Genomic DNA, 51,622 nt, shown 5'->3' with positions numbered 1-51,622 from the left:
CTAAAATCCGTATTGAGAATACATCTCATAAACCACGGAAGACACATTTTATTTGTTAAATACAATCAATTTTTTTCTAAATAAAGTATCGATAAAGTAACCTATATTTGAGTTAATTTTTTGTTGAGCAGAATCGAAAAATTGTGGGAGTTATATAAGTCTTGTTTTTATATCGCTAACAAAATGCAGGATAAAATCAGGACGGATGTTAGTGCAATCCTAACACAAAAGGGGAAGTATCATGACTTCATATCCCGGTACCAACACCACTTATACCGTTACTCAGTCTGACCTCCTGGGCTTATTGCAGAATGTCACCATTAAAGACAGTTCTGGCACTACCATCACCACACTGTCCAATGTTCCAACAGGTAATATCGTCACTGGGTCCGATTCTGTTGTCGTTCCGGCCAGCCTTCTGAGTGGAACCTATGTCAGTGTTCCCGGATCAACCGGCGATATTGATATTCTTCTCAATGCACTCAGTGCCGTGAATTTTTATATTGGCGGCGACACGACTGTCACTCTAGGCGTCAGCGCTGTATCAGGACTGACACTGAATGTCGTTGGTGGGGAACTGACCTTCTCAAGCGGCCTTATTGCCAGCGCGCTTCAGGGCTCCACCATCAACATCAGTGAGGGCGGTTCCTACGTTTCCGGGTCAAATCTCGCCAGCGTCCTGACCGGCTCCACAATCAATTTCGGTACTGGCGGCGGAACCCTGATCCTCAATGGCGGCGGTACGCTCATTAACCTGAGCGGCACATCGATCACCAACTATACCCGGCCAAGGACACGATCGAACTCCAGAATACGGTTACCGAAATTACCGGATATACAATAGCCGGGAGCGGTTCCTCACGCACGATCACGCTCTATGGCGGGAATGGCAATACCGAAATCGCCACCTATACTGTCACGCTGGCCAGCGGCACCACACTCGCAACCGGCACCTACAATGCCCTGAGCACAGACAATAACCCGCTCAGCATCACCTATTCCGACGGTAACACCTATATTGGCGTCTGCTTCCTTGCTGACTCCATGATCCGCACGCCGTCTGGCGAAACCCCGATCCAGGACATCCGCACGGGCGACGAGATCCTCGTATGGCAGGAGGGCACACCCGTTGTCCGCGAAGTCATCTGGACCGGCTGGCGACAGGCCACCACCAACCCGTTCATGCCGGATGACCAGGCGGGTTATCCCATCCGCATCCTCGCCAACGCCATTTCGGAAAATGTCCCTTACAAGGACATGCTGATCACAGCGGAACACTGCCTGTTCATGGACGGCCGCTTTGTCCCCGCCCGAATGCTCGTAAACGGCAGTTCCATCTTCTACGACCGGTCCCTGACCTCCTACGAATACTTCCACCTCGAGACCAGGGAGCATTCGGTCATCATGGCTGACGGCATGCTGACCGAAAGCTATCTCGATACAGGCAACCGTCACACCTTCCGGCAGGACGGAAAAATCCTCGCCATCGGTGGCCAGCACAAAAGCTGGGAAGATGCCGCAGCGCCGCTGGAAGTCAGCCGGGCCTTCGTCGAGCCCCTCTATCGCCAGATCGAAGCCCGCGCGCTTACTCACTGCCAGCTGGACACATCAAAGGCGAGCACGGGCCAGACTCAGCAAATCACAGAAGACCCCGATCTGCATCTCCTCGCATCAGACGGCCAGATCATCTATCCGATGCGACAGACGAAAGACCGGATCCTGTTCATGATTCCGCCAGGGATCAGCTCGGTCAGGCTCATGTCCCGCGCATCGCGTCCCTGTGACACGATCGGTCCTTTCGTCGATGACCGTCGCGCCTTTGGCGTTCTTGTGGGCGATATCGTGTTTTTCGACTCAGGAAACACCACCGATCTCGAAGCGCATCTGGAGCATCAGCCCCTCGACGGATGGGCAGGGCCGGAAAACGCACGCTGCCGCTGGACGACCGGAAACGGTCTCATCCCGCTCGGCGAGCGCGCGCCTCTGCATTTTGGCGTTCTTTCCATCACCATCCTGGCGACCAACACCTATTTTACAGACACCGTCCTCCCCGCGGAACAGACGGCCCGTCGGGCCTGAAGGTGTAGGAAAACCACTGTGCGATCTGCTCACGGTTCCATTTATGGCCGTGAGCAGATTTACGGTCTTTCATACGGACCCACAGCAGCGGAACAAAAAAGCCCCGGTCCAGGCCGGGGCTTTTTTTGTTCCGTATCTTTTAGTTCAGCGCCATTCGCTCATGCGCCATGGCCTGCTCTTCCCCGAAGGACGGCCATTCGGACCGTGTCAGCGCCTTCAGCGACGGAGAAGGCAGCCCCATGCGGTGCGCATAAAGCCAGGTGTAGGTCAGGGCGCGATGGACATAGTCCCGCGTTTCCCCATTGGGGAGCGTTTCCATAAAGAACAGCGGATCGTGCATATCCGCCTTCTGTGCGCCTTCCCAGCGAGCAATGGCACCCGGGCCGGCATTATAGGAGGCCAGAACCCGGACCAGATCACCGCCTTCGGGAGGCGTAACGGTTGCGACCCGGCTGGACTGGTTCGCCAGATACAGCACGTAGAGCTGCCCGATCTCCAGATTGGAGGACGGGTTGTGCAGACGGCTGACCATATCCGGCGCAACCGGGATCACCGCCACGCCATGCGCGTCATACGTCATGTGCGACGCGGTGACGAAGCTGGCCGTTACGGGACGGATCTGCATGAGACCATGCGCTCCGGCACCTGACGTCGCCGAGGGGTCGAAGTTGGATTCAACCCGCGTCAGGGCATAGACCAGCGCCGGGTTCATCCGGAAGCCATGGCTGGGCTTCAGGGATGGCAGGGGAAGCGGCGTCGGCTTCGTCATCTGCGCTTCCTGATGCATGATGAGGGAGGCGAGCTGTTCGGACAGGTCCTCATAACCCGCCGCCTGCGCCACGAGCTGAAGCGAGCGGGACCGCGCGCTGTCATCCGCAACATCGACCCACATGCGCCGGATCAGGTTCTCGGCCCGCATCCGCTCGCCGACCTGCAGCAGAGCGAAGAGCTGACGCCCCTGCGGAAGGGCCCCGACTGCCTCGACGTCGATTTCCGCAAGAACGGGCACCGGATCGTGCAGCGTGATTTCCACGCCGCCATCCGGCAGACGCGCATGACCGTGCCGTCCGAGCTCAAGCGTCTGGGACGCCAGAATACCGTAGAACGTCTCGTGGTGAATGGCGGCGCGATGGAGCCATTTCACATAGCCGACCATGTCATGACGCCGCCCTTCGGCACGTGCGGCCCAGAAGGCAGCAGCCGCGCGGAGTTCCACCGTCGTGACAGGCGCATTGGCGGCGGACTGGAACAGGTCGTAGGCCGCCTCGATATGGCCTTCACGCCAGGCTGCCAGACCCGCAACATAAGCAGGCAGTCCCACCTGACTGTTGCCGCGGCCAAATCCCGCGCTGCCATGCCGCAGAGCCAGCAGGGTTTCGCCCTGGGACAGCAGTCCAAGCGCCACCTCCCCATAAAGCTGGGCGGCATAGGGCGCCGTCATGCCCGGCGTGATATCCACAAGATGCAGGGCGCTTTCCGCCCCCCGCACGCCGGAGAGCACCCGCTCCTGAACCGTCCGGTCCAGAAGCGGATTACGCACAAAGGCATGAAGCAGGGGATCAACCGGAGCAGATATGCCCTTCACGTCTTCAGCCCGCGCATCAGCAGCGAGCGGACGGACGAAGGACTGGGGCTGCACCGTTCCCGGAAGCGCGATTTTCAGCAGCAGGGCCTGAATACTGGCGGCATCGGGCTGGGAGGCATAGTCATGTAGCCATTCCCGGAGCTGTTCGACGGCCGGATGGGCGCCCGGCGCCAGATAGCGCTCGGCCAGCACATCCGGCAGCAGGACATGATCCGTCACCAGACGCATCTGATCCTGAACGATCCGGGCGTTGCCTTCCCGCTGGGCCTGGAAGATCAGCCGGTAGCGGCTGGCCATTGCAGCGGTGAGCGGATGGGGAAGCGAAACAATGCCATCCCCGCCCAGAGACGGACGGGCTTCGGCAAAAGCGGTCTCATCTCCCACCCGCTCCGGCTGAGGGGGGAGTTCTCGTGTGCTTGCCGCACGCGCCGGGGACAGTGAGCCACCAGCCAGAATCAGCACGCTGACGAGCAGAGCCCGTGCGTTACTGCCAGAAATGAAAGGGGTTGTCCTTCGCATAGCAGCGGGTTGCTAGCCGCTTTGCATGCCGTTGGCAAGAACTTGTTAAGTTTGATGCAGCCTTGGACTGGGCAATGATATAACCCAACCTCAAAACAATCCAGTGGCAAACACCTGTCTTGGCGCGTTTTTTTACGTTTTCCCGAAGTTTTTTGACGATGCCATTTGTACCGGTTTGGTCCTCATCCCTCCGGAGCCAGTTTCTCCATCAGAATCAGCAGATCCTGCCACGCATTCCGCCGCGCAGCCGCACTGGCCCGCAGCTGAAGGGGGTGACGCATCGGCAGGAGCGGAACCGGAGTCGCAAGCCCGGGAACCGAAACCTCCGTCCACTTCCCGCGCAACCGTCCGACAGCCGCATCCGGCCCCAGCAGCATCTTCAGGGGCGTCACCCCCATCGTCACCAGAAAGCGGGGCCGACACAGGGCAATCGTCCGCAGCAGGAGCGGATGGCAGGCCTGCATCTCCGTATCGCTCGGAGTCCGCCCGCCCGGCGGTCGCCACGGCAGGGCCGGCGCCATGGAGATCTGCCCCCGCTCCAGCCCTGCTGACCGCAGCATCTTCTCCAGAAGCGCCCCCGCCTCTCCCGCAAAGAGTGTGCCGGACCGGTCCTCGTCTGCATCGGGCGCTTCGCCGATCAGCATGAAGGGTGCGTCCTCCACGAAGACCGGTTCCAGCCGGTGCGTGGCGGTCCGGGCCAGAAACAGGTCGTCCGGTGCCTCTGTCAGTCGCATCAGGGTCGGAAGATCAGGCGCCTTCTCCAGCGCCTGCAAGGAGAGGCTCCCCGTTGCCACTCCGGTAACCTTTGCGCCGGCTGGACGCGTGCCATCCCACATTTCCGGCAAAGGCCGCGCAGCCGTCCGCTGTCCCTCGCCCTCACGCTGCGGCATGGAAGCAGGCAGCCGGGGGGCCGCCTCGGAGAGACGGTCCACGGGCAGTTCGCACAGAGCCTCGTCGGCTCCCCATTCATACTGAAGCTGGAGCGCGGCCAGAAGTTCGGCCCGGCTCACAACCGGCTGGGGCGTCATGATCTATCCGTTCTGGTTGCCTCCGGGCCGGCAGCCCTGCTCTCACGGAAAAGGAGGAGCGGTTGGCGTCAGGCTTCAAGAGGGCTAGAGTTTCGTCCATTATGCAGATCACACGCGGCTGGCCCAGATCATTCGAGGATTTTTCCCGTCCGCTCCGTCTGGCGCTTCCCGCTCTTGTGCTGGGTGGCTGCCTCACGGGGGGCGCCGCGGCCGCCGTTCCTCCCGCTATGCTGCCGGCCGTCAATCCCGAAAAATCCCTGACCGGCTGGATGATGGCCGCGACCGTCATGATGGAACGCGGAGACGTTTCCGCCGCCAATCTGGCGCTTTCGCATGCCCTGCCCCTCGCCCCGCACAATCTCCAGTTGCAGCATGATGCCCTGCGTTACGCCGCGATGGCCGGGAAACAGGCCGAGGCTGTCAGACTCGCCAACGCACTGCCCGATCATGACGTCGGCAGCGATATCGGGACCCTCATTCTCGCGCAGGATGCCTTTGCCCGTCAGGACTGGGCCGAAATGCGCCGTATCCTGACCCGCAGCCCCCATCACGGTCCGCTCGTCGCCATTGCTGCCCCCACTCTCATGGCCTGGAGCCTTGCGGCCGAGGGACATGCCGACAAGGCCCTGAATCTGCTGGGAGAAGCGGCAGCCCAACCCGCGACCCGCAGACTGTATCTTCTGCATGCGGCCATGATCGCGGAATCTCTTCCCAACCCGCAGCTGGCAGGACAGCTTTATCACCGGACGGGAAATGCTTCCGGCGACCCGCTGACACTCCAAATCCTCTATGCACAGCTCTATGGGAGCTGGCTTGAACGCCACGGCCATCACAAGGAGGCCAGTGACGCCATCGCAGCCCTTGGCGTGACGTCTCCTCTGGCCTCTCTCGTCATCGGCCCGATCCAGCAGAGCCTTCCGCATCTGAAGAGCCCGAGCCCGGCCCTTGGCGGCGCGGTTCTCAACCTGCAGATCGCCCTCATGATCACGGATGTCATCCAGCAGGACGGCATTCCGCGGGACCCGGCCATCATTGCCCTGCAACAGGCGATTTTTCTTGATCCCGGCCTGACGATCGCCCGCATCTTTCTGGCCGACACCTTTCGGGAAGCCAACCAGATCTCCAGCGGACTGGCTGAACTGGATGGCATCCCGCCTTCCGACCCTCTCGCCGCCCTGGCTGCACAGGAGCGCATCAACTTGGCCCTGCGCTCGGGCGACCTCGAGCAGGAAGCCGATGCCCTGCATCGCGCCCTCGTCCTGCGTCCCGACAATCCCGAATTCCTGATCCAGTTGGCGGAAGTCGAAGACCAGCGCGGGAATCATACGCAGGCCATTGATCTCTATACCCGCGCCCTCAAGGCTTCTCCGCCCCGCAAGGAGATCCTGTGGCCCATCCTGCTCGGCCGCGCGATGGCTGCGGAAGAGAGCGGCAACTGGCCCATGGTGCAGGACGACATGAAGCATGCGCTGGAACTCGCGCCAGACCAGCCCGAAGTGCTCAATTTCGTGGGCTATGCCAATATCGAGCACGACGCCGATCAGGCTCAGGCCCTTGCCATGCTGAAAAAGGCCGTCGATCTCCAGCCGACTGATGCCTCCATTCAGGACAGCTATGCCTGGGCCCTGCTCAAATATCGCGCGGATATCAAAACCGCACTCCCCATCCTGGTGCAGGCTGCGGAACATGCGCCCAGCGATGCTGAAATCGGCTACCATCTCGGCGTTGCCTACTGGTATCTCGGACGGCATACCGACGCACAGGACCAGTGGAACCAGTCCCTGGACGACAACCCCCAGCCGCAGGATCGCGCCCTTCTGATGCAGGCGCTCCAGAACGGCGGCCCCCATCTCGCAGCTTTCGAACAGAAACAATGACCTTTCCAGACACGACTTCTTCCGCCGCTCCTCAGGCCACCGCGCACGCCAAGATCAACCTGTTCCTGCACATCACCGGCCGCCGCGATGACGGCTATCACCTGCTCGACAGTCTTGCCGTGTTCGCAGGCGCTGCAGACCGCGTTACCCTTACTGCTCCAAGCAACACCATGTCGCTGACGATCGACGGACCGTTCGGACAGGGCCTTGAAGCGGACGACCAGAATCTCGTGCTCCGTGCCGCCCGCGCCCTTCAGGCCCAGGCTGGCACCACGATTGGCGGGCTGACTGAATCCTTTCATCTGGAACTGCAAAAGAACCTGCCCGTCTCATCCGGGATCGGTGGCGGGTCGGCTGACTCCGCCGCAACGCTGCGTCTGCTGGCGCGGGAATGGAATGTCGATCAGGCAGCCCTCTTTCCGATCGCCGAGACACTGGGGGCGGATGTTCCCGTCTGCGTTGCCCAGCGCCCGACACGGATGCAGGGCATCGGGGAAATCCTCGCCCCCGCTCCTGTCCTGCCAGATGCAGGTCTCCTGCTGGTCAATCCGGGCGTCGGTGTCTCGACACCGGACGTTTTCCGGGCCTTCGCGGCAGGAGGCGGTATTGTTGAGCGTCCCGAGCCGTTTCTGCCTGACCGCTGGAACACGGCGCAGGACATGGTGGCCGACCTAAACGCCACCACGAACGATCTTCAGGCCCCGGCTCTGTCACAATGCCCTGTCATCGGCACGGTCCTGGCCTCGATCGAGAGCCTGCCAGGCTGCCTGCTCAGCCGCATGAGCGGTTCGGGTGCCACCTGTTTCGGCATTTTCTCCAGTCCCGAAAGCGCTGTTGCCGCAGCCCACGTCCTGAATGCACAGAGCGCACGTCTGGGTTGGTGGACATGGGCGGGCGGCTTTCACCACACTGGGGCTTCCACCTGATCACAACGCAACCGGGCAGAAAGGCGACGGACGTCATGACAGCACCACGCATGCAGGTCACACGTTCAGAGGACGGCAAGACCATCATCCTGTCTTTCCTGGAAGGCAGCGGCGTTTCAGGCAGCATTGCCCTGGACGAGAAGCAGCTCTCCCAGTTGATCACCAGTCTCGGGCTGGCACATGCGAGCCTCATTGAAAAACAGCCTCCGGCACCTATTGCCGGTGCGCGCTTTACGCCGGTCTACACAACGAACTGGGCCTTGCAGATCGATGCCCTGACCGAAGGCTCCATGCTGGCTTTCCAGCACCCGGCTTATGGTCCGGTAGGGATCGTCTTCGGCCCGCAGGACGTCGAGCAGATCATTCGCGGCCTGCAGAAACAGCGAACCATGATCCGCTCCAACCCCGATGACGCGAGCAAACCGAGCTGACAAAATCCTTCCGGGATTTCAGAAAAGTTCCATCTCCCCCGCCTCGGGGGAAACCTGAACGGCACCTGCCAGCAGACGCTGCCGAACCTCTGAGAGTGTCAGGCCATCCACTATGGAACGCTGAACCTGCACCTCCCTCACACCGCTTTCATGACTCAGCTGCTCACAACACTGCGCCAGTTGGCCCAGAACCTGCGTGATCCTGTCGAAATCCTGCAGATGCATGGCACTCTCGCCCACACACGCCTTAAGACAGGCGTCCTCCAGCCGGCGCAGGTCCTGAAGACTTGAAGACAGCTGCGCCCCCACGCCTTCCAGAATTTGCGGCAATGCCAGCGTCCCTGACACCTCAGACACTGCAGATCGGTCCAAAAACGGCTTCGATACGGGATTTGAGCGAACTTGCCGTAAAGGGCTTGGCCAGGAAATTGTTCACCCCTTCCGCAATGGCCTGCTGAACCAGCTCCTTGCTGGCCTGTCCGGTCAGCATGATGAAACCCGTTTTCGCAGTCCGTGCATTACTTCTGACCGCTTTCAGAAGCTCAAGCCCATCCATATCCGGCATGTTGAAATCCGAAATAATCAGATGAACCTGATTGCTTTTGAGATGTTCGAGCGCTTCCAGCCCATTCCGGACACCCGCAATCTGTACGAAGCCGATCTGGCTCAGCGTATTACGCAGGATAGAGCGGATGGATGTCTGATCGTCGACAAGAAGGACGGACATGGAGGAGGCTGAAATCATGGATATGTCTCCAGAGAGCGACGTTCACAAAGATTGAGAATGGCTGGGCCAATGGCGGAAAGTGGAAGCTGCGTCTCGACAGCGCCCAGTTCGTATGCGGCTCGGGGCATGCCATAGATGACGGAACTCGCCCGGTCCTGACCGATTGTGGAGGCGCCGGCATGACGCATGGCCAGCAGACCCTGCGCCCCGTCACATTCCATCCCCGTCAGAATGACCCCCACAGCATTTTTCCCGACTGTGGTGGCGAGGGAATAAAACAGCTCATCCACCGAAGGGCGATGTCCGTTAACGGGTGGGGCCGCAACCAGCTGGCAGACATATTCTCCAGACCGAGCGCCACAGCGGACGCGCAGATGGCGCTCTCCACCAGACGCGACATACACCGTGCCGGGTTTCAGCATATCGCCCTCTTCCGCAAGCCTGACTTCCGGCTTCACGATCCGGTCCAGACGACGTGCGAAGCTTTCTGAAAACTGCCGCGGCATGTGCTGCACGATAACCGTTGGCGGACAGGCCACGGGGAAATGCCCCAGAACATCCGTTAAGGCTTCCACGCCCCCTGTCGATGCCCCAATCCCGACGACAGTGCCTATCTTCGGAACAGTCCTGTTTGCAGAATCTGTAGCAACCGGCACAGGAGCCTGCTGCTTCATGGCCGCAGCCCGGACAATCGCATCTCCCAGCCCTGCAAACGGATCCTCGCCGTTAGCCGTGGTCGTTTTCGAATACCATTCCGCAGCTCCCATCCGGAGCGACTGCTCAACCAGTCCCCGGTGACTGGAAAGATGACCCGACACCATCACGACGGGCATCGGCCGCAACCTCATAATCTTTTCAAGAAACTGCAGACCATTCATGGACGGCATCTCGAAATCGAGCGTCAGCACATCCGGATTCAGCCGCACGATAAGATCACGCGCTTCAAAGGGCGTTCCGGCAGTCCCCACGATCTTTACTCTGGGATCCCGCCGAAGTGCGGCCGCGATCAGGGCGCGGGTCGTCAGGGAATCATCGACGACCACGACAGTCAGGGGTCTTGCGCCACTCAAGAGCGCCTCCTGCCAGACGAAACCTTGCGATAGGCATTATGCCCGAAGCTTTCCATTCCAAACCGCTCAGGATGAGCTATACGCTCCGAGTGCCCCAGATAAAGCTCTCCCCCCGGGAAAATACGCGCAGAAAGGTTACCCCATAACCGGTCCTGCGTTTCGCGATCAAAATAGATCGCGACATTCCGGCAGAAAATGGCATGGAAACAGGATGAAAATGGCCAGGGTTCAACCAGATTGAGGCGTCGGAAACGGATCATCTCCCGGATTTTTTCAGACATGACGACCCGGTCGTCTTCAAGCCGACAGGACGTCAGCACTCCGTCTTCAAAAAGAGCCTCGGCTTCTATGGAAGCATAGCTCCCCAGGCGAGCCTGCTGCAGAACATCGGAATCTATATCTGTTGCCAGAATTTTCGCTTTCAGATGCGGAATGGTGGACAGACATTTTATGACTGTCATGGCGATCGAATATGCTTCCTCGCCACTCGAACAGGCCGCAGACCAGATCCTGAGTTCTTCTCCGCGTTCAAAACGACCATATAACTGCTGACGAAGCAGGGATTCCAAGTATGAAAAGTGGTGTTTTTCCCGATAAAAACTGGTGACATTTGTTGTCAACGCCGAAACGAGATGCTGACGTTCGTCAGAACCTGCTTCGCTCATCAGGAAGGCACAATACTCGTCGAAACAGCCAAACCCTTCCTGCCGGACACGGCGGCAAATTCTGGAATAGACGAGGCTCTTTTTCTTTTCTGACAGAGAAATTCCAGCGTAACTCTTGGCAATTCCAGCGATAATCCGGAAATTTCCATCAGAAATTCCGTCTGTTTCCAGCACAGGGATCGCTGTCATTGCAGACTCCCCTCAAACAGCGCGTCTACATTCACAGAGAATATCAGACGATCTGCTACAGGCTGGATTCCATTCAGAAAATATTTGAGATCATCGCTGGACAATTCAGGAAGAGGCTTGAATTCCTCCTCATCCAAATCCGAAATATCTGTCACATTTGAAACGGAGAACCCGATAACCTTGTCTTTGTTTTTCAGAAAAATAATAGCTTTCTTCTCATTACTGTTCTCAGAAACGCCCATCATCCGGGCCATATCCACGAGTGGAATTACGGATCCCCGAACATTCACCACGCCTTCAACAAACGCCGGTGCCGCCGGGAAAGGCGTTGCTTTTGACCAAGTCTTGATTTCCTTGACAGCCGAAATCGGGATGGAAAATTCCTGATTTCCCAAAGAAAAGACCAGCGCTTTTTCCCCAATCATACTCTTTCCTCCAATGAACTTTCTCTTTTCTTCAAAAGCTCACCAAAGAGAAATTCCACATCCAGAATAAATGCTACGTTGCCATCGCCCAGAATGGTCGCAGTCGAGAAGCAGGCAATTTTTCGATAATTATCTTCGAGATTTTTCACCACGAACCTCGATTGATCAATAATCTTATCTACAATGAATGCCATTTTTTCTTCGTTTTCATTTTCGATAACGAAGCATATTTTCTGATTTTTCTTATCAGAAGGAACGTCCAAAAGGTCTGAAGCATAAATTACGGACAGATAACCATCCCGATAAGGGTATCCATATTTTCCTTCTCCAATATGAAACGCCTTACTATTATCGAATATTATTGTATCCGAAACATTATTGATCGGAACGACAAAATCCTGTCCTTCCGACTTGAAGATAATGCCTTCGATAACGGAGAGGGTAAAAGGCAGAGAAATGGAAAATATAGTTCCTTTTCCCTTCGATGAACTGATGAAAATCCGTCCGTTGATCTGCTGAAGACTCTGTTTAACAACGTCCATTCCCACGCCCCGGCCTGAGACATCGGTCACTTCTGCAACAGTCGAAAACCCCGGCTCGAAAATCAGAGAATAGATTTCTTCCCGATCCAGCCTTTGACCCTTTTCAATAATCTTCTTTTCAACAGCTTTTTCGTAGATCCTGTCCGGGTCCAGACCGGCCCCGTCATCCTGAATTTCCACGATGATCCGACCAGAGCGTTGAAAGGCACGCAGTCGGAGCAGACCCTCAGGATCCTTTCCCGCCTGCGCCCTGACCTCTGGACTTTCAATGCCGTGATCAATGGCATTGCGAACCATGTGGGTCAGAGGATCGGAGAGCTTTTCAAGAATGGACCGATCAACCTCTGTGTCCTCTCCTTCCAGAACAAGCCGAACCTGCTTTTCTGTCAGTCTGGCCGTCTCCCGCACAACACGCCCCAGCTTCTGGAAGACCGTCTTGATCGGATAGGCGCGCATCGTAATGACGTTTTCCTGCAGTTCGTGGATAAGCTGCTCCTGCGCTGTGACCACACTCCCCAGAAATGAATCTCCCGGCACCTTGTTACGACGCATCTGGGATTGAATAGCCCCCTGGTTGATCACCAGTTCTCCAATCAGATCGACCAGTTTGTCGATCCGCTGGATATCAACCCGAACGGTCGCAGAGTCCTTTCGCTCGGTTCCTTTTCGGACCGGTGGATCCGTTTTCTCTTCTGCAACCGGAGCAGATGGTATTTTGGTTTGTTCAGCTTCTTCCGGCACGGATGTAATGACCGCCTGCAGATCATCGCCACACCAGTCAAAAATCTCATCAATGCTCTCTCGTGACTTTTCTGTTGTCAGCAGAATTTGCCACGTCAGATAACTCTGGCCCGGTGAAATATCGGCAAGAAGTGGCACAGCATCACTATCAACCTGTACCTTAATCTGCCCCAGACCTTCCAATGCCATCAGGATATTCCGGATGTCATCTCCGCGCTCATAAAACTCCGGGGATACAGTCAGAACAATTGAAAACTGCTGCTCACTGGGCGCATCAATTTCAATTTTCACCGGCGCAAAAGACATGCCGAAGATATCTTCCGTCCTGACCTCTTCAGAGGCCGGCTCCGGTTCCGAAGCATCAGACCCGAGATAGTGCTCCAGGTCGGCAGTTATCTCCGGAGCAACCTCATAAGTGCTGCCCCCATTTTTAAAGTCTGAAACAATATCCGACAGCGCATCCTTGCACTTGAGAAAAACCCTGATGCTCTCAGCATTTACGGACAGTTCTCCTGACCGGAAACGGTCAAGCACGCTCTCGAAAAGATGGGAGAATCTTACCAGATCTTCCATGCCAAAGGCGGCCGCTCCGCCCTTGATGGAGTGAACGCACCGGAAGATCGTGTTGATCTTCTCTCCATTTTCCGGCTCGTCCTCAAGCGCCGTCAGCTCTTCTTCCAGAAGCGTGAGTTGCTCGTCGCATTCATCAAAGAAAATCAGTCGGATCGCGTCCATATCATCGGTGAAATCTTCAGTGCTCATGCGCTGACACGCCTCACCGCTGCAAGCAGCCTGGGACCATCGAACGGTTTGACGATCCACCCGGTCGCACCTGCTTCACGTGCGGCACGACGAAGATCGTCACCGGATTCCGTCGTCAGAAAAATGATGGGGACGTATTTTGTATCTGACCGCGCGCGCAGGGCTCTGGTCAGTTGCAGCCCATCCATACGCGGCATGTTCAGATCTGTTATGATGACTGCCGGCAGAAAATCGGAAATTTTTTCCAGCGCTTCAACGCCGTCTTCCGAAGTTTCCACCTCATAACCGTCTTTACGCAGCTCTCGACTGACCAGGTCCCGCATGGTTCGGGAATCATCAACGACCAGAATATTCATGCGTCGCCCTTCGCCTCCAGAAGAAAATCCCCGCCCATCAGCTGAAGATTTTCTCTCATCGCATCAGAAATATTCCTGATCTCGAAACCGGCACCCTGCATCTGCGCCGTTCGGTACGCGGAGACAAGCATCTGGAAACAGAGGCCACCGACCCGGCCAACCTGACTTCCATCCAGAACAAACTCCCTCTCTTCCTTTTTGAGGAGTTCCGAAAAAGGAAGGGCGTATTTGGTGTCCAGTAGCTCAGGCAGCATCAGAACGCTCATCAGCGAAACTCCTCCCATCCTTCATCCGATGTCTGAAAGGACTCATTTCCCCACTGCGACGATGGAAGATCAGAGGCTGGCATTTCGCTCTCAAAAAGAGGTTTTTCGGCGTCATGCAGGCTTTTCAGACGAAACCGCTGAAGGCTTCCGACGAGTTCCCGAGCTTCCGCGCTCAGATTATGACTGGCGGCCGTGGCCTCTTCGACCATCGCAGCATTCTGCTGGGTGTTCTGATCCATCTGGCTGACCGCAACGCTGATTTCCGAAAGGTCATTGGCCTGACTGCGCGCAGCCGTCGCGATTTCCCCGATCAGAACACTGATTTCACTGACATTTTCGACGATGGATTTCATCGCGACCCCTGTCTCTTCAACCAGGGAGCTGCCCCGGCTGACCTGCTGTGTGCTTGAGGTGATGAGCCCCTTGATTTCCTTGGCGGCATCAGCCGAGCGCTGAGCCAGGGCCCGGACTTCGGCAGCGACGACGGCAAATCCCTTGCCTGCATCTCCCGCTCGGGCGGCTTCAACGCCGGCATTCAATGCCAGGAGATTGGTCTGAAAGGCTATGTCATCAATCAGGCCAAGGATCTGCGCAATATGGATGGAAGACTGCTGGATGTCCTGCATGGCCGCCGTGGCCGCCGCCATCACTTCACCCGACCGCTCGGCCCGATCGCGGGTCTGACTTGCGACTTCACTGGCATGGACGGACGCTGCCGCCGTCTTGCGGACCGTCTCCGTGACGTTCCCCACCGAGACTGTGGTTTCTTCAAGCCGGGCGACCTGAAGTTCCGTACGACGGGCCAGATCGTCGGCAGCCGAGGCGATTTCCGCCGATCCGGAGGAGATCGTTGAAATGCTGTCATTCAGCGACAGCATCATCTTCTGAAGCGACGATGCGGTATCATTGAAATCCTGCCTCAGCCGGTCGTACCGGTCCGGCAGAGCCTCTTCGAGACGAAAGTCCAGTTCGCCATCGCGCAGACTGGCCATTGCATTTCCGAGAACCGCAATAACGCGCTCATGCTCGGATGCTTCTTCTCTTGCCGACTGGCGGGCGTCTTCGGCTTCGATCCGCACAGCAGCAAGGGCCGACTGCGCCTGGGCGGTCATGGCGTCGCTGCGCTCGGCATGCGTCCGAGCTTCACCGAGCAGGACCTGCAAGCGGATCAGGCTGGCTTCACGGACGTTTCGTGGCAGCGTTCCTTCCGACGCAAGTTGCCTCAAGCCTCCGGCCAGATCGTCCCCGTAAGCCGCAACCTGAAAGAAAGCGACGATTCCAGCAACACAAAAGAGACCAAGAAGAGCCAGTTCAGGGGAAACGGACTGCCAGATACCTGCAGTATGGCTCGCCGCAGTCTTCAGGCGCCATCCCACCAGACAGACAGAAACAGCGACAGGGATGGCAAACGCCAGAAGCAGGCGCCTGCGCAACAGGGAACTCCGCTGCATGGGAACAAAGCGCATGTCGGACATGCCAGACCGCCTCCAGAAACACAGATCACACCACGGCAGCCGCATGCAGCCGACCAGATGCTTCCCTTCCTAGAGAACAGTTGATTGAAACTCCGTTAATGCCTCTCAGACTTCTTCAATTGGTTGATGCTGGAATATCGACATCGTGCTGGACGAACATCCGGTGGCCCCAGCGGGGAATCCAGATCCGGTAATGCCGTAGAACATCCGCTCCCAGCAGGGCATCCGTATCGGGAAGATCACCCCCGACCCTCAATACGACATCGCGAAAGACGATATCGCCCATCTGGAGGGTGTCGAAATGATGGCGATAATTCTTCACCGGATCCCGCGTGAGGCCATAACCGGTCGTAACCGGGTCCTTTTCCAGCATGGCCCGCGTCACACCCGCAGCTCTTGCGCCATCCATGCTGATCAGGCTGCTGGCTGCTCCCGTATCAAGAACAGCATCGGTCGCGTGGCCATTCAGGCGGATATCCAGCGTGGTCTTCTGGCCGCCGTTATAGGGATGGCTGATGGGAACCGTATGAATACGCCCCGTCCATCCGGGCGTCGGCGTTTCACAGTCCTCGGTTTCAACCAGGCGTACCCGATGGGATGGCATGTCCACGACCGTATCGTAGCGCCCCAGGAAATCACGCCCAAACAATCCCACGATCGGAAGGCCGGCGATCTTTCCGGTAAATTTCCCGGCTCCGGCCACAGCGATGTTCAGGGCCTTGGAGCTTCCCATGTCCAGCGTGCGGATTGTCATGACACGCGCGTACTCGTCTCCCCCGACGCCACGGACGAACACGGTTCCACCTGTATCGTCCAGACCGAGCGGCTCCACGAAACTCTTCCCGATCGTGGTGGAGAAAGCCCCCGTATCAACAATCAGCGCGACGGGATGCCCATTGATTGCGGCACGAACGATGGGGCTTCCCCAGTCATTCAGAACCGGCATGTCCCCGCTTATGATCAGTTTGCACTGACGCGGACCACTCTCGCACCCGGCAAGAACAGTCCCCATCAGCAGAAGCGCACCCAGTCGGCCCAGCGTCATGACATCCCCGCATCTGTATCGATCCGTTACAAAGGATACGTCCCATCCGGACCGGGCAAGGCAGTTTTTTTGGCCAGGTGAGCTTTTTTTTCAGAAAACCCTATTGCCACCCCCCGGGCAGGCTGATAAATCACCGCCACCGACCGAGAGGAAGCCAAACAGCTTCCCGAACGGAAGGTCCCAAGATGCTGAAAAGCAGCTTTGCGGGTGTAGCTCAGTTGGTTAGAGCGCCGGCCTGTCACGCCGGAGGTCGCGGGTTCGAGCCCCGTCACTCGCGCCACTCCTCTCCTGGAGTTGGCCACATTCCCAGAAAAAACAAATTCCGAAAACGATCGCTTACTCCTAGGTAAGGATATGGTTTTCTTCATTCTGAAATGTCTGATCTCGGGTGTTCTGATCGCTGCAGCCTCAGGCGTCGCGCGACGTTATCCGGGGGCGGGTGCCCTGATTGCATCCCTGCCGCTGGTATCGGTTCTGGGCATGATCTGGCTCTGGATGGAAAAGCCTGACCGTCTCATCATGAGCCGCCATGCGGAAGCGACGTTCTGGTATGTGCTTCCGTCCCTGCCGATGTTTCTGCTCATTCCGCGGCTGCTGAGGGTGGGAGTGCCGTTCTGGGTGGCCCTGATGGCAGGGTGTGCCCTTACGATCATCCTGTATCTCGGGACGACCTGGGCGCTCACCCGGTTTGGTTCAGGGAGTTGAGGACGTCTCAGCCCGTGTGTGCCAGATAGACGTCCAGAACCTCGTCCGGTGAGGCATCCATCCGGACATGTCCATTCTCCAGCCACAGGACACGCGTGCACCACTGACGCATGATTTCGGGCTGATGGGTCGAAAGCACCAAAATCTCCGCCTTCTGGACGAGTTCCTCAAGCCGGGTGCGGGCCTTGTTCATGAAAATGCCGTCGCCCGCCAGAAACCATTCATCCATCAGCAGGATCTCCGGAGCAGACGCCGTCGCCAGACCGAACGCCAGACGGACACTCATGCCCGCACTGTAGGCCTTCACCGGCATGTCCATGTAAGGCCCGAGTTCCGCGAAGTCTTGTACGTCCTGTTCGATCCGGTCGATCTGCTGGCGTGACAGTCCTTCATACCGACCTTTGAGACGGATGTTCTCCCGACCGGTCAGATCGGGATTCATGCCCAGACTGCTATCCAGCAGGGTCCGCATCGTTCCCTCAAGCCGGACCCGCCCGGCGACAGGCTCATAGATGCCCGCAAGGGCCCGCAGGAGCGTGGTCTTGCCAGCGCCGTTACTGCCAATCAGCCCCAGCCGCTCGCCGGAGCGCAGCGTGAAACTGATTTCCCGCAGCACGCTGACAATCGTGCGTTCCCGCTGGTCATGCATCAGATGCGCCGATGGCGATGACGGTGCAAAGCGGGTCAGGGTCTTGCCGACCTGCCGTTTCAGGGAGCGGCTCTGGCCATGATACAGCGGAAAATCGATACAGAGACGGTCAACAACGATACCGGGCATCAGATCAGATCCAGTAGGGAATGCGCGACCGCATCCGGCAGAACAGGATGGCCGCCAGAAGCCACAGAAGCACGCTGTGTCCGAGTGCTGCGCCCCAGACAACCGCATCCACCGTCCGCCCCAGAAGAGGCGCGCGCACGATTTCAAGAAGCGAATAGAACGGATCGAGCAGCAGATACTGACGTCCGGTCGTGATCAGCTCGGGCTTCCAGATGACCGGCGTCACAAAGAAGAAGATCTGCATCAGGGACGCCACGATCGGTGCAATATCGCGAAAACGCGCGCCCAGCATCCCGATCAGCAGGATGACGCAGAAGCTGTCCACGATCCAGACCGGAAGGCTGAACAGCAGGCTCCAGATCTGGTGTGGCCAGATCCGGAAGACCGCGAATACGACAGCGACCACCACTATATTATGAAGCAGGATCAGCAGGTTCCGGACGATCACCTGCATGACGGGCAGGCTGGCCGGAATCCGCATTGAATGGAACAAGGGGGTGTTCTGCGTGAAGACCGTTCCTGCATCATTGACGACCGTGCCGATATATCCCCACAGCACGATCGAGAGCGACAGGAAGGGCAGATAGGTTTTCAGGTCCATGTGGAAGAGGTAGCCGTACACCACACCTGTTGCGCCGATCATCACGGCAGTGGAGAGCGTCAGCCACAGCGGCCCCAGAATGGAGCCGCGATACCGCATCTTGATGTCCAGCCAGCCGAGTGCCGCGGCGAGCGGAAACAGCCGCAGACCTGCCCTCAGATCGGCTGCGGCAGAGCGGACAAGCCCCCATCCACGCTGGGGTTCAAGAACCAGAACAGGAGAACGGGCATTCATGTCTTCCATGCGCTCTCCCTACCATGAAAGCGTGTCCTGCCCATCCCCCCTGAGGGCCGAAACCACCCTCTGCCGCCCTTGCAGCAGGCTGGCATGATGATTTCCCTTGCATCCTGCGCCAACCTCGCCGACATGCTGCGGTCATGTCATATGCTGTGAAGGAAATGTTCGTGACCCTCCAGGGCGAGGGTGCACAGACAGGCCGCGCGTCGGTGTTCTGCCGCTTCGCCGGCTGCAACCTGTGGTCGGGCCGCGAGCAGGATCGCGCCACGGCCGCCTGCTCGTTCTGTGATACCGATTTCATCGGCACGGACGGTGAAGGCGGTGGCCGTTTTGAAACCGCTGATGCTCTGGCCGATACTATTGCAGCCTGCTGGACCAGCACCGCCGATGAAAGCGGCCGGCGCTATGTCGTCTTCACAGGCGGCGAGCCCCTGCTCCAGCTCGATGACGCCCTGATCGCCGCTGTAAAAGCGAGGGGCTTTGAGATCGCCGTGGAAACCAACGGCACCATCGCGGCCCCCGCAGGAATCGACTGGGTCTGCGTCAGTCCCAAACCGGGCGGTGCACTCGTGCAGACTGAAGGTGCAGAACTCAAGCTGGTCTATCCCCAGCCGGAACTCCCGCCCGAGATGTTCGAGAAGCTTTCCTTCCGCCATTTCTGGCTCCAGCCGATGGACGGCCCCGACCGCATCGCCAACACAGAGGCCGCCGTGGCTCACTGCCTGCGCCACCCGCGCTGGCGCCTGTCGCTCCAGACCCACAAGCTGATCGGAATCCCCTGACCATGACCATCAGCAGCAACACTGCTCTTGTCCTGTTCTCCGGCGGTCAGGATTCCGCCACCTGCCTCGCCTGGGCCCTCTCCCGCTTCGATCGTGTCGAAACGGTCGGATACGCTTATGGACAGCGCCACGCCATCGAACTCGAGTGCCGCGAAACCCTGCGCAACGAGATGGCCGCCTTTTCTCCGGATTGGAAAGCACGCCTTGGCGAAGATCACACGATCGATCTCGCCTCCCTCGGCGCCCTGTCCGAAACGGCCCTGACCCGTGAGGCCGAGATTGGACTAAGCGAGAACGGCCTGCCCAACACCTTCGTGCCGGGCCGCAATATCATCTTCCTGACCTTCGCAGCGGCTCTCGCCGCCCGCCGCAACGCGCGGCACATTGTCACGGGCGTCTGCGAAACCGACTATTCCGGCTATCCGGACTGCCGGGACGATACGATCAAGGCCCTTCAGGTCACGCTGAACCTCGGCATGGACCAGCGCTTCGTTCTGCACACGCCCCTGATGTGGATCGACAAGGCCCAGACCTGGGATCTGACCGAAGAACTCGGCGGCCAGAAGCTCGTGAACCTCATCAATCGTGACAGCCATTCGTGCTATATGGGCGATCGGACCCATCAGCATGACTGGGGTTATGGCTGTGGCACCTGCCCGGCCTGTAACCTGCGTGCCGATGGCTGGCGGCGTTACCAGCAAAGCCGTCCTTCTCACGGAGGCGCCGCATGACCGCCGAACTCGTCTTCACCCGGCGTTTCTGCATGGGCCACCGCCTCATTACGGGCGCCAGTGAACGCTGCGCCATCCCGCATGGCCATAACGAATATGTCCGCGTGACGCTGCGTCCGGCGAAGCAGACCCGGCTGGACGGCCACGCGAACATGATCCTGCCCTTCGCCGAGGCCAAGACGCGCTGGCACCATTTCGTGGATAACAGCCTCGATCACGCGCTTCAGCTCTCGGAAACCGATCCGCTGCTTGCATGGTTCCGCACTAACGAGCCCGAACGCGCCCAGCGCATCGTCGTTACCCCCGGCGATCCGACGACCGAGCTTATGGCGGCTCTCATGCTCGCCAAACTGACCGCCATCCTCGCGGATCAGGGCGACATCCTGCGTGTCCATGAGATCGAACTGGAAGAAACGCCCACCAACACTGTCCGTCTTGGCGGCAACCCACAGCATTACCTGCCCACCGTTTCGCGGCCACCGGAACAGTGCTGGTGGAACAGGCCGGACGCCAGCATCGCCTGACATCCGGCCCGGAACCCGGGTCTCAGACCTTGTGGACCGAAGCGTCGTAGATCTCGTCGATCGTCCTGCCCAACGTCGCATCAAACTGCGCATCATCCATCTGACGGCGCAGATCCCCGATCAGGGCCCGGGAGAAACTCGCGATCATCCGATGATTGTGCCGCAGCTTTTCGCAGGCCTGATCCAGCGGATAGCCACCGGACAGCGCAACGACACGCACCATGCGCGGATCCCGCGCGATATCGTCATACAGATCCGGCACTTCCGGGATCGTCACCTTCAGCATGATCCGCGCGTCTTCGGGAAGCTTCTGAAGCTCCTCCAGAACATAGTCGTGCAGAAGCTGCTCGCAGGCCTTCTTGTCCGGGCTCTTGATCAGCACTTCCGGCTCCAGGATGGGGACCAGCCCGTGCCTGCGAACCTGCTCCGCCACCGCGAACTGCTGCTGCACGATAGCGCGAATCCCGCTCTCGGACGGCAGGCGGATCGTGGAGCGCTCCTTCGTGCCGTAAATACCCAGCTTCACTGCCCGCTCCAGCAGGTCATCCAGCCCCGGCATCGGCTTCATGAGCTGGACGCCGTCCGCTTCCGCTTCCAGGCCCTTGTCGATCTTCACGAACGGAACGACCCCCCGCTCGCGCCAGAGATAGGCCGGGACCGGTTCGCCTTTCACGTCTCCATCCATGGTTCGTTCGAACAGGATGGCTCCGATCACCTTGTCCCCTGTGAAAGACGGCGCCGTGATGATCCGCACCCGCATCTCGTGCATGCGCGCAAACATCTCGCTCTCACCCGAGTAATCGCTTTCAGGGATGCCATACTGTTTCAGCGCACCAGGCGTGGATCCGCCGCTCTGATCCAGAGCAGCGATAAACCCGCCTTTTTCCGCCATCTGAGACATCATCGTTTCCGCGGCACTCATCAAGATCCCCTTCGATACAGGGAAAACCGTCACCACTCCCGAAGGACCCCACGGATCACCCCCTGTCGCGGCACGTTTCCCGACACAGCCCAATCGCACGGACACCCGGGGAGTTCCGGCACGACGGTTTCAAGAAACCGTACTGCAAGCCTGCCGTCTCATGAAGGCGTAACGCCACTCACCAAATCAGGATGAACCGTCCCCGGACCCGTACGGAGCATTTTCATAAAGGTCCAGGAACGCTTCGATACCGTCGCTCATCAGACGGCCAGAGCGTTCTTCCACCAGCGTTTCCGGCCACTTCCACCATGCCAGCGCCAGCAGGCGCGCAATGACCGTTTCGGAAAAACGGTAGCGGATCACTTTTGCCGGATTGCCACCGACAATCGCATAAGGGGGCACCGATTTCGTGACGAGAGCCTGTGCGGCAATGACGGCGCCATCCCCGATCGTCACCCCGGACATGATCGTGGCATGCGCCCCGATCCAGACGTCATTGCCAATGATGACGTCTCCTTTTGAGGAGTGATCGTTCTCTCCCTCTGCAGCAGATGGCCAGAAATGCGACAGGGTTCTGAAAGGATAGGTACTGACGAGATCGGCGCGATGATTGCCCAGGATGATCGTGACACCGGGCCCGATCGAGCAGTAATCGCCGATGCTGAGACCTGCTTCCTCCACTTCCAGAACAGTGGGCGCGCCATAAGTATGCGGGCCGATATCCCAGCCCCATTCGTCGATCTGCGCCGCCAGCGCGTAACGCGTGAGGGCCTGAAACACTTTCTTTCCAAATGACACGGGCATCACTCCTTCAGTCTGATGCCGGCCATGCGACTCTTCGTGCCGGGGAGAAAGAAACGGAACAACGGAACTGACCGGCGCGTTGGGATAAGGGTAACCTCCTCAGGCCGGAAAAGAACAGCATGAAAACCATCCTCATCACAGGCGCAGGCACCGGATTCGGGCATGAAGTCGCACTGCGACTGGCGGCGAAGGGATTTGACGTCATCGCAGGCGTGGAAATCGCTGCACAGGTCCATGCCGTCACCGAAGACGCGAAAAAGCGCGGTGTCTCCCTGCGCGTCGAGAAGCTCGACGTCACCTGCGAAGGTGACCGTCAGAAAGCCGCAGACTGGGACGTGGACATCCTGCTCAACAATGCCGGCATTTCCGAAGGCGGCTCCGTCGCCGATATTCCCGCCGAAAACCTCCGCCGTCAGTACGAAGTCAACATCATCGGGCCCGTCATGCTCACGCAGCTCGTACTGCGGAAAATGGTTGCGAAGAAGAAAGGCCGGGTTGTCTTCATGTCTTCCGTCGCCGGTCTGACCACAGACCCGTTCGCCGGAGCCTATTCATCGTCCAAGCACGCTCTGGAAGCCATCGCCTCCGCGCTGAGCCAGGAAGTGAAGGAATTCGGAATCGAGGTCGCCACCGTCAATCCGGGGCCGTTCCTCACCGGCTTCAACGACCGCATGTTCGAAACCTGGAAGAGCTGGCAGGACGATCCCGCCCGGCGCCTGTTCGATTACAGCAAGATCGCCTTCCCGCATGAGCAGTACGATCCGGAACCCGTCTTTGAGACGACAATCGGAGTTCTGACCGGAGCCATCGACACCTACCGGAACGTGGAACCGAAAGAGATCATTTCCCAGCAGCGCGAACAGCTGGACGCCATCTGGAGCCAGAAGGTGACAGACGGCCTCGGCAAGCGCCCCGAACTGGTCCAGAAGGCTTACGACATCAAGCCTGCCACGCCAGTCTGAAGCCGGAAGAGCTGTCTCAGCCCCGCAGAAGCGACATGATTTCCGTTCTGGCTGCGCTATCCCGCAGCCAGGTGCCACGCGCAATGGAGGTCACGGTCGTGGAGCCGGGTGAGCGCACGCCGCGCATGCTCATGCACATGTGCTCGGCTTCGATCACGACCAGTACGGCTTCTGGCGCGAGCACATCTTCCATGCCCTGCGCGATCTGGTCCGTCAGACGCTCCTGAAGCTGCGGACGGCGGGCAAAGCCTTCGACCAGCCGGGCAATCTTGCTCAGCCCCGTCAGACGGCCACCTGCGGGCAAATAGGCGACATGCGCCTTGCCATAAACCGGTAGCAGATGATGCTCGCACATGGAATGAAAGCGGATATCCTTGACGATCACCGCACCATGATGCCGGTCCGCCGAGAACTGCGTCTTCAGATGATCCCGCGGGTCCTGATGCAGACCGCTGAACACTTCGAGATACATTTTCGCCACGCGCTGCGGCGTATCGAGCAGGCCTTCACGCTCCGGATTTTCGCCCAGTGCCTTAAGGATCTCCCGCACCGCACCCGCAATCCGCACTTCCGCATCCGCAGGCAGCGGCAATGCTCCCATGGGGCGCAATTCTTCAGAAGAAAAGCTGTCCTGACTGTCCGACAGACGTGCCGAGGCGGCGGTCATGATCGTGGCGTTCAGGTTGGTCATGCGGGTTCAGGCTCCTTGATGCCCCAACGGCCGGTGCCGTCAGGCGCGCGCCGGGTCACATCCCCCGGGCTCCGCGGCAGGACTGCTAGCGCGTCCCGCACGCGACGTCCACCAATGACGTGATCTGGATCAATTTCTGCAAGGGGCTCGAGCACAAAAGCCCGCTCGAACAGACACGCATGCGGCAGCGTCAGCACCCGGTCCCGGATTTCCCGCTCCCCATAATAAAGAATGTCGATATCAACAGCCCGCGCGCCCCAGCGCACACCCGGCACACGACCCAGATCGGCCTCGATCGCCTTGCAGACCCGCAGAAGCGCGTGAGGCTCCAGCGTTGTCCGGCCGGTAGCGCAGATATTCACAAACGTCGGCTGCTCCACCCCGCCCCAGGGCGCGCTGTCATACAGCGACGAGACTTTCCCAATCTCCAGCCCGTCCACCAGCGACAGCCGATCCACCGCCGCCGCCAGAACAGCCTCACGCTCCCCCAGATTGCTCCCCAGCGAGAACGCAACCTCATGCACCCGCACCTGCTCCACAGACACCGCCGTCCCCGACACCGCATAAGGCACCGGCGCGGAAGGCTTGCGCACCTCGACCCGCACCCATTCCACACGCTCCAGCGTCGCCAGAACCGCCTCGGCAATCCGCCCCGCAACTGTCTCGATCAGCTGCAGAGGCGGCCCCGTCACGATAGCCGAAGCGATATCGCACAGCGTCCCGTAGCAGACAGCCTGCTCATAATCATCGCCCGCAATCGCGCCTGACAAATCGGCCCGGATCTCGATATCGACCACAAAGCGCTGCCCGATCCGCGTCTCCTCCGGCAGCACGCCGTGATAGCCAAACAGGCACAGATCCCGCACGAAAACGGAGGTCAGGGCAGGAGTGATCATCGGATATCCTTCAGAATCTGGCGTATTTTCAGTGCATCCACATGCTCGCGCACGTCGTGCACCCGCAGGATCGCGGCCCCCTGCTCCACTCCATACAGATTGGTCGCCAGCGTCCCCGCCAGCCGTTCAGATGCCGCGCGCCCGAGAAAATGCCCGAACATCGACTTACGCGACACCCCCAGCAGAACCGGCAGCTCATATTCGGACCGCAACTCCCCAAGCCGTGCCACGGCTTCGACATTCTGTGCCTGCGTCTTGCCAAACCCGACACCGGGATCGAGCACGATCCGTTCCCGCACCAGCCCGGCCCGCTCCGCCAGCTCCAGCGAGCGGTCAAAAAATCGCCGCCAGTCCGCGCGCAAATCGAGTGCCGCATCCACCTCATGCCGGTTATGCATCAGCACGGCCACGGCATCCGAATCCGCCACCACGAATGCCATTTCCGGATCGGCCTGCAGTCCCCAGACATCATTGATAAGGCCAGCCCCGACCTCAAGCGCCCGTCGGGCCACGAACGCCTTGGTGGTATCGACCGAAACAACCGCACCTTCTGCCACCAGCGTTCCCACAACAGGCGAAAGCCGCGCCCATTCCTCTTCCGCCGGGACAGGCTCAAATCCCGGTCGCGTGGATTCAGCTCCGACGTCCAGCAGGTCGGCCCCATCTGCCAGCAACGCGCGTCCATGGGCCACAGCCGCTTCAGGGCGCAGAAAACGGCCACCATCGGAAAAGGAATCCGGCGTGACGTTCACGATCCCCATCACTGCCACCAGCCCGTTTCCAGCCAGCTTCATCCGATTTTCCTTCATCCGCGCCGTTATCATACGGAGATCCTCAACATGCCTTTCGGGAACTGCGGCAGCATGATCGTGTTTTCAGTTCTACCCCAACTCAATCGCGCCCCCAGAAAGAAGGTACGCTTCATGTCCATCATCGATGACACTCCCTTCGAAGGCGAAGACCGCAAATACCAGGTCGCGACCGAACAGGCCGAGGCTGCTCTCCGCGCCCGGCAGATCGGGGACGACGTCCTGGCCGAACGCCTTCTGGACGCTGCCGAACGCACGGATCCCGAAGCGCTGGCCAATGTGCTGCAGCGCGACATTGACAGTCCTGACAGCCGGTCCCCGAACCACAGAACGCCTCCTCCCGCATCCGATGACGAGGTCGCCGCGATCACCCGCACGGTTCAGCCGGGTTCGGATGCTCCGTCCCGCGCCGGTGTCCTTGACGGCAACGGGGACGCGGATGGTTCAGGCGCAGACAGCGAGAAACGCTGACACCTTAAAGTGCTCTGATGAAAGTGTCCGGAGGCTCACGCCTTGCGGGCACGCTCCAGAAACGCATCCATCTGGTCCGCTTCAAGCGCACCCGGAGCCACGGCCGCCGTACCGAAAATGAACGTCGGCGTTCCGTCCAGACCAACGGCGCGCCCCTGATCCAGATTGGTGTTGATCAGCGCCACGGTCTGGGGAGAACTCATGTCGGCCGTCAGCTTCTTCGTGTCGATGCCATTGGCCTGAGCCAGTTCGACAATCCGCTCCATGCTCGGCTTGGTGGTATCTGCCATCAGCGCCCGACGCATGGCCTCATACTTGCCCTGCGCGCTGGCAGCAAAAATCGCCCGCGTGTCGAGAACGCTGTTGGTGCCCAGAACCGGCACGACCTTCTCGACCAGCCGGACATCCGGATGGCGGCTGAGGAAACTGTCCACCTCGCCCATCATGGACCGGCAGTACGAACAGCGCGGATCGTAGAATTCCACCACCGTGATCCTGCCATGCGGGTTGCCCCGGATGGCGAAATCAGGCGCAGTCTGAAGCTCGGACTGATGCGCCTTCACGGCAGCAAGCGTCGAATCCTGCTTCTGCTCCTCGGCCTTTTCACGGATCGCACGGATGGCGTCCGTCAGGATGCTCGGATCGTTCTGCAGCGCATCACGCATGATGCCGACGATTTCGGCCCGCTGGGCAGGTGTGAAGGATGTCGCCGGAGCTGCCAGAGCCTGACCGCCCACAAAAAAGGCCATTCCGGCAACAACGGCAGACGCGGTGGCAAGCAGAGGGTGTCTCAACGGAAAGCTCCGGATCAGCTGAAGGAAACACAGGACATCAGGTCCATACGGCATAAAGAAGGTCTGTGGCAAAGAGAAGACACCAACTCGCCTCTCCCACAAACAACAGATTCCCGTTATGAGGGAACAACAACCGGACCAGGACCCACGGCGCAGACCCGTCTGCCCGCGCCCGCCATCCGCGAAGGCCACGAGGCCGGACAGTCGTGACCAGACATTGGAGAAACGCCAGGTGGCGCATCGACAGCACCAGATTTCCACCCCGGACGCCACACAGGCCCGTCGCGTCTCTTCCCGCCTGCCCGCCTCACTGATGGCGTCGGTCGCCTCGGGCCTTCTGCTGGGCGCCTGCTCGTGGATCCCGGGCTCCCATCTCGTCGGCATCAGCGAAACATCCGCTCCCGCAGGCGGCAGCATCGGCACGGTCGTCGCTGACGAACCGCAGGCTGCCCTGGTCGGCCATGACGTGCTGGCCCGTGGCGGCAACGCAGCCGATGCCGCCACCGCGACGGCCCTGGCGCTCGGCGTCACCCTGCCGTCCCGTGCGTCTTTCGGCGGCGGTGGTGCCTGCCTCGTCAGCCGGCCGGGCGAAGTGGCACAGTCCATCACGTTCCAGACCCGCGCCGGCACCAGCAAGGGCGCCGATCGTCCGGCAGCCACACCGGCCGACTTCCGTGGCCTGTATCTGATGCAGCTCCATTACGGCACGGTCGATTTCAATGATCTGATCGCCCCGGCCCTCAATCTCGCCAGCACGGGCATCACTGTCAGCCGCACGCTGGCAGCCGATCTGGCCGCCGTGCGTCCGGCCCTTCTGGCCGATGACGGTGCCCGCGCCATCTTCGGCCGCGGCGACGCCTCCACTCTCGTGGCCGGTGACAGCCTGGCCCAGCCGCGCCTCGCAGGCTTCCTGGAGCGCATCCGGGTTGCCGGCGTCGGCGACCTCTATAACGGGGCTCTGGCTGACGTCTACGTGACCGCAGCCCAGAAAGCCGGGGGTGGCCTGAATGATGACGACATGCGCCAGACCCTTCCCCTCCAGACAGAAGCCCTGACGACGCGACAGGGCGGTGTGGATGCCTCCTTCCTGGCCCCGCCAGCCGATGGTGGCCTTGGAGCTGCCGTCCGCTACACGACGGGCGTCTCCGCTCAGGGCACTGTCGCTGCATGGCGCGCCTCCGGAAACACATCGCTCGCCGCCGCTCAGGCAGCCCTCAACAGCGGCCGTTCCGGTGGCGGCTCCCTTCCGGCCCTTCCGGCTTCGACGTCCTTTGTCGTGACCGACCATTCCGGCATGGCCGTGGCCTGCGTCCTGAGTGACAACAACCTGTTCGGAACCGGCCGTATCGCGGGCAGCACCGGCGTCGTGCTCGGCGCATCTCCCGCCCGTACACCCCAGCCGCTGCTCTCCGCCGCTGTCCTGCGTGACCAGCGCAACCTGCGCGCCGTCATTGCGGCCTCCGGCCAGAACGAAGCCGCCGATGCCGTTGGAGACGCTGCCCGCGCTGCCACACATGAAACCCCGATCCCGCATGAAGGGGCTGGTCGCATCAACGCCATCCTCTGCCACGGCAACGATTCGTGCCGCGGCTCCACAGACCCCCGCGCCGCTGGCCTCGCCGCCGGTACGACGAACGACAGCAGGAATTGACGAAAAAAACCCCGCCGATCTCCTGACCGGCGGGGCTTTTTCCTGACCCCGGCCCCTACCCGGTGAAACTTCGCACCAGACTTCCCGCCACCAATGACCAGCCGTCCACCACAACGAAAAAGATCAGCTTGAACGGCAGGGACACGGTACTGGGTGGCAGCATCATCATGCCAAGGCTCATCAACACGCTGGACACCACCAGATCGATGACCAGAAACGGCAGATAGAGCAGAAATCCCATCTCAAAACCGCGACGCAGTTCTCCGATCATGAAGGCCGGAACCAACACGCGCCACGGCGTATCCCCGATCTTCGCGGGCGGCTTCTCATGCGCGATGTTCAGGAACGTCGCCACATCCGCAGGACGTGCCGTCACCGCCATGAAATCATGGAACGGCTGGGCCGCGGCCGTCAGACCTTCCATTTCCCCGACACGCCCGGCCATCAGCGGTTCGATCCCCGCATCCCAGGATTTCTGAAGCGTCGGCTGCATCACAAACAGCGTCAGAAAGAGCGCCAGCCCGATCAGAACCGTATTGGGGGGCATCCCCTGCGCCCCCAGCGCACTTCGGAGCAGGGACAGGACGATCACGATCCGCGTAAACGCCGTGATCATCACCAGCAGGCTCGGCGCCAGCGACAGAACAGTGATCAGTGCCGTCAGCTGCACCAGCCGACTGGTCGTGCCTGCACCACCAGAAGCGCCATTCTGCCCCAGATCGATACTCACAGCCTGGGCATGCGCCAGATGCGGGAAAGCCAGACAGGCCAGCAATACGAAAACCGGGACCAGCCCCCGAAGTACGGACAGACCCTTCTTCATGCCACGTCCTCCGCGCCAGAAGCATCGAGCGCCGAAGCAAACGTGTCTCGCTCTGTCCAGTCCATCAGGATGTCCTGACTGCCGCCCGTCAGAACCAGCACTTCCCGTGCGCCATACCGAACGACCGAAAGACGCCGTGTCCGGTCCAAAGCCATCTGCCCCACAAGCGACAGCCCCGCCTGCCCGTCCCGCGCCCCGCTCTTTTTCTGCTCCAGCAAACGGAGAAGTGGCCGCGCACAGAAAATCAGCACAATAATGAAAATCAGAGCGGCAATCGCGTTCACGCACTCATGCAGGGTCATAGGTCAGTCATCCTCATTCCCTGACATGATGCCCACGACCGGTTAACGACCGCTTAATTGCCCGTCAGTTTTACTGAAAATGCCGCTCAAAAAGCAGAAACCCCCTGTCCTGAGCGCCCTGTCCCTGTCACAGATATTTTTCTGAATGTTTCTGCGCAGGACCAGACGTCGTGAACGCCCACCCCCAGACTATCCAGATTTTTCTTCCCTCCGGCGATCCACAAGGAATCCGGATCGCCTCCATCACCACCCGGATCGTGCAGGTTGTCGAAATCCCCCGCCTGCGACTGGAGGAATTTCTGGAGCGGCCTGAAGCCAACTCGGTCGGCATCTACATCCTGTTCGGTGAAAACGACGAAACGGAACGGCCGAAAGCCTATATCGGACAGACCGGAAATTTCGGAAACCGCCTGAAACAGCATAACGAGAAGAAGGGTCTCTGGTGGAACCGGGCCGTCGTCGCCTTCTCGCTCACCCAAAGCCTGACCGTCACACACGCGCACTATCTGGAATGGCTGGCCCACAGCCATGCCACACAGGCCCAGCGCTTTGAAATGGACAATGGCACAGGCGGTACAAGACCCCACACCTTGCCCGCGCTGGAAGCAGAATGTCGTGAAATTTTCGAAACAATCGATATCCTGCTGACAACTCTGGGGTACCCGATTTTCGAACCCCTCATCCGCAACCGTAATCCTGTCGCTGTCACTCAGACGACTGAACCTGTTCTGGATTCACAGAAACAGTCCATCCCAACCGAATTTTATTGTCACGCATCCGGCGTGGACGGACGCGCCCAATATACGCAAGAAGGCTTGGTGGTACTGGCAGGCTCTTATGGCCGCACTGAAGTTTCTGGCAGTTTTAATTATGCTCAGAAGCGACAGGTCATGCTGGAGCAAGGTCTTCTCCGCATTGAAGGCGACCGCATTTATTTCACCCGCGACGTACTGTTCAAAGCCCCAAGCCCTGCGGCCACCGTCCTGCTGGGACATTCAGTCAACGGCTGGACGAAGTGGAAAGACAGCATCGGAAGGACCTTAGAACAGGCTATGGATCGCTCTACGCCCGGTAACGACTGCGAAACCTGACGAAGCCCCCTCACACTCTTCTCCTGCAGCAGAATCGACGGCTCAGGCAACCATTTATTAAAGATTTCACGCCATCATGCGCTTCGCCGGGATTTTTCCGGCACCTGCATGATGGAGACTGTCTCGATGCGTAACATCGACCCAACCAGCGCAGGCGGCACCGACCTTTTCTCTTTGGGCCGTGACCGCATGAACTGGCTTCAGGCGCGCCAGCAGGTGCTGGCTGGCAACATCGCCAATTCCGACACACCAGACTACCAGGCCAAGGACGTCTCCCCGTTCGAGGCTGCAATGAGCGAATTCGACATCACGCCCACCGTCACCCAGCCCGGTCATATCGGTTACAACGCCTCAGGCACCCATACCATCGAGACCACATCCGAACAGTCCCTGGACGGTAACCAGGTTTCCCTGGACCAGCAGATGGAACAGGTCGCGGACGTGAACGACCAGCAGCATCTCGCCGTAAACGTCTATTCGAAATACCTGAGCATGTTCCAGACGGCGCTCGGCAAGTAAGGAGCCTGACGGATGAACCTGTCCACCACCATCGGCATTTCCGCAAGCGGCATGGACGCACAGGCCCAGCGCCTGCGCATCGTCGCGGAAAACCTCGCCAATCAGGATACGACCGGCTCCCAGCCCGGCGCGGATCCCTATCGTCGCAAGACCATTACCTTCGCCGAACATGTAGACGACGAAACGGGCGCCTCGACCGTGGATGTCCAGAATGTCGGACAGGACATGTCGGACTTCGACACCCGCTACGACCCATCCCATCCCGCCGCTGATGAGCGCGGCTACGTCAAGGTTTCCAACGTGGATTCCATGACCGAGATGATGGACATGCGTGAAGCCGAACGTTCCTACGAAGCCAACCTCAACGCTCTATCGAGCACCCGGACCATGCTGTCCCGTACACTCGATCTACTGAAGTAATCCAGATGCTCACATCCCTCACCCAGGCCCATAATGCCTACGCCGTTCAAAGTCTCCAGAGCCGTCTGCAGGGGGTTACGGACAATGTTGATGACGGCATCCAGTCATCCGCAACGACCGCCAGCAGCAGTTCCGGTACAGATTTCGGATCCATCCTGTCCCAGTCCGTCAGCAGTGTCATCGACGGTGGCCATGATGCCGAAACCAAGGCCGCACAGGGCCTGACAGGCGGCGGTGATATGACGCAGATCGTCACTGCGGTCTCCAATGCCCAGCTTGCCCTCCAGACCACGACCGTGATCCGCGACCGCATGGTTCAGGCGTATCAGGACGTGATGAAAATGACGATCTGACCATGCAGGCCATCGATCTCGGCGCCATTCTGGAGCAGACCTTCCTCGTCGCTCTCAAGCTGAGTGCTCCTGCTCTTCTGACCGCGCTCGGGGTCGGTCTTCTGGTTTCGCTCGTACAGGCTGTCACCCAGCTCAATGAAGCCACGCTGTCCTTCGTACCGAAAGTTCTGGCCATCGGTGCCGTCATGGTCATGGCTGGCTCCTTCATGACCGCGACACTGATCAGCTTTACCCGACATCTCTTCGACCAGCTCATCCTCGTCGGTACCACCTGAGCCCCCGCCTTCCGGATCCGGAGTTGACTGACATGCCTGTGTCCGGATTTTCCGGTCTGAAAGACGCTCTGCTGTGAATGCTGGTCTTGCCGGTCCGGGCGGAGCAAGCGCGCTACAGAGGCTGGATCTCAGTGGACCGGCCCTGAGCGTTTGGGCCCTCGCCTTTGTTCTGGTCCTTTCCCGCACCGGGGCGGTCGTCATGGTCATGCCGGGTCTTGGCGAACAGTCCATGCCCATGATGATCCGTGCGGGATGCGCCATCACCCTCACGGTCCTGCTCCTTCCACTCGTCGCCCCCCTGCTGATGCAGGGCCATCTGGATGCACTGGCCCCGCTGGGGCTCTGCGGCATGATCGCCGTCGAGCTCTTTGCCGGGATCCTGATCGGCTGGATGGCGCGTCTGATCTGCATGGCCCTCCCGATTGCCGGGCAGATCATCGCGGTCTGCATGGGGATTTCGAGCGTTCTTCAGCCGGACCCCGATCTGGGTTCGGGCAGTTCCGCGCCTGCCCGCTTCCTGAACCTGCTGGCGCCTCTCGTGCTTCTCGTGACCGGCGCATATATCCTGCCCGTCCGCGCGATCCTCGGCAGTTACAGCATCATTCCGCCGGGAGGAGCCCTGCTTGCCGCTGCTTCTCACGCACACTGGAACCTGCTGGGCGATTCCGCGCAGGGCATCATCCAGCTCACGGAACGCAGCTTCGCCCTCGGGCTGGAGCTCAGTGCGCCATTTCTGATCCTGTCGCTTGTCTGGCAGGGCATGCTCGGCATCATGACTCGTCTGCTCCCCACCCTGCAGATCTATAATGCCGCCAGTCCTCTTCAGCTTCTTGGCGGCATCGCTCTTCTGGGCCTCACGCTGAGCACCATGGTTACGATCTGGCAGGGGCAGGCTTTCGACGTCCTCCGGGCCCTTCCAGGACTTTGAAGCATGTCTGATTCCGACGACAAGACAGAAGCCCCGTCCTCACAACGCCTTCAGAAGGCGCGTGAGGACGGGCAGATCGTCATGTCCCGCGAGGCCATGAATTTCGTGGCTCTTCTGGGCGGATTTGCAGGAATTTTCATGGTCCTGCCATATCTGGTGACGGACTTTGTACACGTCATGCAGGTCCTCATGGCCAATGCTGGTACGGTCCCGATGGCACAGGGGGGCCTGCTCAACAGTACGGACCACGCCATTGAAGCCGGACTGAAGCTGGCCGTACCAATGGCAGCGACCGTCGCCGTGCTCTGTCTGGGGGGCGGGTTCCTGCAGACAGGGTTCCTCATCCATCCCGAATCCCTGCTTCCGAAATTCGAACGGATTTCTCCTCTGGCTGGTTTCAAGCGCATTGCCGGTGGCGGAACCCTTCCCGATACGTTCAAGGCCCTCGCGAAATTTGCGATTTTTGCCGTGGTCCTTTGGAATATTTCCAAAGGTGCCATCCCGAGCGCGCCGCGGATGGTCGGGCTGGAACCCGGCCCCCTCCTGAAAATGATGACAGATCTCGGCTTCAGGGCCGCATCTGCCATGATTCTGGCGCAACTGGTCATCGCCGGCTTTGATATTTTCTGGATGCGTTTCCGGCATATCTCCAAACTGAAGATGAGCCGCGAAGACCTCAAGGACGAGTACAAAAACACGGAAGGCGATCCGCACGTCAAAGGCCGCCAGAAAGCCCTGCGCGCAAAAGCGGCCAGGCAGCGCATGATGGCTGCCGTCAAGACAGCGACCGTTGTCGTCACCAATCCGACGCATTACGCCGTCGCACTCGTTTACGAGAGAGGTGGCGGTGGCGCGCCCAGGATCGTCGCAAAAGGCATGGACGATGTCGCGGCGCGCATCAGAGACATCGCACAGGACAACCGGATCCCGATTGTGGCCAATCCGCCCCTGGCCCGTGCGCTTTTCACCCTTCCCCTCGACAGCGAAATCCCTGCTGAGCATTTCAAGGTCGTCGCGGCCATCATTGCCTATGTCTGGAAACTCAAACGCCCTGCCAGCCGTTCTGCTCCCCTGCGATAGACACAGCCGCCGGTCCTGAAAAAATCTTTCCTGGAAGCGACCATACCCCTTGGCGACAGGGGGGTCAGGCATGATATGTCTGAACGAGAACATTTTGCGAACACAGGAAGCCGGCAATCGCGGAAATCACGGCTCTTTGCGAGAGTGGCCGCCCGGTCTATCGTATCCTGGAAACGCCAGCCCAAACCTATTGCGAGGATTGAATGGACAAGACCAAGGCGCTTGAAGGCGCACTCAGCCAGATTGAGCGTGCCTTCGGCAAAGGCTCGATCATGCGCATGGGCCAGCGCCCGAAAGTGGAAACCAATGTGATTTCCACCGGGTCCATCGGGCTGGACATCGCGCTGGGGATCGGCGGCATGCCCCGCGGCCGTATCGTCGAAATCTACGGACCGGAAAGCTCCGGCAAGACCACCCTCGCCCTTCACGTTCTGGCTGAAGCCCAGAAGAAGGGCGGGACCGTGGCCTTCATCGATGCGGAACATGCACTCGATCCGGGGTATGCCCGCAAGCTTGGCGTCAACATCGACGATCTTCTCCTGAGCCAGCCGGATGCCGGCGAACAGGCGCTGGAAATTGCCGACACGCTGGTCCGTTCCGGCGCCGTTGACGTGCTGGTCGTGGACTCCGTGGCTGCCCTCGTTCCCCGCGCCGAGCTTGAAGGCGACATGGGCGACAGCCATGTCGGCCTGCATGCCCGTCTCATGAGCCAGGCCCTCCGCAAGCTCACGGGAACGGTCTCGCGCTCCAACACGCTCGTCATCTTCCTGAACCAGATCCGCATGAAGATCGGCGTGATGTTCGGCAATCCGGAAACGACAACTGGCGGTAACGCGCTGAAGTTCTACTCGTCCATCCGCCTCGACATCCGCCGCATCGGGTCCATCAAGGACAAAGACGAGGTTGTCGGCAACCAGACGCGCGTCAAGGTCGTGAAGAACAAGATGGCGCCTCCGTTCCGTCAGGTCGAGTTCGACATCATGTACGGAGAAGGCATCAGCAAGATGGGCGAACTGCTCGATCTGGGCGTGAAGGGCAACATCGTCGAGAAATCCGGCGCCTGGTTCTCCTTCGACAGCCAGCGCATCGGACAGGGCCGTGAAAACGCCAAGCAGTTCCTGCGCGAACATCCGGAAATGGCCTCCGAAATCGAGCGTCGCATCCGCGCTGAAGCCGGTGTCCTCTCCGACGCCCTGATGACGGATCCGGAGCCCGACGCAGACGGCACCCCGGAAGACTGAAACGAAAAAGGGCTCCTTCCGGAGCCCTTTTTTATGCCGTGTGACTGTCGAGGAGAAGGTCGTCAGGCGGCGATCTTGCTCCGGACACGATCCCAGAGCTTTGCACCCTTGATGATTGCGCGGGCGATCATCGGCGTCGTCGTCGGCCGCAGCAGACGCGGGTCATAGCCGGAGAACCGGCGGTCATCCTCGTCCAGACAGAGCTGCATCAGGTCTGGAAGACTGATGTCCATCGTCGTCATGTCCTTGGCACCCGTGACCGTGAAATTGTTGTCCTGGGTGTGCTCTTCCCCGTTCTCGTCAATCGAACGGGCCAGCCCCATGCGCTCATAGGCCAGGAACAGCCAGACCCCGATCACACGCAGCTCGAACCACGGCCGTTTCCAGAACGGCATGGTCGCCCGGTGCCAGGCCAGCCAGTTCGCGAACAGCAGGATATGGCGGCATTCTTCCTGCATCACCGGCTCGAACGTCTCGATCAGTTCCTGCGGGAACAGCCCGGCGCGCTCGGCCAGAGCGAACAGACCGAACGCAAAGAAGCTGTCCACACATTCCGAGAAACCCGTGACCAGATATGCCCATTCCGTATCCTTCGGCCTCACATACGGAGGCTCCGGCGCCATCGGAATGTTGTAGGCCTCGACCAGCTTGGTCAGGACTTCCTTGTGCCGGTTCTCTTCCCAGGCATTGCGCGACAGCGCGTCCTTCATGTCCGGATCGGTGATCATGTCCGCATAGGCGGCCATGCGCAGGCGGGCCTTGCCCTCGGTCTGGACCGCAATATCCCAGATCGGCAGCGACGTGATGCGATGCAGCGTCTCCGGATCCAGCTTCGGCCAGTCGATCACGGACGGCTTGTACGGATTGAACGTATCGCGGAACATCGCGGCGACGGCCCGTTTGTGCTCTTCCGTACCAGGCTTGAGCGGCCCCTGGATCGGGCTGCTCCAGTGGCGCGCTTCGTAATCAACGCGCTCGAGCGTCTTCTCCGACGGTGCATCGGGAAGATGGGAATAGATTTCGGCCAGACTTTTCATGACTGTGTTCGCGGCGTGCCGGACAGGCACGCCGTGCCCCTTGGAGCTTGTAGTTTTTACTTGAGTTCGGTTGCCGAGTGGATGATGCGGTTCACGAGGCCATAGGCAATGGCTTCATTGGCCGACATCCAGTAGTTCCGGTCCGTGTCCTTGGCGACCTTTTCGTAGGTCTGCCCGGTTTCCTTGGCGAAAATCCGGTTCAGACGCTCGCGCATCTTGATGATCTCGCGGGCTTCGATATCGATATCCGTTGCCGGACCACGCACGCCACCCATCGGTTGATGCAGCAGGAAGCGTGTGTTCGGCAGGCAGACGCGACGCTCGGGACGGCCAGCGGCGTAGATCAGCGCACCGGCGGAGGCGACCCAGCCCGTTCCGATCATGTTGATCGGCGCAATCGAATCCACGAAACGGATCATGTCATGGATGGTGTCACCACTCTCCACATGACCACCCGGCGAGTTCACATACACGTCGATCGGCTTGTCGGACGTTCCGGCCAGCGCCAGAAGGCGACCGGTGACATCACGGGCGATCTTGTCGTTGATACCGCCGAAGATCAGGACTTTCCGCTGATCGAACAGACGGCCCTCAAGCTCGCTGATTGGGCTGTTCAGCGTCTTGTTGTCGTCTTCCCGGGTTTCGGGCTCCGGAGCATCCGGCTCGTCGTCCAGGCGGGTCGGGGTCATTCTGGTGATATCCATATCGTTTCCAGATCCAGCATGCATCTTCATACCCCCTATCCTGCGCTTCGTTTTCGTCGGTGCCAAGTCCTCCTTCGGATCGGGCTTCCGATCCGGACCGACAGGAACTCTCGCCATCCCTGCCACGAACCGCTAGTCTCCGCCGCATTTGGACATTCTACAGACGGCAGGAACGGCACAGTGGTCCCAGGGAACAGCAGGCAGCCCATGACAGCGGCGACACGCAGGACTGCGGGGAAAATCCCGTTTCTCCTGCTGATGACCGCGCCGCTGCTGGCGGCCTGCCAGCATCAGGACGCAACGGACACCGTAACCGGCTGGTGGCACAACTTTGAAGGTGGCGAGATTGCCAAGCTGCGCGCCCCGCCGCCGGGCGAGAACCTGCGCTATCCGCATGTCGGCCGTACCCCGACGCAGGCCCCCGACCTTCCGACGCCCGAGGCACGTCTGTCACTAACGACACAGCTTGAAGCCCAGCGGAACCTGGCCCAGCGCGAAAGCGCGGCCCAAGGCGCTCTGCCGACCATTCCCCCGCCCCCCAAACCTGTCCCGGCTGCCACCACAGCCAATACGGAACAGAGCGGCATGACCATGACGACAGTCGGACAGCCGGAACCGGAAAGCCCTTCCGCCATCAATCCGGCGCCCGATCTGGCGCCCGATCATCTGGCGACGACATCGGCCCCCAATGCTTCCGCACCGGCAAAAAAGACGGCTCCCTCCGCCCCGGCAGCAGAAGCCGAACTCCCCGCCGTCGTCGCAAAATCCATCCCCCCGACCCCGCCGGGCCAGTTCCCGAAAATCGGTGATCTGCCTCCGCCCCCACCGCAGTTCCCGGGCTTCGACCTGCCGCGTGATGCAATGGTCAGTGATCCCGTTCGTCCGGATATCGACACGTCCACGCCCGAAGGCACCCTGATCCGCTTCCAGCCCGCAACGGACCACGTCACGGGTGATCCGCAGGGCGATTACCAGCACATTGTTTCTCTGCGCGGGAACAGGCGCCTGACCATCCTTGGCTTCGGGGCCTTCATGAGCGCGGATGCGGCCCTCGCGCCCGCGGACCAGAACCGGGAAATCGCGCTGGGCCTGCTGCGCGCCCGGGTGGTCGCCCGCGCCCTGATCGCACGCGGCGTGCCCGCATCCGCAATCATTCTCCGGGCGGAAGCCATTGGCGACGGCGTCCGGGTTACGATCAACGACTGACGCAGCAAGCAGCCCGGAAGGCGACATTGTGAGATCGGGAACAGTCAGGCTGTTCCACTCCTGAAAAAACCTGTCTATCGTCGCTGCTCCCTTTCACCCTCTGTCCCAGAGCTGGTCATGACCGAAGAGTTCCACCGCATCCGCCGCCTGCCGCCCTACGTGTTCGCTGAAGTGAACAAGGCCAAGGCCGCCGCGCGAGCCGCCGGTGACGACATCATCGATCTGGGAATGGGCAATCCCGACAGCGCGCCCCCGGCTCATGTCGTGCAGAAGCTGATCGAGACGGTCGGCAATCCCCGCGCGCATGGCTATTCCGTCAGCCGCGGCATTCCGGGCCTGCGCAAGGCCATGGCGAACTATTACGAGCGCCGGTTCAACGTCTCGCTGGACCCGGAAACCGAGGTCATCGCGACCCTTGGCTCCAAGGAAGGCCTGGCCAATCTGGCCGCCGCCATCACGAGCCCCGGCGACACGATCCTGGTCCCGAACCCGTCCTATCCGATCCACCAGTTCGGCTTCATCATCGCCGGTGCGTCCGTCCGCTCGATCCCGGCCACGCCGGATGAGGACATGCTCCGCGCGCTCGAACGTGCCGTTCGGCACTCGGTCCCCAAGCCGACGGCCCTGATCGTCAACTTCCCGTCCAACCCGACAGCCTTTGTCGCGAACCTTGATTTCTACAAGGAACTCGTAGCCTTCGCGCGCCGGGAAGAGATCTGGATCCTGTCCGATCTGGCGTATGCGGAAATCTATTTCAACGAGAACGAACCGCCCCCGTCCCTGCTCGCCGTTCCGGGCGCAAAGGACGTGGCCGTCGAGTTCACGTCCATGTCCAAGACCTATTCCATGGCAGGCTGGCGCATGGGCTTTGCGGTTGGCAACCCAAGGCTGATCCAGGCCCTCACGCGTATCAAGTCCTATCTGGATTATGGCGCCTTCACCCCGATCCAGGTCGCGTCCGTCGCTGCCCTGAACGGCCCGCAGGACTACGTTTCCGAAATCCGCGCCATGTACAAGGACCGCCGCGACGTGCTGCTGCGCGGCCTTCAGAGCGCAGGATGGGACGTCCCCGCACCGGCAGGCTCGATGTTCGCCTGGGCGCCCATCCCGCCCGCTTTCGCCGAAATGGGCAGCGTCGCTTTCTCCAAGCTGCTTCTCAAGGAAGCTGGCGTGGCGGTTGCGCCCGGTCTCGGATTCGGGGAATACGGTGAGGGCTTTGTCCGGATCGGACTTGTCGAAAACACCCAGCGGCTGCGTCAGGCGACACGGGCCATCAAGGGCTTCATGTCCCGGCACGGCGCCGGGGCCGGAACCGCTGACCTTCTTGGAGCTGCATCATCGTGAAACCACTGCGGATCGGACTGGCTGGACTCGGGACTGTCGGGATCGGTGTCATTCGTCTCCTGCGTGAGAACGCTGACATGATTACCGCCCGGGCCGGCCGGCCGATCGAAGTCGTGGCCATCACGGCCCGGGACCGTAACCGCGACCGCGACGTGGACCTGTCCACCATGCGCTGGCACGACAGCGCCACCGCCGTGGCGCAGGACCCGGAGATTGACGTCGCCGTCGAACTCATCGGCGGCTCCGAAGGCCCGGCCCGCGAGATGGTGCGCACCGCGCTCGAACGCGGCCTGCCGGTCGTGACCGCCAACAAGGCACTCGTGGCCCTGCATGCCGACCGTCTCAGCCGCCTGTCCTCGGAAAAGAATGCACCCCTCCTGTTCGAGGCGGCCGTGGCTGGGGGCATCCCCGCCATCAAGCTCGTCCGCGAAGGACTGGCGGCCGACCGTCTGCTCAGCGTCGGCGGCATCCTGAACGGCACCTGCAACTACATCCTGACCGAAATGCGCGCCACGGGCCGGGACTTCACCGACGTCCTGACCGAAGCGCAGGCCAAGGGCTATGCCGAAGCCGAACCGTCAACGGACGTGGATGGCTGGGACACGGCCCACAAGCTGGCCATCCTTGCCGGCCTGGCCTTCCAGCCCGTCGCGTTCGACACCCTGTCCGTGCAGGGTATCCGCGACATCACCGCGACCGATCTGAAATTCGCCGATCAGCTCGGATACCGCATCAAGCTGCTCGGCATGGCCCGGCAGGCCGAAAACGGCACCGTCGCCGCCTGGGTGCGTCCGTGCCTCGTCCCGGCCAGCGCCCCCATCGCCAGCGTCGAGGGCGTCTTCAACGCCGTCTCCACGCAAGGCGTGTTCAGCGGCCCCATGACCATTTCCGGTCGCGGCGCCGGCGAAGGCCCGACCGCCAGCGCCGTCGTCGCCGATCTGATCGATCTGGCGCGGGGAACCGCCATTCCCGTCTGGGGTACGCAGTCCGTTCCGGCCCCCGTCGCCTGCGCGAATCTCGCTGATTTGAACAGCGCATTTTATTTACGTGTGAACGTTCAGGACCGTTCGGGCGTAATGGCTGACCTGACATCGGTTCTTCGGGACCATGATGTCTCTGTTCACTTTGTTTCCCAGCATGATGCTGCAACAGGATGTGCTGACCTGGCGATCGTAACCCATCAGGTTCCTGAAAAGGCCATCCACGCAGCTGCCACAGCGCTTGCGGCTCTTCCTGTCGTGACAGGAAAGCCACTGGTGCTCAAAATCGAGGATCCCCTTGCGTGATCGACCCTCAGAATGTTCTCCCGTACCGCGTCACTGACCGTAATCTTGCTCTCGAGCTCGTCCGTGTAACGGAAGCGGCCGCAATCGCTTCCGCCCACTGGACCGGTCGCGGCCAGAAGAACGAAGCCGATGGCGCCGCTGTGCAGGCCATGCGCGCTGCGTTCGACACCGTCGCCATCGATGGCGTCGTCACCATTGGTGAAGGCGAGATGGACGAAGCCCCGATGCTCTACATCGGCGAGAAAGTCGGCTCCGGTGGCCCGGCCATGGACATCGCGGTCGATCCGCTCGAAGGCACCAATCTCTGCGCCAAGAGCCTGCCCAACGCCCTGACGGTCGTGGCCCTCGCCGAGCGCGGCAAGTTCCTCCACGCGCCTGACATCTACATGGAAAAGATCGTCGTCGGCCCCGATCTTCCCGAAGGCGTGGTGGATCTGGATGCCTCGATCGGCAACAACCTCCGTTCGCTGGCCAAGGCCAAGAAGCGCGATGTTTCGGACATGGTTCTCTGCGCACTTGACCGCGAAAGACATGAAGAGATGATCGCCCATGCCCGCGAAGCCGGCGCGCGCGTCATGCTCCTGAGCGACGGTGACGTGGCGGCTGCCATCGCCACCTGTATCGATGGCAGCGGCGTGGATCTCTATGCCGGTTCGGGTGGCGCTCCCGAAGGCGTTCTGGCCGCCGCAGCCATCCGCTGCATGGAAGGCCAGATGCAGGGCCGCCTCCTGTTCGAGGATGACAGCCAGCGTGAGCGTGCCCGTGAAATGGCCAACGGCCTCGATCCGGCCCGCAAGCTCTTCCTGCACGACATGGCCTCCGGTCACGTCCTGTTCTCCGCAACAGGCGTCACATCCGGCCCGCTGCTGAAAGGCGTGGAACGTCCGAGTCCGACCCGGGCCCGCACACATTCCATCGTCATGCGTTCAAAATCCGGCACGGTGCGCTATATAGAAAGCCACCATACCTTCAAACCGAAGGCGCAAGCCGCTTCCTGAACGGAGAACCATGCTCGCAGACGATACGGGTGCCGTCCTCGGCGTAACCCGAAGTGCAGGACACCGCCGCTGGATCTGGCGCGATCCCCGCCTGGCGGAAGCAGACAACCGCTTGGCACTCGCCCTGGCCCAGCAGGCCGGTATTCCCGAACTTCTGGCCCGTATCCTCTCGGCACGCGGCGTCGCCCCACCCGACGCCTCCTCCTTTCTCAATCCCCGTCTGCGCGACGCCATGCCTGACCCGTCCTGTCTGCAGGACATGGACCGGGCCGCCGAACGCCTCGCCCAGGCTGTGCGCAACCGCGAGCATGTTGGCCTGTTCGGCGACTACGACGTGGACGGCGCCTGCGGAACTGCCCTCGTCTGCGACACACTGCGCGAACTGGGCTGCACCGTCAGCACCCACATTCCCGACCGCCTGACCGAAGGCTACGGCCCCAATACCGCAGCCCTTGAAAACCTGCTTTCCCAAGGCGCCACCCTTCTGGTCTGCATCGACTGCGGCACGGCAGCGATCGATATCCTCAACGGCCTAACCGACCGCGCCGATATCATCGTGCTCGATCACCACAAACCCGACGGCGCGGCCCTGCCGAAAGGCATCGTAGTCAATCCGAACCGTCTGGACTGCACCTCCGGTCTGGGCAGCATCTGCGCCACCGCCGTCGCCTTCCTCACCATGGTCGCCACGATCCGCCACCTGCGCCGCTGTAACTGGTTCGATGAAGATCAGGTCATTCCCGACCTGCTCAAACGCCTCGACCTCACGGCGCTGGCGACCATCTGCGACGTCATGCCCCTGACCGGCCTAAACCGCGCCTTGGTCATGCAAGGTCTGCGCGTCATGTCCCGCGGCGAGCGCCTCGGGCTGGCCACGCTCTCCTCCGTTGCAGGCGTAAAGGAAGAAGCCAGCGCCATGGCCTGCGGCTTCGCCCTCGGCCCCCGCATCAATGCCGGTGGCCGCATCGCACAGGCCGATCTGGGTCTGAAACTCCTACTGTCGGATGATGTCGTGGAAGCCCGCGCCCTCGCCGAACAGCTCGACCGCGTCAACCGCCAGCGCCAGACCGTCGAATCCACAATCCTCGATTCCGCCATGGAACAGGCACAGCAGCAGCTCGATGCGGGCCACGCCGTCATCTTCCTGCACGGTGAAACATGGCACCCCGGCGTCGTCGGCATCGTCGCAGGCCGCCTGAAAGAGCGCTACAACCGCCCTGCCCTCGTCGCCGCCCTGACGGATGGCGTCATCAAAGGCTCGGCCCGCTCCGTTCCGGGACTGGACCTCGGGACCGCCATCATCGCAGCCCGCCAGAACGGCCTGCTGCTCAGCGGCGGCGGGCACGCCATGGCTGCCGGCTTCTCGCTTTCGGCCGATCGTGCCGACGAGTTCCACAGCTGGCTCGACAGTCAGCTTTCCGGCGCCCTCACCCTCCCCAAACAGGACGCCCTGAAGCTCGACGGCATCATGACTCTGGCCGGCGCCTCAGTCGCGGTGGCGGACCAGCTCGCCCGGCTGGAACCTTTCGGCCCCGGCAACGAGGAACCGGTCCTCGCCATCAGCAATGTCCGCTGCGTCAAAAGCGAGCGTATCGGCAAGGATGGCAACACCCTGCGCGTCATCCTGCAAGGCGAGGACGGAGGCACACGCCTGCGTGGCCTGGTCTTCCGTGCAGCCGACAAACCCTTCGCCGCCCTGCTGGAAGACCGCTCCATGCCACTGGTCCATGTCGCAGGCACATTACGGGCCGAGACATGGCAGGAGAGAAAAAATCTGTCTTTTTTCATTTCTGACGCTGCCCCCGCTTGACGGACGCAGGAGCCACCCCTATACACCCGCTCACGCCTCCAGTCCCGTTCGTCTAGAGGCCTAGGACACCGCCCTTTCACGGCGGCAACACGGGTTCGAATCCCGTACGGGACGCCACGGCTTTCAGCCAAAAACAGCTTTTCCGCCATGTCAGGTAATGGTCTCCTGAGACCGCTACAGACGCTGACCTTCTGCGTTCAGGCGCGGATACAGCGGTGTCTTTTTTAAGTGATCTGAACTCTGGTTGTTCTCAGCCATTGAGTTGTCTCCTCAATGGAGGCGCTCATGCCTTTTCCAGACCGCACTTTCCCTGATGCTCCTGAAAACCCGCGTAACCGGGCTCAGTCTGTGCTTGCTCCATTATTTATGGTGAGCATCTGAGAATGGCCCATGCACGAACGGAAGACACAGCTTCCGCATCGCAGGGCAAAGAGGCTCTGTTCTGGAAAAAACCGAGAATTGTGGCGATCCCCGTATGCAATGAGGAAGACCACATCGTCGCCTGTCTCCTCGCCCTGGCAGCGCAAACGTCCCTTCCGGACAGGGTCGTTCTGTGGATCAACAATACGACGGACGAGACCTGTGATCGGGTTCTCTCTGTAGCCCACAGGCTTCCGTTTGAACTGGAAACGGTCACGGCCTGCTATCCCCCGGCCATTGCGAGTGCCGGACAGGCGCGCCGCGACGCCATGGCTCATGCCGCCAGAACTGCATCTCCTGATGCGATCCTCCTGACCACGGACGCCGACAGCGAAGTCGCCACTGACTGGATCGACAGCATTCTTGCAGCCTTTATCCAGTATCCTGTGGAAGCGGTTTTCGGGCGGGTCCTGCTCCTGCCTGAAGAATACAGGAAGATTCCGCTTCATCTGCACGAAGATGAACAATCCGAACGGGCCTATGGCGCGCTTCTGGAGCAGATCGGGCTTCTGCTGAGCTCCGAACCCCATGACCCGTGGCCACGGCATCTGGAACATTCAGGCGCCAGTATCGCCGTAACCCATGCGGCCTGGCGCAGGGTGGGGGGCATTCCGGACGTGCCTTCCGGAGAAGACCGGGCATTCGCCAGGGCCCTGCGACAGAACGGCATTGCGGTTCGTCATGCGCCCCAGGTGCAGGTCTATGTCTCGGCGCGCCTTCAGGGGCGTGCTCGCGGTGGAATGGCGGAAACTCTGGCGCGGCGCCTGATCGCCCAGGACGAATATATTGACGATGCCTTCGAACCCGTCTCCCGGCGCCTGCTGCGCATCCGCAGAGAACTCGCGTACTGGCAGAGCCAGTCTTCTTTCCTCGATATCCCCTATCCGGACTTTCCTGTGGTCTGCATCCGCAGGAAGGAACTGCCCCAACATCATGAACGGGCCTTACGGGTTCTCAAGCGCCTTCGTCAGATAAACCGCCGCTCAATGGAGAATTTCCCGATCGGGACAGCCGGTCAATACGATATCCCTCCCCCTGTTCTGACAGGTCCGGAACCCAGTGTCTTTCATGGCAGGCCCGGATAAAATATTCGGCCGCTTCACTCCCGGTGCAGGGCGTATCCGTCTGTCCGGTCCAGTTGACGATCAGGATATGGCCGTTGGATTTGAGACTCTCCATGACCATCCCCGCAAGACTGCGGATGTCTTGTGGCGTCAGAAAATAAAGCAGCTCGGAGATCAGAACGAGATCACAGCCCGAAGCGTCTGCCGCAGGATAATCTGAAGGCAGGAAGGCTTTCAGAAAGCTGACATGCTCCTGCCCCTCACACCGCCGTCCTGCAATCGCCAGAGCATTTTCCGACGCATCGACCGCCAGAACACGCCCGCAATGCTGCGCCAGCGCCAGAGTACCGACGCCGATCGCACATCCGAGTTCCACCGCAAAGAAAATGGGCGAGGCCGGAAGAGATTCCAGAACCCGAGACAGTTTCTGGCGCTCATACGGACTGCTTTCAAAGCCCCATGGGTCGGGATTATCCTGAAAGAGGCGTTCAAAGACCTCCGGTTTCCATGTCCCCGCACTCATGACGCGATGAAGATTTCATAGGGCTGAAGCATTTTCTCCAGCAGATGTTCGGGAAGAACAAAGCCGCCCGCATCATCATCTACGACCAGCCCCCTCTGGCTTCGATGTGCCTCAATGGCATCCCGTTTCCTGTCCAGAAACGGCCGGATATCAAGCCGCCAGCCTGCCGGGGTGGCCTCATCAAGTTCCATTTCAGGTGGCAGCGTCAGCCCCCAGACAGGGTACGACAGAAGCCGCAGATACGGCAGCAGCGCCTTCAGCTTTTGCCCCATCATCCAGACAGCCTCGTGATCGCAGTGCGGATCATACCGCCAGGGGACCAGAACCGTCTGACACCCATAGCGACCGATCATTTCCGCAAGATGACGGATGACGGCATCGAAACTGTCGCCGTATGTTGGAACACCTGCATCCTGCAATTCCAGAAACAGCAGCCGCTCGGAAGGAAGGCCGAGCACTGCCGCCGCGTCCCGGCTTTCCTCCTGACGAAGCCGCGCAATCCGCGCAGGCGGCCATGTCACTGAACCAGGATGGGACGCGGAACCGTCAGAAACGATCACAACCAGCGGCGGATGCCCCTCCCTCACCGCAGAGGCAATAAATCCCCCACATCCCAGACTTTCATCATCCGGATGCGGGGAAAGAATAAGCGCGGTTCCAGGGGCAATCGTCTCAAGGGGCGCAACCGGAAACTCTGCAAAATGTTGAAGCATATCCCGGACTTTCATAAGCCACCCTCTGGCCAGTCATGTCTGACAAACCATGCCGCGCCTTCTGTCAGGGCCTCGTCCGGAGCGGGCTGTCGCAGATAAGTCGCCAGATCCCGCATGACCTGCTCGACCGCCCGCCCTTTTACAAAAGCCGAAAGGCCCAGACCCCGCTGCACCAGCGTGATCAGTTCCAGGGCCGCGCGTTCAACGGCCAGCCGCGCCAGATTGACAGTCGCCGTAACCTCCTCGGGGGACAGGCCCGGACAGTCACCCGCCGCCTGAGCAGCCTGCTCGACCCACAGGGAGGCTGTCTTCTGAAGAATCATGGCCTCTCCGATCCGGCAGAGCTGATGCGGGTTGTCAGCCCGCTTGCGGGCCAGCAGTTCTTCCCTCAGCAGATCAACCAGCCGATCTACAGCGCCCAGCGCAACAGCCGATCCGCGCCAAGCTCCCGCAGAAAACTCAGGCTGTCGCAGATAATCCCCCGCAGACCCCAGAATATCCTGAGCAGAAACCGTCAGACCGCTAAAATCATAGGCTCCCGTGCCACTTGCCTGCATCCCGGTCAGCTTGCCCGGTCCTGGCCGCCTGCGAGCGGGATCCGTGGTCGGCACGAGGAGCATGACCGACTCTTCCTGCTCGGTCGTTGCAGTGATCAGCGCAAGACCAACCTCACTGACACCGCTGGCAAATCCCTTGATCCCAGAAAGCCTGTATGTTTCGCCATCCTTTCGCAGCCTCACAGATGGCTCGCCATCCGTAACCCATATCCCGGCCAGAACCCCGTTTTTCAGCGTGGTGGCCAGGCTATAACGCTGCTCTGGCGTGCCATACAGCGCTACAAGACGGACAACATTCACATGCCCTTCAAGACACCGTCCCAGAGACAGGCTCAAATAACCCGTCCGCCGCAGAAGCAGCGACAGAAGCCGCCCCCCGTCACGTGGGGAGGCCAGTCCCAGCCCACCTTCCTCAACAGAAAGAAGGGCATCCAGCGCCCCGATCTGTCGCAGGGATTTCAGGAGGTCTGACGGGAACAGATTTTCTGCTGGCGTGAAGGGCCTGACTTTCCAGTCCGCGAACAGATGCTTCAGTCTGGTCCGAAAGGCAGACCCTTCCCCCTCCGTCATTTCATGACCAGAATTCAACATGCCCTGTGACCCTTCCACGCAGCCCGTTCTGGGCAACGTCTGTAAGTCAGGCAGGGATCCCGATTAAAATCGCAGCGCCGGTCACTATTCTGCGGGAATGGAGCTGGCGCCCATCCTCCGTCCTGTCATGCCCCCTCAGCGACCGGTGAATGCGTCTCCGGCATCCCCCACGCAAACAGACAGGCCACAGCTGCCCCTGTCAGCCCCAGAACCACGAACGTCGTATTGAACCCATAGCCCGACGCCAGCGCCCCCCCTGCAAGATTGGACAGCAGCGCCCCGATCGTTCCCAGCGCCAGCCCCAGCCCAATCAGCAGATTACGCCGTCCGCTACCGGAAGCGATGTCCGAAAGGATGGCATAGAACAGCACCAGAATGATGCCTGAAGACAAGCCGTCAAGGATCTGGACCAGAACCAGCGTCGGCCAGTCCGCGCTCAGGATGACGAGACCGTCCCGCAGGGGTTGCAGGGCGAGTGCGAACACGAACAGCGGCTTGCGTGGCCATTGCGGCGCCTTCTTGCCCACGAGCAGGGCCACAGGCGCCATGGTGATCTGGGCCACCACGATGCAGATGGCCGTCACGCTTGCCGGATCGCCAAGATGGAAAAAGGCATAACGCTCGATCATGAGCGGGACCACGGCGCCATTGGCAACATTGAAGAGCAGATAGGTCGCCAGAAAAACGGCCAGCCGCGCTTCGGAAAGGAGTGTGCAGATGGCCTGCAGTGTCTGCTGCAGCGAGGCAGCATCCCGCGACTGTTCGGAAGGGACGTCCGCACGTTTCGAAAAGCCCCCGACCAGCAGCAGACTGACGGCCGCAAGGCCGCCCACACCCCACAGGGGCGCAACAGGTCCCATCATCCTGCCAAGAAGACTCATCACGAAACCGGACGATGCATTGCCCAGATGATTGAAGGATTCATTGCGGCCCATACGCGCGATATAGCCTCTGGTCCCCGCCGTATGATGGCTGATGGCCGCAAGAATGGGCGTAAAGAGGGCTCCTGCGCCGCCCGCAATGAAATGCGCCAGAACAATGGGATAAAACAGCGGTGCCCAGGCCATCACCGCCACAGACAGGAACGTCACGGCACAGCATACAGCGAGCATCAGGCGCCGGCGCGGAAAGATATCCAGAACCCACCCGCCGATGAACCGGGCCAGAACCGCCCCAAGTCCACCCGCTGCAATCGCCGCGCCAATCCGGCTTGAAGGCCAGCCCTGTGTGGTCAGGAAGGCTGTCAGGAAGTTCCCCAGATTGTCCTGAACATCCGCAAGAAGGAAGCTCAGACCGTCCAGGGAAACGTCATCCCTCCGGGGCCGGATCTGTGCTTTGTTTTTCGTCACCATAATTCCCGTCAAAGTCTTTTCGCAGTCGTCCCCCGTACTGAACGGCCGGGTCACGGGTCCGTTACAAAAAACAGTAAGGGTTTTTCTGTTCTGAAAAGACGGATCCTGCGCGGTCAGGCCCGTATCTGCGGGATGTTTATTATCAGCACGCATTTTATGACCGGGATCACAGAGAATTCCGTGAAACCTGAACGCTCCCGGACTCTTACACCCTGACACGCTGAAAAACCTGACACCGAACGGAGCGCCCTCCCATGACCGATGTGTCTGTCGCCAGCCCCTGTCATCTCCGGATCAATGGAAAATCCTGTTCTGCCGACCTGCCGCCCAGCGTGACCCTGCTGGACCTGCTGCGGGAGCGTCTGGACCTCACGGGAACGAAGAAGGGATGCGATCACGGACAGTGCGGCGCCTGCACCGTTCTCGTCGATGGCAAACGGGTCAAAAGCTGCCTCATCCTGGCCGTCTCGATCCCGAATGCCGAGGTCACAACGATCGAAGGCCTGGCGCCGGACGGGCATCTGCACCCGATGCAACAGGCCTTTATCGACCGGGACGCCTTCCAGTGCGGATACTGCACGCCGGGCCAGATCATGTCGGCCGTGGCGCTTCTGGAAGAAGGCCATGTCCGCACCCGCGAGGAAATCCGGGAGTTCATGAGCGGCAATCTGTGCCGATGCGGCGCCTATAACGGCATCATCGAAGCTATCGAGCAGGTCGTCGCCCAGCAACAGCAGGACCGGGCCGGAGAAGCCGCATGAGACAGTTCTCCTATTCCCGCCCCGACACGCTCGACACTGCCTGCCACACCCCGGACCACACGCGCTTTCTCGCAGGGGGCACCAATCTCATCGATCTGATGAAATCGGACGTCGAACGACCCGAACATGTCGTCGATCTCAATGCCCTGTCCATGAGCCAGATCGAGGAATGCCCTGATGGCGGCCTGCGCCTCGGCGCCCTCGCCACCAATGCCGACACAGCAGCCCATCCGCTCGTCAGCGAGCGCTATCCCCTTCTGGCCTCCGCCATTCTCGCCGGTGCCAGCCCACAGATCCGCAACAGGGCCACGAACGGTGGCAACCTGAACCAGCGCACACGCTGCCATTATTTCTATGACCCAGACATGGCCTGCAACAAGCGCTCCCCCGGCACGGGATGTTCCGCAAAAGGCGGCCGCAACCGGATCATGGCCATCCTCGGCACCAGCGATGCCTGTATCGCCACGTTCCCGTCCGACATGTGCGTGGCTCTCGCAGCCCTGAACGCAACAGTCAACCTCACAGGCCCCGAAGGCGAGCGCTCTGTCCCCCTGCGCGACTATCACCGCCTGCCGGAAGACACACCTTGGCAGGACAACATCCTGCGTACCGGTGAAATCGTCACATCCATCGACCTACCGTCGATCTCCTTCGGCCCTCATCACACCTATCTCAAGATCCGCGACCGCCTGTCTTTCGCCTTCGCGATTGTCTCCGTCGCAGCAGGTCTGCAGATGGAAAACAATACGATCCAAAAAGCCTGCATCGCCATGGGCGGCGTCGGCACAAAACCCTGGTGCGTCCCGGAGGCCGAAGCCCTCTTTGAAGGCAAAACACCGTCTCCCTCGCTGTTCCGCGACGCTGCCGAATGCCTGCTGCAAGGTGCCGTCACCGACCGCGACAACGCCGCAAAGCTGAAGCTGGCCCCCCGCATGATCATCCGCGCCCTGTCGCAGGCCGCCGCGGGCACGCCCCAGTCCCAGACGCAAAAGACCATTTTCTGAAAGAACCCGGGTATGACCCTCCATTCAGCAAAAATCGGACAGCCCGTCTCCCGGATCGACGGCCTCGCCAAAGTGACAGGACAGGCCCGATACGCCGCCGAGCCCCATCCTGCCGGCATGCTGTACGGCTTCATCGTCAACAGCCCCATCGCCC

55 protein-coding genes, 2 tRNA genes and 1 pseudogene are annotated in these 51,622 nt (G+C 60.4%); 30 read left to right on the top strand and 28 right to left on the bottom strand.

Going from position 1 to position 51,622, the window contains the following annotated elements; genetic code table 11:
* The first annotated feature begins 241 nt into the window (after window positions 1-241).
* Window positions 242-844, top strand: coding sequence for a hypothetical protein (locus GOX01_RS13170; RefSeq protein WP_228119275.1), 603 nt, complete (start codon window positions 242-244; stop codon window positions 842-844).
* A 200-nt stretch (window positions 845-1,044) separates the two neighbouring features.
* On the top strand, window positions 1,045-2,079 hold the full coding sequence (locus GOX01_RS13165; protein WP_243695616.1) for a Hint domain-containing protein: 1,035 nt from the start codon (window positions 1,045-1,047) through the stop codon (window positions 2,077-2,079).
* 139 nt (window positions 2,080-2,218) lie between these two features.
* On the opposite strand, the gene GOX01_RS09135 is transcribed toward GOX01_RS13165, so the two are convergent.
* Entirely contained in the window at window positions 2,219-4,183 is a 1,965-nt protein-coding gene (locus GOX01_RS09135; RefSeq protein WP_011253089.1) for a transglycosylase SLT domain-containing protein, read from the bottom strand.
* A gap of 182 nt (window positions 4,184-4,365) precedes the next feature.
* Window positions 4,366-5,211 (bottom strand): uracil-DNA glycosylase, encoded by an 846-nt coding sequence (locus tag GOX01_RS09130; protein WP_011253088.1) that lies wholly within the window; start codon window positions 5,209-5,211, stop codon window positions 4,366-4,368.
* Between the two features lie 101 nt (window positions 5,212-5,312).
* On the opposite strand from GOX01_RS09130, the gene GOX01_RS09125 reads away from it, so the two are divergent.
* Genes GOX01_RS09125 through GOX01_RS09115 form a run of 3 tightly spaced genes read left to right on the top strand, consistent with a single transcriptional unit; the run spans window position 5,313 to window position 8,445 of the window.
* Window positions 5,313-7,088, top strand: coding sequence for a tetratricopeptide repeat protein (locus GOX01_RS09125; RefSeq protein ID WP_131973875.1), 1,776 nt, complete (start codon window positions 5,313-5,315; stop codon window positions 7,086-7,088).
* Window positions 7,085-8,014, top strand: a complete 930-nt coding sequence (locus GOX01_RS09120; protein WP_011253085.1) for a 4-(cytidine 5'-diphospho)-2-C-methyl-D-erythritol kinase — start codon at window positions 7,085-7,087, stop codon at window positions 8,012-8,014. Before GOX01_RS09125 ends, GOX01_RS09120 begins: the two co-directional genes overlap by 4 nt.
* 35 nt (window positions 8,015-8,049) lie before the next feature.
* Window positions 8,050-8,445 carry a hypothetical protein gene (locus tag GOX01_RS09115; protein ID WP_226986554.1) on the top strand — a complete coding sequence of 132 codons (396 nt, stop codon included), beginning with the start codon at window positions 8,050-8,052 and terminating at the stop codon, window positions 8,443-8,445.
* A gap of 18 nt (window positions 8,446-8,463) precedes the next feature.
* Here GOX01_RS09115 and GOX01_RS09110 read toward each other — a convergent pair whose 3' ends face one another.
* The 10 genes from GOX01_RS09110 to GOX01_RS09065 form a co-directional block, all read right to left on the bottom strand.
* Window positions 8,464-8,802 carry a hypothetical protein gene (locus GOX01_RS09110; protein WP_131973874.1) on the bottom strand — a complete coding sequence of 113 codons (339 nt, stop codon included), beginning with the start codon at window positions 8,800-8,802 and terminating at the stop codon, window positions 8,464-8,466.
* Entirely contained in the window at window positions 8,795-9,190 is a 396-nt protein-coding gene (locus tag GOX01_RS09105) for a response regulator (protein ID WP_011253082.1), read from the bottom strand. Before GOX01_RS09105 ends, GOX01_RS09110 begins: the two co-directional genes overlap by 8 nt.
* Entirely contained in the window at window positions 9,187-10,242 is a 1,056-nt protein-coding gene (locus GOX01_RS09100; RefSeq protein ID WP_011253081.1) for a protein-glutamate methylesterase/protein-glutamine glutaminase, read from the bottom strand. The genes GOX01_RS09105 and GOX01_RS09100 overlap by 4 nt, the downstream gene beginning before the upstream one ends.
* A complete protein-coding gene (locus GOX01_RS09095) occupies window positions 10,239-11,096 on the bottom strand; it encodes a CheR family methyltransferase (protein WP_011253080.1) in 858 nt (285 codons plus the stop codon). Before GOX01_RS09095 ends, GOX01_RS09100 begins: the two co-directional genes overlap by 4 nt.
* Window positions 11,093-11,521 (bottom strand): chemotaxis protein CheW, encoded by a 429-nt coding sequence (locus GOX01_RS09090; protein ID WP_024716930.1) that lies wholly within the window; start codon window positions 11,519-11,521, stop codon window positions 11,093-11,095. The genes GOX01_RS09095 and GOX01_RS09090 overlap by 4 nt, the downstream gene beginning before the upstream one ends.
* Window positions 11,518-13,566 carry a chemotaxis protein CheA gene (locus tag GOX01_RS09085; protein WP_011253078.1) on the bottom strand — a complete coding sequence of 683 codons (2,049 nt, stop codon included), beginning with the start codon at window positions 13,564-13,566 and terminating at the stop codon, window positions 11,518-11,520. The genes GOX01_RS09090 and GOX01_RS09085 overlap by 4 nt, the downstream gene beginning before the upstream one ends.
* Window positions 13,563-13,922 (bottom strand): response regulator, encoded by a 360-nt coding sequence (locus GOX01_RS09080; RefSeq protein WP_011253077.1) that lies wholly within the window; start codon window positions 13,920-13,922, stop codon window positions 13,563-13,565. The genes GOX01_RS09085 and GOX01_RS09080 overlap by 4 nt, the downstream gene beginning before the upstream one ends.
* Window positions 13,919-14,188, bottom strand: a complete 270-nt coding sequence (locus GOX01_RS09075) for an STAS domain-containing protein (protein ID WP_024716929.1) — start codon at window positions 14,186-14,188, stop codon at window positions 13,919-13,921. The genes GOX01_RS09080 and GOX01_RS09075 overlap by 4 nt, the downstream gene beginning before the upstream one ends.
* Entirely contained in the window at window positions 14,188-15,663 is a 1,476-nt protein-coding gene (locus GOX01_RS09070; protein ID WP_011253075.1) for a methyl-accepting chemotaxis protein, read from the bottom strand. The genes GOX01_RS09075 and GOX01_RS09070 overlap by 1 nt, the downstream gene beginning before the upstream one ends.
* Window positions 15,664-15,778: 115 nt before the next feature.
* Entirely contained in the window at window positions 15,779-16,708 is a 930-nt protein-coding gene (locus tag GOX01_RS09065; RefSeq protein ID WP_011253074.1) for a retroviral-like aspartic protease family protein, read from the bottom strand.
* A 203-nt stretch (window positions 16,709-16,911) separates the two neighbouring features.
* Between GOX01_RS09065 and GOX01_RS09060 the strand changes: the two genes are divergently transcribed.
* Both GOX01_RS09060 and GOX01_RS09055 read left to right on the top strand, forming a co-directional pair.
* Window positions 16,912-16,988, top strand: a tRNA-Asp gene (locus GOX01_RS09060).
* 74 nt (window positions 16,989-17,062) lie between these two features.
* Window positions 17,063-17,413 (top strand): DUF3147 family protein, encoded by a 351-nt coding sequence (locus GOX01_RS09055; protein WP_024716928.1) that lies wholly within the window; start codon window positions 17,063-17,065, stop codon window positions 17,411-17,413.
* A gap of 7 nt (window positions 17,414-17,420) precedes the next feature.
* Here GOX01_RS09055 and GOX01_RS09050 read toward each other — a convergent pair whose 3' ends face one another.
* On the bottom strand, window positions 17,421-18,191 hold the full coding sequence (locus tag GOX01_RS09050) for an ABC transporter ATP-binding protein (RefSeq protein ID WP_024716927.1): 771 nt from the start codon (window positions 18,189-18,191) through the stop codon (window positions 17,421-17,423).
* A gap of 4 nt (window positions 18,192-18,195) precedes the next feature.
* Window positions 18,196-19,035 carry an ABC transporter permease gene (locus tag GOX01_RS09045; RefSeq protein ID WP_011253071.1) on the bottom strand — a complete coding sequence of 280 codons (840 nt, stop codon included), beginning with the start codon at window positions 19,033-19,035 and terminating at the stop codon, window positions 18,196-18,198.
* 134 nt (window positions 19,036-19,169) lie between these two features.
* Between GOX01_RS09045 and queE the strand changes: the two genes are divergently transcribed.
* The 3 genes from queE to GOX01_RS09030 are packed head-to-tail and all read left to right on the top strand — an operon-like array spanning window position 19,170 to window position 21,066.
* A complete protein-coding gene (gene queE, locus GOX01_RS09040) occupies window positions 19,170-19,811 on the top strand; it encodes a 7-carboxy-7-deazaguanine synthase (RefSeq protein WP_011253070.1) in 642 nt (213 codons plus the stop codon).
* A 2-nt stretch (window positions 19,812-19,813) separates the two neighbouring features.
* On the top strand, window positions 19,814-20,542 hold the full coding sequence (gene queC / locus GOX01_RS09035; protein ID WP_011253069.1) for a 7-cyano-7-deazaguanine synthase QueC: 729 nt from the start codon (window positions 19,814-19,816) through the stop codon (window positions 20,540-20,542).
* Complete coding sequence (locus GOX01_RS09030) at window positions 20,539-21,066, top strand: 6-carboxytetrahydropterin synthase (protein ID WP_011253068.1); 528 nt, start codon at window positions 20,539-20,541, stop codon at window positions 21,064-21,066. The genes queC and GOX01_RS09030 overlap by 4 nt, the downstream gene beginning before the upstream one ends.
* A gap of 22 nt (window positions 21,067-21,088) precedes the next feature.
* Here the strand turns inward: GOX01_RS09030 and GOX01_RS09025 are convergent, their stop codons facing one another.
* Both GOX01_RS09025 and GOX01_RS09020 read right to left on the bottom strand, forming a co-directional pair.
* Window positions 21,089-21,988 carry a fructose bisphosphate aldolase gene (locus tag GOX01_RS09025; RefSeq protein WP_062269402.1) on the bottom strand — a complete coding sequence of 300 codons (900 nt, stop codon included), beginning with the start codon at window positions 21,986-21,988 and terminating at the stop codon, window positions 21,089-21,091.
* 186 nt (window positions 21,989-22,174) lie between these two features.
* Complete coding sequence (locus tag GOX01_RS09020) at window positions 22,175-22,786, bottom strand: CatB-related O-acetyltransferase (protein WP_011253066.1); 612 nt, start codon at window positions 22,784-22,786, stop codon at window positions 22,175-22,177.
* A 125-nt stretch (window positions 22,787-22,911) separates the two neighbouring features.
* Here GOX01_RS09020 and GOX01_RS09015 point away from each other — a divergent pair, with 125 nt between their 5' ends.
* A complete protein-coding gene (locus GOX01_RS09015; RefSeq protein WP_011253065.1) occupies window positions 22,912-23,754 on the top strand; it encodes an SDR family oxidoreductase in 843 nt (280 codons plus the stop codon).
* Window positions 23,755-23,770: 16 nt separating this feature from the next.
* On the opposite strand, the gene folE is transcribed toward GOX01_RS09015, so the two are convergent.
* The 3 genes from folE to folP are packed head-to-tail and all read right to left on the bottom strand — an operon-like array spanning window position 23,771 to window position 26,135.
* Window positions 23,771-24,445 carry a GTP cyclohydrolase I FolE gene (folE, locus tag GOX01_RS09010; protein WP_011253064.1) on the bottom strand — a complete coding sequence of 225 codons (675 nt, stop codon included), beginning with the start codon at window positions 24,443-24,445 and terminating at the stop codon, window positions 23,771-23,773.
* Window positions 24,442-25,341, bottom strand: coding sequence for a 2-amino-4-hydroxy-6-hydroxymethyldihydropteridine diphosphokinase (gene folK / locus GOX01_RS09005; protein ID WP_062269400.1), 900 nt, complete (start codon window positions 25,339-25,341; stop codon window positions 24,442-24,444). Before folK ends, folE begins: the two co-directional genes overlap by 4 nt.
* Window positions 25,338-26,135: a dihydropteroate synthase gene (folP, locus tag GOX01_RS09000; protein ID WP_034954017.1), complete on the bottom strand. Its 798-nt coding sequence runs from the start codon at window positions 26,133-26,135 to the stop codon at window positions 25,338-25,340. The genes folK and folP overlap by 4 nt, the downstream gene beginning before the upstream one ends.
* A gap of 129 nt (window positions 26,136-26,264) precedes the next feature.
* Here folP and GOX01_RS08995 point away from each other — a divergent pair, with 129 nt between their 5' ends.
* The gene (locus GOX01_RS08995) at window positions 26,265-26,621 is read left to right on the top strand and encodes a hypothetical protein (RefSeq protein WP_024716926.1); all 357 of its coding nucleotides are present in this window, start codon (window positions 26,265-26,267) and stop codon (window positions 26,619-26,621) included.
* 35 nt (window positions 26,622-26,656) lie between these two features.
* Here the strand turns inward: GOX01_RS08995 and GOX01_RS08990 are convergent, their stop codons facing one another.
* Entirely contained in the window at window positions 26,657-27,415 is a 759-nt protein-coding gene (locus GOX01_RS08990; protein WP_011253060.1) for a DsbA family protein, read from the bottom strand.
* A gap of 232 nt (window positions 27,416-27,647) precedes the next feature.
* On the opposite strand from GOX01_RS08990, the gene GOX01_RS08985 reads away from it, so the two are divergent.
* Window positions 27,648-29,066 (top strand): gamma-glutamyltransferase, encoded by a 1,419-nt coding sequence (locus GOX01_RS08985; RefSeq protein ID WP_011253059.1) that lies wholly within the window; start codon window positions 27,648-27,650, stop codon window positions 29,064-29,066.
* 55 nt (window positions 29,067-29,121) lie between these two features.
* Here the strand turns inward: GOX01_RS08985 and fliP are convergent, their stop codons facing one another.
* Together fliP and GOX01_RS08975 are read right to left on the bottom strand one after the other, a co-directional pair.
* Window positions 29,122-29,889, bottom strand: coding sequence for a flagellar type III secretion system pore protein FliP (fliP, locus tag GOX01_RS08980; protein WP_011253058.1), 768 nt, complete (start codon window positions 29,887-29,889; stop codon window positions 29,122-29,124).
* On the bottom strand, window positions 29,886-30,191 hold the full coding sequence (locus tag GOX01_RS08975; protein WP_011253057.1) for a flagellar biosynthetic protein FliO: 306 nt from the start codon (window positions 30,189-30,191) through the stop codon (window positions 29,886-29,888). Before GOX01_RS08975 ends, fliP begins: the two co-directional genes overlap by 4 nt.
* Window positions 30,192-30,361: 170 nt before the next feature.
* Between GOX01_RS08975 and GOX01_RS08970 the strand changes: the two genes are divergently transcribed.
* The 8 genes from GOX01_RS08970 to recA all read left to right on the top strand — a co-directional run bounded on the left by GOX01_RS08970 (window position 30,362) and on the right by recA (window position 36,098).
* Window positions 30,362-31,282, top strand: a complete 921-nt coding sequence (locus GOX01_RS08970; RefSeq protein ID WP_011253056.1) for a GIY-YIG nuclease family protein — start codon at window positions 30,362-30,364, stop codon at window positions 31,280-31,282.
* 126 nt (window positions 31,283-31,408) lie between these two features.
* Window positions 31,409-31,801, top strand: a complete 393-nt coding sequence (locus GOX01_RS08965) for a flagellar basal body rod protein FlgB (protein ID WP_011253055.1) — start codon at window positions 31,409-31,411, stop codon at window positions 31,799-31,801.
* Window positions 31,802-31,813: 12 nt separating this feature from the next.
* Window positions 31,814-32,221 (top strand): flagellar basal body rod protein FlgC, encoded by a 408-nt coding sequence (gene flgC / locus GOX01_RS08960; protein WP_011253054.1) that lies wholly within the window; start codon window positions 31,814-31,816, stop codon window positions 32,219-32,221.
* Between the two features lie 5 nt (window positions 32,222-32,226).
* Window positions 32,227-32,574, top strand: a complete 348-nt coding sequence (gene fliE, locus GOX01_RS08955) for a flagellar hook-basal body complex protein FliE (RefSeq protein WP_011253053.1) — start codon at window positions 32,227-32,229, stop codon at window positions 32,572-32,574.
* Window positions 32,575-32,576: 2 nt separating this feature from the next.
* Entirely contained in the window at window positions 32,577-32,849 is a 273-nt protein-coding gene (locus tag GOX01_RS08950; RefSeq protein ID WP_011253052.1) for a flagellar biosynthetic protein FliQ, read from the top strand.
* Window positions 32,850-32,922: 73 nt separating this feature from the next.
* Window positions 32,923-33,777 (top strand): flagellar biosynthetic protein FliR, encoded by an 855-nt coding sequence (locus GOX01_RS08945; protein ID WP_081107055.1) that lies wholly within the window; start codon window positions 32,923-32,925, stop codon window positions 33,775-33,777.
* 3 nt (window positions 33,778-33,780) lie between these two features.
* On the top strand, window positions 33,781-34,857 hold the full coding sequence (locus GOX01_RS08940; RefSeq protein WP_062269398.1) for an EscU/YscU/HrcU family type III secretion system export apparatus switch protein: 1,077 nt from the start codon (window positions 33,781-33,783) through the stop codon (window positions 34,855-34,857).
* A 203-nt stretch (window positions 34,858-35,060) separates the two neighbouring features.
* Complete coding sequence (gene recA / locus GOX01_RS08935; protein ID WP_011253049.1) at window positions 35,061-36,098, top strand: recombinase RecA; 1,038 nt, start codon at window positions 35,061-35,063, stop codon at window positions 36,096-36,098.
* Between the two features lie 62 nt (window positions 36,099-36,160).
* Here recA and GOX01_RS08930 read toward each other — a convergent pair whose 3' ends face one another.
* On the bottom strand, window positions 36,161-37,135 hold the full coding sequence (locus GOX01_RS08930; RefSeq protein ID WP_062269396.1) for a ferritin family protein: 975 nt from the start codon (window positions 37,133-37,135) through the stop codon (window positions 36,161-36,163).
* Between the two features lie 56 nt (window positions 37,136-37,191).
* Window positions 37,192-37,869, bottom strand: coding sequence for an ATP-dependent Clp protease proteolytic subunit (locus GOX01_RS08925; protein WP_049750740.1), 678 nt, complete (start codon window positions 37,867-37,869; stop codon window positions 37,192-37,194).
* A gap of 177 nt (window positions 37,870-38,046) precedes the next feature.
* Here GOX01_RS08925 and GOX01_RS08920 point away from each other — a divergent pair, with 177 nt between their 5' ends.
* The 7 genes from GOX01_RS08920 to GOX01_RS08890 all read left to right on the top strand — a co-directional run bounded on the left by GOX01_RS08920 (window position 38,047) and on the right by GOX01_RS08890 (window position 45,988).
* Entirely contained in the window at window positions 38,047-39,045 is a 999-nt protein-coding gene (locus GOX01_RS08920; RefSeq protein ID WP_034954011.1) for a hypothetical protein, read from the top strand.
* A 117-nt stretch (window positions 39,046-39,162) separates the two neighbouring features.
* Window positions 39,163-40,389: an LL-diaminopimelate aminotransferase gene (locus tag GOX01_RS08915; RefSeq protein ID WP_011253045.1), complete on the top strand. Its 1,227-nt coding sequence runs from the start codon at window positions 39,163-39,165 to the stop codon at window positions 40,387-40,389.
* Complete coding sequence (locus GOX01_RS08910) at window positions 40,386-41,675, top strand: homoserine dehydrogenase (RefSeq protein ID WP_011253044.1); 1,290 nt, start codon at window positions 40,386-40,388, stop codon at window positions 41,673-41,675. The genes GOX01_RS08915 and GOX01_RS08910 overlap by 4 nt, the downstream gene beginning before the upstream one ends.
* A complete protein-coding gene (gene glpX, locus GOX01_RS08905; protein ID WP_011253043.1) occupies window positions 41,672-42,673 on the top strand; it encodes a class II fructose-bisphosphatase in 1,002 nt (333 codons plus the stop codon). Before GOX01_RS08910 ends, glpX begins: the two co-directional genes overlap by 4 nt.
* A 10-nt stretch (window positions 42,674-42,683) precedes the next feature.
* Window positions 42,684-44,483, top strand: a complete 1,800-nt coding sequence (gene recJ / locus GOX01_RS08900) for a single-stranded-DNA-specific exonuclease RecJ (RefSeq protein ID WP_011253042.1) — start codon at window positions 42,684-42,686, stop codon at window positions 44,481-44,483.
* Between the two features lie 41 nt (window positions 44,484-44,524).
* A tRNA-Glu gene (locus GOX01_RS08895) sits at window positions 44,525-44,600 on the top strand.
* Between the two features lie 266 nt (window positions 44,601-44,866).
* Window positions 44,867-45,988 (top strand): glycosyltransferase, encoded by a 1,122-nt coding sequence (locus tag GOX01_RS08890; protein ID WP_011253028.1) that lies wholly within the window; start codon window positions 44,867-44,869, stop codon window positions 45,986-45,988.
* Window positions 45,989-46,058: 70 nt separating this feature from the next.
* Here the strand turns inward: GOX01_RS08890 and GOX01_RS08885 are convergent.
* The 4 genes and pseudogenes from GOX01_RS08885 to GOX01_RS08870 all read right to left on the bottom strand — a co-directional run.
* Window positions 46,059-46,490, bottom strand: a pseudogene (locus GOX01_RS08885) (methyltransferase domain-containing protein); the annotation flags it as partial.
* Entirely contained in the window at window positions 46,487-47,218 is a 732-nt protein-coding gene (locus GOX01_RS08880; RefSeq protein WP_011253027.1) for a PIG-L deacetylase family protein, read from the bottom strand. The pseudogene GOX01_RS08885 and the gene GOX01_RS08880, both read right to left, overlap by 4 nt.
* Complete coding sequence (locus GOX01_RS08875) at window positions 47,215-48,351, bottom strand: acyl-CoA dehydrogenase family protein (protein ID WP_011253026.1); 1,137 nt, start codon at window positions 48,349-48,351, stop codon at window positions 47,215-47,217. The genes GOX01_RS08880 and GOX01_RS08875 overlap by 4 nt, the downstream gene beginning before the upstream one ends.
* Window positions 48,352-48,476: 125 nt before the next feature.
* Window positions 48,477-49,703: an MFS transporter gene (locus GOX01_RS08870; protein ID WP_024717108.1), complete on the bottom strand. Its 1,227-nt coding sequence runs from the start codon at window positions 49,701-49,703 to the stop codon at window positions 48,477-48,479.
* A gap of 254 nt (window positions 49,704-49,957) precedes the next feature.
* Here GOX01_RS08870 and GOX01_RS08865 point away from each other — a divergent pair, with 254 nt between their 5' ends.
* Both GOX01_RS08865 and GOX01_RS08860 read left to right on the top strand, forming a co-directional pair.
* Window positions 49,958-50,464 (top strand): (2Fe-2S)-binding protein, encoded by a 507-nt coding sequence (locus tag GOX01_RS08865; RefSeq protein WP_011253024.1) that lies wholly within the window; start codon window positions 49,958-49,960, stop codon window positions 50,462-50,464.
* Window positions 50,461-51,468: an FAD binding domain-containing protein gene (locus tag GOX01_RS08860; protein WP_062268866.1), complete on the top strand. Its 1,008-nt coding sequence runs from the start codon at window positions 50,461-50,463 to the stop codon at window positions 51,466-51,468. Before GOX01_RS08865 ends, GOX01_RS08860 begins: the two co-directional genes overlap by 4 nt.
* Window positions 51,469-51,622: the final 154 nt, after the last annotated feature.

The sequence above is a fragment of the Gluconobacter oxydans genome (genome assembly GCF_006539685.1).
GTDB lineage: Bacteria > Pseudomonadota > Alphaproteobacteria > Acetobacterales > Acetobacteraceae > Gluconobacter > Gluconobacter oxydans.
Note: the sequence above shows the minus strand (reverse complement) of the source record. Positions and strands in the feature narration are given on the sequence as shown.

Coding starts and splice junctions, on each gene's coding strand:
- GOX01_RS08875 (WP_011253026.1), bottom strand. CDS start 48,351: ATGTTGAATTCTGGTCATGAAATGACGGAGGGGGAAGGGTCTGCCTTT.
- GOX01_RS09125 (WP_131973875.1), top strand. CDS start 5,313: ATGCAGATCACACGCGGCTGGCCCAGATCATTCGAGGATTTTTCCCGT.
- folP (WP_034954017.1), bottom strand. CDS start 26,135: ATGAAGCTGGCTGGAAACGGGCTGGTGGCAGTGATGGGGATCGTGAAC.
- GOX01_RS08975 (WP_011253057.1), bottom strand. CDS start 30,191: ATGACCCTGCATGAGTGCGTGAACGCGATTGCCGCTCTGATTTTCATT.
- GOX01_RS09030 (WP_011253068.1), top strand. CDS start 20,539: ATGACCGCCGAACTCGTCTTCACCCGGCGTTTCTGCATGGGCCACCGC.
- GOX01_RS08940 (WP_062269398.1), top strand. CDS start 33,781: ATGTCTGATTCCGACGACAAGACAGAAGCCCCGTCCTCACAACGCCTT.
- GOX01_RS08915 (WP_011253045.1), top strand. CDS start 39,163: ATGACCGAAGAGTTCCACCGCATCCGCCGCCTGCCGCCCTACGTGTTC.
- GOX01_RS08950 (WP_011253052.1), top strand. CDS start 32,577: ATGCAGGCCATCGATCTCGGCGCCATTCTGGAGCAGACCTTCCTCGTC.
- GOX01_RS08880 (WP_011253027.1), bottom strand. CDS start 47,218: ATGAAAGTCCGGGATATGCTTCAACATTTTGCAGAGTTTCCGGTTGCG.
- recJ (WP_011253042.1), top strand. CDS start 42,684: ATGCTCGCAGACGATACGGGTGCCGTCCTCGGCGTAACCCGAAGTGCA.
- GOX01_RS09115 (WP_226986554.1), top strand. CDS start 8,050: ATGACAGCACCACGCATGCAGGTCACACGTTCAGAGGACGGCAAGACC.
- GOX01_RS09050 (WP_024716927.1), bottom strand. CDS start 18,191: ATGCCCGGTATCGTTGTTGACCGTCTCTGTATCGATTTTCCGCTGTAT.
- GOX01_RS09095 (WP_011253080.1), bottom strand. CDS start 11,096: ATGACAGCGATCCCTGTGCTGGAAACAGACGGAATTTCTGATGGAAAT.
- folK (WP_062269400.1), bottom strand. CDS start 25,341: ATGATCACTCCTGCCCTGACCTCCGTTTTCGTGCGGGATCTGTGCCTG.
- folE (WP_011253064.1), bottom strand. CDS start 24,445: ATGACCAACCTGAACGCCACGATCATGACCGCCGCCTCGGCACGTCTG.
- fliP (WP_011253058.1), bottom strand. CDS start 29,889: ATGAAGAAGGGTCTGTCCGTACTTCGGGGGCTGGTCCCGGTTTTCGTA.
- GOX01_RS08965 (WP_011253055.1), top strand. CDS start 31,409: ATGCGTAACATCGACCCAACCAGCGCAGGCGGCACCGACCTTTTCTCT.
- GOX01_RS09055 (WP_024716928.1), top strand. CDS start 17,063: ATGGTTTTCTTCATTCTGAAATGTCTGATCTCGGGTGTTCTGATCGCT.
- GOX01_RS09105 (WP_011253082.1), bottom strand. CDS start 9,190: ATGATTTCAGCCTCCTCCATGTCCGTCCTTCTTGTCGACGATCAGACA.
- GOX01_RS09090 (WP_024716930.1), bottom strand. CDS start 11,521: ATGATTGGGGAAAAAGCGCTGGTCTTTTCTTTGGGAAATCAGGAATTT.
- queC (WP_011253069.1), top strand. CDS start 19,814: ATGACCATCAGCAGCAACACTGCTCTTGTCCTGTTCTCCGGCGGTCAG.
- GOX01_RS08920 (WP_034954011.1), top strand. CDS start 38,047: ATGACAGCGGCGACACGCAGGACTGCGGGGAAAATCCCGTTTCTCCTG.
- GOX01_RS13170 (WP_228119275.1), top strand. CDS start 242: ATGACTTCATATCCCGGTACCAACACCACTTATACCGTTACTCAGTCT.
- GOX01_RS08930 (WP_062269396.1), bottom strand. CDS start 37,135: ATGAAAAGTCTGGCCGAAATCTATTCCCATCTTCCCGATGCACCGTCG.
- GOX01_RS09135 (WP_011253089.1), bottom strand. CDS start 4,183: ATGCGAAGGACAACCCCTTTCATTTCTGGCAGTAACGCACGGGCTCTG.
- GOX01_RS08925 (WP_049750740.1), bottom strand. CDS start 37,869: ATGAAGATGCATGCTGGATCTGGAAACGATATGGATATCACCAGAATG.
- GOX01_RS09015 (WP_011253065.1), top strand. CDS start 22,912: ATGAAAACCATCCTCATCACAGGCGCAGGCACCGGATTCGGGCATGAA.
- GOX01_RS08860 (WP_062268866.1), top strand. CDS start 50,461: ATGAGACAGTTCTCCTATTCCCGCCCCGACACGCTCGACACTGCCTGC.
- GOX01_RS09065 (WP_011253074.1), bottom strand. CDS start 16,708: ATGACGCTGGGCCGACTGGGTGCGCTTCTGCTGATGGGGACTGTTCTT.
- GOX01_RS09120 (WP_011253085.1), top strand. CDS start 7,085: ATGACCTTTCCAGACACGACTTCTTCCGCCGCTCCTCAGGCCACCGCG.
- GOX01_RS09045 (WP_011253071.1), bottom strand. CDS start 19,035: ATGGAAGACATGAATGCCCGTTCTCCTGTTCTGGTTCTTGAACCCCAG.
- GOX01_RS09075 (WP_024716929.1), bottom strand. CDS start 14,188: ATGAGCGTTCTGATGCTGCCTGAGCTACTGGACACCAAATACGCCCTT.
- GOX01_RS08995 (WP_024716926.1), top strand. CDS start 26,265: ATGTCCATCATCGATGACACTCCCTTCGAAGGCGAAGACCGCAAATAC.
- flgC (WP_011253054.1), top strand. CDS start 31,814: ATGAACCTGTCCACCACCATCGGCATTTCCGCAAGCGGCATGGACGCA.
- GOX01_RS09080 (WP_011253077.1), bottom strand. CDS start 13,922: ATGAATATTCTGGTCGTTGATGATTCCCGAACCATGCGGGACCTGGTC.
- GOX01_RS09130 (WP_011253088.1), bottom strand. CDS start 5,211: ATGACGCCCCAGCCGGTTGTGAGCCGGGCCGAACTTCTGGCCGCGCTC.
- GOX01_RS08890 (WP_011253028.1), top strand. CDS start 44,867: ATGGCCCATGCACGAACGGAAGACACAGCTTCCGCATCGCAGGGCAAA.
- recA (WP_011253049.1), top strand. CDS start 35,061: ATGGACAAGACCAAGGCGCTTGAAGGCGCACTCAGCCAGATTGAGCGT.
- queE (WP_011253070.1), top strand. CDS start 19,170: ATGTCATATGCTGTGAAGGAAATGTTCGTGACCCTCCAGGGCGAGGGT.
- GOX01_RS09025 (WP_062269402.1), bottom strand. CDS start 21,988: ATGAGTGCCGCGGAAACGATGATGTCTCAGATGGCGGAAAAAGGCGGG.
- GOX01_RS08870 (WP_024717108.1), bottom strand. CDS start 49,703: ATGGTGACGAAAAACAAAGCACAGATCCGGCCCCGGAGGGATGACGTT.
- GOX01_RS09085 (WP_011253078.1), bottom strand. CDS start 13,566: ATGAGCACTGAAGATTTCACCGATGATATGGACGCGATCCGACTGATT.
- fliE (WP_011253053.1), top strand. CDS start 32,227: ATGCTCACATCCCTCACCCAGGCCCATAATGCCTACGCCGTTCAAAGT.
- GOX01_RS08865 (WP_011253024.1), top strand. CDS start 49,958: ATGACCGATGTGTCTGTCGCCAGCCCCTGTCATCTCCGGATCAATGGA.
- GOX01_RS13165 (WP_243695616.1), top strand. CDS start 1,045: ATGATCCGCACGCCGTCTGGCGAAACCCCGATCCAGGACATCCGCACG.
- GOX01_RS09070 (WP_011253075.1), bottom strand. CDS start 15,663: ATGTCCGACATGCGCTTTGTTCCCATGCAGCGGAGTTCCCTGTTGCGC.